This is a genomic window from Escherichia sp. E.sYA108 (assembly GCF_011754335.1).
Lineage (GTDB): Bacteria > Pseudomonadota > Gammaproteobacteria > Enterobacterales > Enterobacteriaceae > Escherichia > Escherichia coli.
Map to the genome: position 1 here is coordinate 2,821,330 of NZ_JAAQVZ010000001.1, position 57,319 is coordinate 2,878,648.

Consider the following 57,319-nt stretch of genomic DNA (forward strand, 5'->3'; position numbering starts at 1 on the left):
TATTCATGTCGTCTTTTTCGTACCAGGTCGCCGTCGGCAAAATGATGTCGGAATAGAGACAGGTGCTCGACAGACGGAAGTCCAGCGTCACCACCAGATCCAGCTTGCCTTCCAGACCGTTGTCCTGCCAGTCCACTTCTTCCGGCTTCACGCCGCCCTGCTGACCCAGGTCTTTGCCCTGGATACCGTGCTCCGTCCCCAGCAGGTACTTGAGCATAAACTCATGACCTTTACCGGAAGAACCGAGCAGGTTAGAACGCCAGATGAACAGGTTACGCGGGTGGTTTTTACCGTTTTCCGGCTGTTCCGCAGCGAAACGGATAGAACCCTCTTTCAGGGATTTCACCGTATAGTCCACCGGATTCATCCCGGCTTTTTCTGCTTCGCGAGCGATAGTCAGCGGGTTAGTGCCTAACTGCGGCGCAGACGGCAGCCAGCCCATGCGTTCTGCACGGACGTTAAAGTCGATCAAGTGTCCGGTATAGCGAGATTTATCCGCCATCGGCGACAGCAGTTCTTCCGCAGTCACGGTTTCATAACGCCACTGGCTGGAGTGGTTATAGAAATAAGAGGTACTGTTCATGTGACGCGCCGGACGCTGCCAGTCGAGGGCAAACGCCAGCGGCTGCCAGCCGGTTTGCGGACGCAGTTTTTCCTGACCTACATAGTGCGCCCAGCCACCGCCGCTCTGACCGACACAGCCGCAGAAAATCAGCATGTTGATCAGACCACGATAGTTCATGTCCAGGTGATACCAGTGGTTCAGCCCAGCGCCGACGATAATCATCGAACGACCGTGCGTTTTATCAGCGTTATCGGCAAATTCACGGGCGATGCGAATAATCTGGCTGCGAGAAACGCCGGTAATCTGCTCTGCCCAGGCAGGGGTGTAAGCTTTCACATCGTCATAGCTGGTTGCACAGTTAACGTCGTTCAGGCCACGTTCCAGACCGTAGTTTGCCAGCGTCAGATCATAAACGGTGGTCACCAGGGCGGTGCTGCCATCAGCCAGTTGCAGGCGTTTCACCGGCAGCTTATGCAGCAGCACGTTTTCCAGTTCCACTTTGTTGAAGTGTTCCGTGCCATCGCCACCAAAGTACGGGAAGCCCACCTCAGCGATCTCATCCTGGCTACCCAGCAGGCTCAGTTGCAGCTCGGTTTCTTCGCCAGTTTTGCCGTCGCGCTGCTCAAGATTCCATTTGCCCTTCTCGCCCCAGCGGAAGCCAATAGAACCGTTCGGCGCAACCATTTCACCATTGGTATTAAAGGCGACAGTTTTCCATTCCGGATTGTTTTCCTGGCCCAGTGCATCCACCAGATCAGCAGCGCGCAGCATACGACCCGCAGCGTAGTAACCGTCGCGCTCTTCCAGCATCACCAGCATCGGCATGTCGGTGTAGCGGCGCACATAGTCGGTGAAATACTGGCTTGGGTTGTCGAGGTGGAATTCACGCAGCATTACGTGACCCATTGCCAGCGCCATTGCCGCATCGGTGCCCTGTTTCGGTGCCAGCCACAGATCGCACAGTTTGGCGATTTCAGCGTAGTCTGGTGTGACGGCAACAGTTTTGGTTCCTTTGTAACGCACTTCAGTAAAGAAGTGAGCATCCGGGGTACGCGTCTGCGGCACGTTTGAACCCCAGGCGATGATGTAGCTGGAGTTGTACCAGTCAGCAGATTCCGGTACGTCAGTTTGCTCACCCCAGGTTTGCGGAGACGCAGGAGGCAGGTCGCAGTACCAGTCGTAGAAGCTTAAGCAAGTACCGCCAATCAGCGAGAGATAGCGCGCACCCGATGCGTAAGAAACCATCGACATTGCCGGAATTGGCGAGAAGCCAGCGACACGGTCCGGGCCGTAATTTTTGATGGTGTAAACGTTAGATGCGGCGATCAGTTCGTTCACTTCCTGCCAGGAAGAACGAACAAAACCACCGCGTCCACGCGCCTGCTTAAAGCTTTTCGCTTTATCGGCGTCTTCAATGATAGAAGCCCATGCCTCAACCGGATCGCTATGCAGCGCCTTCGCTTCACGCCACATTTTCATCAGGCGTTTGCGCATCATCGGGTATTTCAGGCGGTTAGCGCTGTATAGATACCAGGAGTAGCTGGCACCGCGCGGGCAGCCGCGAGGTTCATGGTTTGGCAGGTCCGGGCGAGTACGCGGATAGTCAGTCTGCTGGGTTTCCCAGGTGACCAGACCGTTTTTGACGTAGATTTTCCAGCTGCAGGAGCCGGTGCAGTTTACCCCGTGGGTAGAGCGGACGATTTTGTCATGCTGCCAACGCTGGCGATATCCATCCTCCCAGTCACGGTTGGTATTGAGAAGCTGGCCATGCCCATCGGCAAAGGTTTCACCCTTCTGTTTGAAGTAGCGAAACCGGTCCAGGAATTTACTCATCGGTTTTCTCCTGTGGGAGCCTGTCGGCCCTCTGATAAATCGACATTGCTAATGTTTAAGGGCAAGGTAACGCTCTGAAACAGCGTGGGAATTGATAACGATCAAGAGTGATGGGGATGAAAAATAAAGTAAATTCCTGGAATACCCCTTTAGGATAATTAACATTTATAGCATAACAGACTGTAAATTAAGACGTTTTACACCTGTAGTTATTTAAACCATTAAGATTTTTATGCAGATGGGTATTAAGGAGTATTCCCCATGGGTAACATATTAATGACTCTTAATGAAATCCAGCGAAATAAGCCATACAACATTAGTATGTTGTAACTAAATGACGCATAAAAAAAGCGCGACATCATGCCGCGCAAAGGATAATCAAATATTACGATTTATTTTTTAGAATGCCGACCATATACCGCCCAGGTAATCACCACGCAGGCGATATAGAAAATCAAAAATACTTTCATTGCGCCGACTGGCGAACCCGTTAATGCCAGCGAGCTACCAAACGCTTTCGGGATAAAGAAGCCACCAATCGCGCCAATCGCAGAGATGAAACCCAGCGCCGCTGCCGTGTCGGTTGCCGCTTCACGCATCGCACGTTCGTCAGAACCCCCTTCTGCTTTCACGCGATCCATTGTCAGTTTACGGAAGATCACGGAAATCATCTGGAAAGTGGAACCACTACCCAGCCCAGCGGTCAGGAACAGCGCCAGGAAGACTGCGAAGAACGCCATGAAGCTTCCGCCCTGTCCGTCAGTCGGTAAGGTCAGGAACAGCAGGCCGCTGAAAATCGCCATCAGGATAAAGTTCACCAGCGTGACACGAGTTCCGCCCAGACGGTCAGATAATGCACCACCTGCAGAACGCGCCAGCGCACCAATAAACGGCCCGAAGAAAGCGTATTGCAGAATCTGAACATCCGGGAACTGCGTTTTTGACAGCATCGCAAAGCCCGCGGAGAAGCCGATGAAGGAGCCGAAGGTTGCCAGATACAGCAGGCTCATAATCCACAGATGACCCCGTTTGAGTACCGGCAACTGCTCCTTGATGGAGGCTTTCGAGGTGGCAAGATCGTTCATGCCAAACCACGCCGCAATGGTGAAGATGGCAAGTAACGGCACCCATATCCAGGACGCATTCGCCAGATACAGCTCAGTCCCATCCGGCTGTTTGACGCCCTGGCTACCAAATACTGCGAAAATCGACAGTGATACCACCAGCGGAGCAACCAACTGCATGACGCTGACGCCCATGTTGCCCAGACCCCCATTCAGACCCAGCGCGCCACCCTGCTTCTGTTTCGGAAAGAAGAAGCTGATGTTTGCCATACTGGATGCGAAGTTCGCGCCAGCAAAGCCGCACAGCAGAGAAATGATGATGAAGACGCTATAAGGCGTGGAGGTATCCTGCACGGCAAAACCCAGCCAGACGCAAGGAATAATCAGAATACCGGTGCTGAACGCCGTCCAGCGACGACCACCGAAGATAGGAACCATAAAGGAGTATGGAACACGTAATAACGCGCCAGAAACCGAAGGCAGCGCAGTCAACATAAATAGCTGATCGGTCGTAAAATTAAAACCGACTTTCGGTAAGTTCACCGCAACAGCGCTGAACAACATCCATACGCAAAACGCCAGCAGCAGACAGGGAACGGAAATCCACAGGTTGCGGCTGGCAATACGTTGACCGCGTTGTTGCCAGAACGCAGGATCTTCCGGTCGCCAATCTGTAATGACAGCTCCAGTAGCCCTTTCGGGGGCGGATGAGTGACTCATAGACACCTCTGATACTCGTTTCGATGTCTGCCACCTTAGTGTCTGTAGCTAAAGGCAATTTGATGTAAATCAAACGATAAGATAACTTTATCTATCATTGATATTTATCATTATCCATAGTGAGTACAGTGATTTCATAAAAATTATGAGATTTTTCACGGTACTGTAAAATCCCTACCCTTACCGATGTAAAGCGACTAACCACACGGCAAATAAGGAGTAACTCTTTCCGGGTATGGGTATACTTCAGCCAATAGCCGAGAATACTGCCATTCCAGAATGTATCGTCACATTCATTAAGGTTATTGCTCATTTAAAGCCTGAAGGAAGAGGTTTACATGCTTAAACGTTGTCTCTCTCCGCTCACCCTGGTTAATCAGGTTGCGCTTATTGTGTTGCTTTCTACTGCTATTGGACTGGCAGGGATGGCGGTTTCTGGCTGGCTGGTGCAAGGCGTTCAGGGCAGCGCCCATGCGATCAACAAAGCGGGATCGCTGCGCATGCAAAGTTACCGTCTGTTGGCAGCAGTGCCATTAAGCGAGAAAGACAAGCCCTTAATTAAAGAGATGGAACAAACAGCATTTAGCGCCGAGTTGACTCGAGCAGCAGAACGAGACGGGCAACTGGCGCAATTACAGGGTTTACAAGATTACTGGCGTAATGAACTGATCCCTGCACTGATACGTGCACAAAACCGCGAAACGGTGTCAGCGGATGTCAGCCAGTTTGTTGCCGGGCTTGATCAGCTGGTATCTGGTTTTGATCGCACCACGGAAATGCGCATTGAGACAGTGGTGCTGGTCCATCGGGTAATGGCGGTATTTATGGCACTTTTACTGGTATTCACTATTATCTGGTTGCGGGCGAGATTGCTACAACCGTGGCGGCAACTGCTGGCAATGGCGAGTGCCGTCAGCCATCGCGATTTTACCCAACGCGCAAACATCAGCGGGCGCAACGAAATGGCGATGCTTGGAACTGCGTTGAACAATATGTCTGCAGAACTGGCCGAAAGTTATGCCGTACTTGAGCAGCGGGTTCAGGAGAAAACCGCCGGGCTGGAGCATAAAAATCAGATCCTCTCTTTTTTATGGCAGGCTAACCGCCGTTTGCATTCCCGCGCCCCGCTGTGTGAACGCCTGTCACCTGTACTCAACGGATTACAGAATTTAACCCTGCTACGTGATATCGAACTGCGGGTGTATGACACTGATGATGAAGAGAATCATCAGGAGTTTACCTGCCAGCCAGATATGACTTGTGATGATAAAGGCTGCCAGCTCTGCCCGCGCGGCGTATTACCCGTTGGCGATCGCGGCACAACCCTGAAGTGGCGGCTGGCTGACACTCATACGCAGTACGGTATTTTGCTGGCGACCCTGCCGCAGGGGCGTCATCTTAGCCATGATCAACAACAACTGGTGGATACCCTGGTTGAACAACTCACCGCCACGCTGGCGCTGGATCGCCATCAGGAACGTCAGCAACAGTTGATCGTGATGGAAGAGCGTGCCACCATTGCGCGCGAACTGCATGATTCTATTGCCCAATCTCTCTCTTGCATGAAGATGCAGGTGAGTTGCTTACAGATGCAGGGCGATGCGCTGCCAGAAAGCAGCCGCGAACTGTTAAGTCAGATCCGTAACGAACTGAATGCATCCTGGGTGCAGTTGCGTGAATTGCTCACCACATTCCGTTTGCAGCTCACCGAGCCTGGATTACGTCCGGCGCTGGAGGCGAGTTGCGAAGAGTACAGCGCCAAATTTGGCTTCCCGGTGAAGCTGGATTATCAATTGCCGCCTCGTCTGGTGCCTTCGCATCAGGCAATCCACTTGTTGCAAATTGCCCGTGAGGCATTAAGTAACGCCCTCAAACATTCGCAAGCGAGTGAGGTCGTGGTGACGGTGGCGCAAAACGATAATCAGGTCAAACTGACCGTCCAGGATAACGGCTGCGGCGTGCCTGAAAATGCCATCCGCAGCAATCACTACGGCATGATAATAATGCGCGACCGTGCGCAAAGTTTACGAGGCGATTGCCGCGTCCGCCGTCGTGAATCAGGTGGCACCGAAGTGGTGGTCACCTTTATTCCCGAAAAAACTTTCACAGACGTCCAAGGAGATACCCATGAGTAATCAGGAACCGGCTACTATCCTGCTGATCGACGATCACCCGATGTTGCGAACTGGCGTAAAACAGCTTATCAGTATGGCACCAGATATCACCGTGGTTGGCGAAGCGAGTAATGGCGAACAGGGTATTGAACTGGCGGAGTCTCTTGATCCCGATCTGATCCTGTTAGATCTCAATATGCCCGGCATGAACGGTCTGGAAACGCTGGATAAACTGCGCGAAAAGTCCCTCTCCGGGCGCATTGTGGTATTCAGCGTCTCTAACCATGAAGAAGATGTGGTCACCGCACTGAAACGCGGCGCGGATGGCTATCTGTTAAAAGATATGGAACCGGAAGATCTGCTGAAAGCGTTACATCAGGCAGCTGCTGGCGAAATGGTATTAAGCGAAGCATTAACGCCTGTTCTGGCCGCCAGCTTGCGCGCTAACCGTGCCACTACTGAGCGCGATGTTAACCAGTTAACCCCACGCGAGCGCGATATTCTCAAGCTAATTGCCCAGGGTTTGCCGAACAAGATGATTGCCCGCCGCCTGGACATCACCGAAAGCACAGTAAAAGTTCACGTCAAGCACATGCTGAAGAAAATGAAGCTAAAGTCTCGCGTGGAAGCTGCGGTATGGGTGCATCAGGAGCGCATTTTCTGATTACGGTTCCCAGCGCAGTTCGTCGTTTGACAATGCGTCGAACGGTTCGACAAGCGTTAGCGTGATCTCATTGGAGGAGACACGCTGCCCCTGGTTATCTTCCACCACCACTGACAATCGCCAGTGATTGCTTGCGCCTTCCCCGTTTTGCCAGTCAGGCATGATCAGCGTCCAGCCCTCCTCACTGTTGGCTTGTGCGCCCGGCGTCAAACTTAATATCTGCGTATCGCCCTGCCAAATCAGTTGCCGAATACCGTAACGACTGCGGATTTGTAATTTCAGCGGCACTGTTTCGCCAGGTTTTAGATCCCACGGCGGTGTCGCCAGAAACACCGTCAACGTTTTTCGCTGTCGGTACTCAAGAGTCGGAAGATTATTTCGCTGCGGATTGTCATAGCGACTACCACGTAACGACTGACTTTCGGCAACCTCGCCCGCAGAAAGTTGTTTTTTGAGCGGTACACCAAAGCGGTAGTTAAGATTCAGCCCGAGGTTATTTTGATTCTCGCCACTTTCACCCTGTTTATGCTGGGCCGTCACAGTGACTAAGGGCACAGGGGTGTAATTTAATCCCAGACTCAACGCGACGGGATTGTGATAACCCGTACCAGAGTTAAACAAATCGACACGATCACCAAAATACTGTTCTACGCTGACACTGGTATTGAGGTGTTGATAGAACGGCATGCGCATCCGGGCTGTCAGGTCGTACCCGCGCGCCATCCGTTGTTCCTGCGTGGCTGTCTGTTCATGCCATGCAGCAAACGGCTGATAAAAGTTTGCCGATAGTCGCAAATATTCGCCCCACGCTTCAGCGCCAAAGCCCGCTCGCTGAAGATTTTCGTCCAGCAAGTTGTCATAAAAAGTGTTATAACCCACCAGCCAGCTGCCGCGCGCCCAGCGTTGCCCAACGCCCACATTGCTCACCAGCCCATCATCCTGCTGAGTAAGACTAAGCTGGCTCCAGGTGAGATAACGATCATTATCTTGTAACGGCACAAACCAGCTTCCACGACTGCCGGTGAAATGTCCTTCGTTATCCACTTTGACGTCAACACTGGCATTTCCCCACGGTGATAGCCAGGACTCTACGTGCTGATTAACCTGTTGACTAAGCGCGTCGCGGACCTTTCCCAATGCGAAAGCTTTTGCCTGCTCGCCAGTATCCAGCCCGTTATCATTCATACTGGTTTCGCCGAAATCTTTCACAATTTCAGCAAAGTGTTTTTCCCCATCATGATTTTCAGGTGCCATGCCTAAATCCGGCAGACCATCATTGTTATTATCAAAGGGATTTGCCGCTTTTTGCTCGAAGGTAGATTGTGCGTTAGCTGTACCGCCTGCCGCCAGCAAGAGTAAATAAAACGGAATAATGCGAGGAACGAAACGGCTCAAAACGTCGGTAACTTCCGGTAAAAATGAAAAACCATAGCCTTAAAGAATAACGATTACTGGCACCTTTTGTCGTATTTTCTCGCGCTTTCAGGAAAATCCTTAAAAATGTGACCGATTGGTCAGACGCTGCAGAAGCAGTAAGATAGAAGATGAGTGTCTAATTCCCTGAATACAGGAGTAAATAATGCAAAAAATCGTGATCGTTGCCAATGGCGCACCTTACGGGAGCGAATCCTTGTTTAACAGCTTGCGGCTGGCCATTGCGTTACGAGAGCAGGAGAACAATCTGGATCTGCGTCTGTTCCTGATGTCTGATGCGGTAACAGCCGGGTTGCGCGGGCAAAAACCAGGGGAAGGCTACAACATTCAGCAAATGCTGGAGATCCTTACCGCTCAGAATGTACCGGTGAAATTGTGCAAAACCTGTACCGACGGGCGCGGGATTAGTACACTTCCTCTGATTGATGGGGTGGAAATCGGTACTCTTGTTGAACTGGCGCAATGGACGCTGTCAGCCGATAAAGTGCTCACATTTTAATGTTTGAGGGGGCGTCTGACGCCCCACTATGAGGAAAGTTTACTCAGGCGAATCCCGGCCGTAACACACCATCCGGATAATTCTCCGCCAGCAGTTTTTTTACCGATACCAGCAATTCATTCAGCCCATCGTCCTGCATTCCCAGTTTGATAAGCTCCTGTTCCAGTGAAAACAGGTATTGTGCATTGGTTCCCAGCGGACCGCTCGCCGCCGCAATCAACGGCGCTATGACCTGAGCGCGAGTGTCAGATTCATATTCTGGATGTCGCGGGTCCATAATAAACACAATGGCGTTTACTGTGCGTCCATCATCAAGATCAAGCTGACACCAGGTTGGCAGATAACAGCCGGTAATCATCTCGCGCTTCCACAGCAGGGTTAGTTCCTGCTCCAGCGTCTCTTCTGGCAGTCGATAGGCGACGCCTGTGGTGCGTCCGCCCTCTTTCAGTGCAAGCATTCGTCCCGGCTGGTGCGCAGTCCCGCGCCCGGCGGTCAGGCGCAGGCAAAACGCGCGATGCCATCCAACCAGTGTACCGGTGCACGACTCGGTAAACTCCAGTGCCGGATTCCACATCAACGATCCATAACCGAAGATCCACACCGGTCCCTCATCAGGTCGACAAGCCAGCGTCGCCGCCAGCGAAGCCGCCCGTTGTTCTGCTGACCATAAGAGTGATTCTTCAATGGCACCAAATGCCGTTTTACAATCGGCATTCATCAAGAAATCACGCGTTATCACCTTACACCTCCGCCACTGCATACTTCCCTGCGACAACTTTTTGGTGTCTTCCGGACATTTTTACTGCTCATTTTGAAACCACTAACGGGACAATATGCAATCCACGGACCACTTGCAACGAATAGCTTTAACTAAGCTACCGGTTTTACGATTTTTTATGCCATTTATCATCATCCCCTTTGGCATATTCATGCTTCACAGCAGCCCAGGCCACTTTATGCGCTGTTTCTTCGCGACTGGCGTCATCACGCCGATCTTCTTTATCTTTATATTGATCCCATGCGCTGTTGAACGCTTCTTTATAGATATCCTGGGCATGAGACGGAAGCACGTGCTTTACGCTTTCCGGCAGATCGCTTTTCGTTTTATACGGCATCGTTGACTCCTTTTACAAAGTTGAACATTAAGTGTGGTCAACAATATCTACTCTTGCCAAAACATAAGAATTTTCATGTCAGACTCTTCTTAAGAAGTGCTAAAACAAACATTGTCTAAACGTATTACTTATTTTTATGCCCAAATGAGTAAAAAATCGACAGCGGGGTAAAAATTCGTAAAATGTTACCGATATCCAGACACTTTCTGTTATTTTTCCTACCTATTTTTTACATTTTCGATAAATTCATCTGCAAAGGGATAACCATAATGTCAAATGCTCAAGAGGCGGTAAAAACCCGCCACAAGGAGACTTCGCTTATTTTCCCGGTTCTGGCGCTGGTAGTGCTGTTCCTGTGGGGAAGCAGCCAGACACTACCAGTGGTCATTGCCATCAATCTTCTTGCGCTTATTGGTATTTTAAGTAGCGCCTTTAGTGTTGTCCGTCATGCGGACGTATTAGCCCATCGCCTGGGAGAACCTTACGGTTCGCTTATTCTTAGCCTTTCAGTGGTTATTCTTGAAGTCAGTTTGATTTCAGCTTTAATGGCAACCGGCGACGCCGCGCCAACGCTAATGCGTGATACGCTCTATTCAATCATTATGATTGTTACAGGTGGGCTGGTTGGCTTTTCATTATTGTTGGGCGGACGTAAGTTTGCCACCCAATATATGAATCTGTTTGGTATCAAGCAGTATTTAATTGCGCTGTTCCCCCTGGCGATAATCGTACTGGTATTTCCAATGGCTCTGCCTGCGGCGAATTTTTCAACAGGTCAGGCGTTACTGGTAGCATTAATTTCTGCGGCAATGTATGGCGTATTTTTGCTGATCCAGACCAAAACACATCAAAGTTTGTTTGTCTACGAGCACGAAGATGACAGTGATGATGACGACCCGCACCACGGTAAACCGTCTGCCCATAGCAGCCTGTGGCATGCCATCTGGTTGATTGTCCATCTGATTGCCGTTATTGCAGTCACCAAAATGAACGCCAGCCCGCTGGAGACATTGCTCGACAGCATGAATGCGCCTGTCGCCTTTACTGGCTTCCTGGTGGCTCTGTTGATTCTGTCGCCGGAAGGTTTAGGTGCGTTAAAAGCAGTGTTGAATAACCAGGTCCAGCGCGCGATGAATCTGTTCTTTGGTTCAGTGTTGGCAACCATTTCGCTTACCGTACCTGTCGTCACGCTAATTGCCTTTATGACGGGTAACGAATTGCAGTTTGCACTTGGTGCGCCAGAAATGGTGGTGATGGTGGCCTCTTTAGTACTGTGCCATATCTCCTTCTCCACCGGACGAACTAACGTGCTCAATGGCGCGGCGCATCTGGCACTGTTTGCAGCTTATTTAATGACAATATTTGCCTGACATTTATATCTCCTCCGATGGCGGAAATCGGAGGAGATAATAAAAATTATCTGCTTATAGTATTTCTTCATACTACCTGAACAGATTGTTAATCAGATTTGCGAGCCTGTACCACAACCTGCACGAAACCACTGCAACAGCTGATGAAAAGCCGGAACGCGTACAGCATTGCGCACATTTCAGGGATGAAGTGAATATAAATTGAGACGTAGTATCGACACCAAGCCGGCGTTATCCGGTGAGGCGCAATGTTGTGGGGGCTTTATCCCTGGCGGCATTGGTTGCTGGAAAGAGAAAACCCCCGCACGTTGAGAGGTCAAACCTGACAACAGAACGGGGGCTAATCTTGAACCATCAACAATTCAAGAATAGCCGCAAAATGTTGTCATTACAACAAAAAGGCGGCTATATGACGCTCGCGCAGTTTGCCGTGATTTTCTGGCACGACCTGGCAGCACCGATCCTTGCGGGAATTATTACCGCAGCGATTGTTGGCTGGTGGCGTAGCCGGAAGTAAGGTGAAAACGGGCGTCAGGCTGCCGTGATGGCAATATGCGCCCGAAACCGGCCGCAGGGGTAACAGCCTGCGGCCTTTTTTGTATCCGGCACCCATGAAAAAAGTCTTAACGCAGAACGCTAAGACTTTATTTTTCAGGCAAAAAAGATTACTTGCTGGTATCCAGTTCTTCGAAACCTTTCACCAGATCATCAATCGCTTTCATTTGCTTGAGGAACGGTTCCAGTTTAGCCAGCGGCAGCGCGGATGGACCATCACATTTCGCATGTTCCGGATCCGGATGCGCTTCAATAAACAGCCCCGCCAGACCTACCGCCATACCGGCTCTTGCCAGCTCAGCCACCTGAGCACGGCGACCGCCGGAAGCTGCGCCAAATGGATCGCGACATTGCAGTGCGTGGGTAACGTCGAAAATCACCGGCGAATTACCAGACACTTTCTTCATGATGCTGAAGCCCAGCATATCAACAACCAGGTTGTCATAGCCGAAGTTAGCACCGCGATCGCAAAGAATCACTTTTTCGTTGCCGCCTTCTTTGAATTTATCAACGATATTACCCATCTGTCCCGGGCTGACAAACTGCGGTTTCTTGACGTTAATTACCGCACCGGTTTTCGCCATGGCTTCAACCAGGTCAGTCTGGCGAGCAAGAAACGCCGGCAACTGAATCACATCTACAACATCAGCAACGGGCTGTGCCTGGCTTGGTTCGTGAACGTCGGTGATAATTTTCACGCCAAAAGTCTGCTTCAACTCCTGGAAGATTTTCATCCCTTCTTCCAGGCCCGGTCCACGATAAGAGTGGATGGAGGAGCGGTTGGCTTTGTCAAAAGAGGCTTTGAACACGTAAGGGATACCCAGTTTCTGGGTCACGGTTACGTAGTGCTCGCAAATGCGCATCGCCAGATCGCGAGATTCCAACACGTTCATACCGCCAAACAGTACGAACGGCAGGTCATTTGCTACGTTGATGTCACCAATGCTAACCACTTTTTGTTTCATAGGATCGCCTTAATCTTGAGTAAAATGTCGATTAATTAATGCAGCACAATATGTTTATGCGCGATGTTATTTATTTGCGCACGGATCATTTCGCTGATCGGGTCTTCCGGACACTGTTCAACGAAATAACTTAAATCGTTCAACGCAACGTGTTCGCAATCCAGTTGCGCATAAATCAACCCGCGATCGCGAATTTCATAGGGATCTTCCGGGTTGAATTGTAATAAAGCTTCGCTGGTGCGTAACGCCAGCTCCATCTGATTTTCTTCTATCAACGAAGCTTTGAGTGTATCCAGCAATTTGCGGATTACCTCAATGTTATCAGCTTCATCAAGGTCTTCATAAAACAGTTCCGCCGACGGGCTGATATTTCCCTTTAACCACACATCCAGCATATGTTCGCTTAACGATTCACCGTTAAAAGGATTAATCAGCCAAATTTCGCCATCCGGACATTCAATGCGCAATATCAGCTGCGTAGGGAAAATCACCGGCAGCAGCGGCAAATCGAGACGATTCGCGACCCATAATAAAACCGCACCTAATGATACCGCACTGCCCTGTCGATTCTTTAACACCTGGTCCAGCCATAATGCATCGGAAAGACGATAAACGCCGCGTGAGGCTTTAAACCCCCATTCGCCGTAAAACAGCGCGATTAATTTTTCTAGCTGCTCTTCTAATGGCAGAAGCTGGCTAATTTCTTCCTTCGCCAGACTAACGAGACGCTCCAGTTCGTCGTAAACATCTTGCGAGGGAAAATCGCGGCGGATTGCTTCGCAAGCCAGGATCATGCCTTCGCACAATGGCGCTTTATTAAATTCGAAATCAGCTAACGATCTCATGACTTACCCCAGTAACGGTACTTTTGTGGTGGCGAGTTTAATGATGATGTACAGCACCACCAACGCCAGCGGGAAGGCAATAATGCGCGCCTGCTGACTGTGCATACGACGATAATCGAGTGCAATAAAACCCAAAACGATATAAATGATAACTCCAAACAGCTTTTCAGTCAGCCACTGTGCCTGCCCGGAAAATGGCTGGATGTGCGCTTTAGCCATCAACGCAATGCCGCTTAACAATAACAGCGTATCGACAACCGGCGGCACAATGCGCGTCCAGCGAGCAAATGCCTGTGGATGCTTCTGATAACGTAGCCAGAAACGTAAGGTCAATAGCCCAACAGAAAGCGCGATACTAATGAGATGAACGCTAAGCAACGTAGAAAAACTTGTCATTGATAATAGCGGCCGAGCGTTACGCGCTCGTTATCCCCATAGTCACGGCAGGTTTCGACGTCATGATACCCCGCGAAGATAAATGCCTGTCGCACCGCTTCACCCTGCTGCCAGCCATGCTCCAGAAGCAGAAAGCCGCCGGATACCAGCGCGTTACGCGACTGTTCGATGATATGCACGATGTCTGCCATTCCACTGTCTGCCGCAACCAGCGCAGTGAGCGGCTCAAAGCGGACATCGCCTTGTTGAAGATGTGGGTCCTGCTCGTCAATATACGGCGGATTGCTGACAATCATCGCAAACTGCTGCCCGGCTAGCGCGCTAAACCAGTCGCTTTGCAGAATGTGGATATTTTTGATAGCCAGATGCTGGGCATTACGTTGCGCCAGAGAGACAGCATCTGGCATACGATCTACAGCGGTAATTTCGCAGTCCGGACGCTCGCTGGCCAGCGCCAGCGCAATCGCCCCGGTACCCGTCCCGAGATCGAGAATACGGCAAGGTTGTTCAGGCAACCGCGCCAGTGCCTGCTCCACCAGACACTCCGTATCCGGGCGCGGAATTAAGGTCGCTGGCGAAACAAATAACGGCAACGACCAGAATTCTCGCACCCCGGTTAAATGAGCAATGGGTTCACCATCGCGACGACGCGTCAGTAGCGCATCAAGTTGCTGACATTGTTCGTCAGTCAGCTGCGTTTCACCAAAGGCGAGAATAAAAGTACGCCCTCTGCCGGTAACATGCTCCAGCAGGATTTCAGCATCACGCCGCGGGCTTTCGCTCGCCTGAAGTTGGCTTATTGCTTCACGTAACCAGTGTTGATATTCCATTATTCCTGCTCGGACAACGCCGCCAGTTGGTCGGCCTGATGTTCCTGGATAATCGGTTCAATCAGCATATCCAGCTTACCTTCCATCACTTCATCCAGGCGGTAGAGCGTCAGGTTGATGCGGTGATCGGTAACGCGCCCCTGCGGGAAGTTGTAAGTACGGTTACGGTCGCTGCGATCGCCACTCCCCAGCAGGTTACGACGGGTAGACGCTTCGGCCTGTTGCCGTTTTGCCATTTCAGCAGCGTGGATGCGAGCACCGAGTACAGAAAGTGCTTTAGCTTTGTTTTTATGTTGTGAACGTTCGTCCTGACATTCAACAACAATCCCGGTCGGCAAGTGAGTAATACGAATTGCCGAATCGGTGGTGTTAACGTGCTGACCACCCGCCCCTGACGAGCGGAAAGTATCAATGCGCAAATCTGCTGGGTTGATGTCCGGCAGTTCTGCATCAGGCAGTTCTGGCATTACCGCAACGGTACAAGCAGAAGTATGAATACGACCCTGCGATTCCGTAGCAGGAACACGCTGCACGCGATGACCGCCAGATTCGAATTTCAAACGACCATATACACCGTCACCGCTAATTTTGGCGATGATCTCTTTATAACCACCATGTTCACCCTCGCTGGCGCTCATGATTTCTACACGCCAGCGGCGGGCTTCGGCGTAACGGCTGTACATACGGAACAGATCGCCAGCGAACAGCGCCGCTTCGTCGCCGCCGGTTCCGGCACGGACTTCGAGGAAGGCGTTACGTTCGTCATCAGGATCTTTTGGTAGTAATAGAACCTGTAATTGCTGTTCCAGTTGCTCGCTTTTTTCTTTAGCTTCGCGCAGTTCATCCTGCGCCATCTCACGCATTTCAGGATCGTCGAGCATCATCTGTGCGGTTTCGATATCTTCCTGAACCTGTTGCCAGTCGGTAAAACAGCGCGAAACATCACTTAACTGCGCATATTCACGAGATAATGCGCGAAAACGTTCCTGGTCAGCGATGGTTTGCGCATCACCCAGCAGCGCCTGAACTTCTTCATGGCGTTCATGCAGGGCTTCCAGTTTGGCAACGATAGAAGGCTTCATAGGCGTAAATGCACCCTGTAAAAAAAGAAAATGATGTACTGCTACTCCAGCCCGAGGCTGTCGCGCAGAATATTCAGGCGTTCGTTATCCCCGTCACGGGCAGCCTGTTGAAGTGATTTTGTTGGTGCATGGATCAGGCGGTTAGTCAGTTTCCATGCCAGATCCTGCATAATGGTTTGCGCATCACCGCCCTGTTCAAGGGCCGCTAACGCTTTAGCAGTTAACTCATCACGAACCTGCTCTGCCTGGCTACGATAATCGCGAATAGTTTCGCTGGCGCTTTGTGCTCGAAGCCATGCCATAAATTCACTGGCCTCCTGGGCGACGATAGTTTCCGCCTCCACAGCAGCAGCTTTCCGTTGCGCCAGGTTGTGCGAAATAATGCTTTGCAGATCGTCAACGCTATAAAGATAAGCATTCGCCAGTTTACCAACTTCCGGCTCAACATCGCGCGGAACGGCAATATCCACCAGCAGCATTGGTTGATTGCGACGGCTTTTTAATGCGCGCTCCACCATGCCTTTACCGATAATCGGCAACGGGCTGGCGGTGGAACTGATGATGATATCGGCTTCGCGCAGACGTTCGTCGATATCGCTCAGGGCAATCACTTCCGCGCCAACCTCATCTGCCAGAATTTGGGCACGTTCGCGAGTGCGATTGGCGATAATCATCTTCTGTACTTTGTGTTCGCGCAGATGACGCGCCACCAGCTCGATGGTTTCGCCCGCGCCAACCAGCAGTACCGTCACCGTAGAGAGCGATTCAAAGATCTGCCGCGCCAGCGTACAAGCCGCAAAAGCGACAGACACAGCACTGGCACCGATATCTGTTTCAGTGCGAACGCGTTTCGCGACAGAGAAAGATTTCTGGAACATGCGTTCCAGTTCGCTGGCCTTCATATGACCTTTTTGCGAATCGGCAAACGCTTTTTTAACCTGACCGAGGATCTGCGGCTCGCCAAGGACGAGAGAATCAAGCCCACTGGCAACGCGCATTAAATGACTGACCGCATCGTTATCCTGATGCCAGTAGAGGCTATTACGCAGATCGTCTTCGTTGAGATTATGGTAATCACACAACCAGCGAATGAGCGCCTCTTGCAGGTCATCCCGTTCTTCAACGCTGAGATAAAGTTCTGTGCGGTTACACGTCGACAGCACCACACCGCCCTGCACCATCGGCTGCGCAAGCAGGCTGTCAAGCGCCTGATCGAGCTTATCCGGCGAAAACGATACACGTTCTCGCAGCGATACAGGTGCCGTTTTATGGTTGATACCGAGTGCTAAAAGGGTCATGTCTGCGGGAAATAATACCAACGTTGATAGGGTTAGTCTGCTTGCATCATACAGGATGCGTAAGATCAATAAAAGAGAGCGCCCCCTTTTGGAGTAATTGCCGAAAGCCGTTAGATTCTGGCAATTAAGACAACGTGAACATAGACGATGGCTAACGGTAACGCTAGCATTAAGGGTTATAACTGCAACGTATCTCAAGGACTTGTCATTATTATGCCCCTGCCCGATTTTCGCTTTATCCGCCTGCTACCGCTAGCAGCCCTCGTGCTCACTGCCTGTTCTATTACCACACCCAAAGGCCCAGGCAAAAGCCCGGATTCGCCACAATGGCGTCAGCATCAGCAAGACGTGCGCAATCTTAATCAGTATCAAACTCGCGGCGCGTTCGCTTATATTTCTGACCAACAAAAAGTGTACGCCCGTTTCTTCTGGCAGCAAACTGGCCAGGATCGCTACCGTCTGCTGCTGACTAACCCATTGGGCAGCACGGAACTGGAGCTGAATGCTCAACCGGGTAACGTGCAGTTAGTCGACAATAAAGGTCAGCGTTATACCTCCGATGACGCCGAAGAGATGATTGGCAAATTGACCGGAATGCCAATTCCGCTCAACAGCTTGCGCCAGTGGATTTTAGGTTTACCGGGTGATGCGACTGACTACAAACTTGACGACCAGTACCGCCTGAGTGAAATCACCTACAGCCAGAATGGCAAAAACTGGAAAGTTGTTTACGGTGGTTATGACACAAAAACTCAACCTGCGATGCCAGCCAATATGGAACTCACCGACGGTGGTCAACGCATCAAGTTAAAAATGGATAACTGGATAGTGAAATAATGCGGACACAGTGGCCCTCTCCGGCAAAACTTAATCTGTTTTTATACATTACCGGTCAGCGTGCGGATGGTTACCACACGCTGCAAACGCTGTTTCAGTTTCTTGATTACGGCGACACCATCAGCATTGAGCTTCGTGACGATGGGGATATTCGTCTGTTAACGCCCGTTGAAGGCGTGGAACATGAAGATAACCTGATCGTTCGCGCAGCGAGGTTGTTGATGAAAACTGCGGCAGACAGCGGGCGTCTTTCGACGGGAAGCGGTGCGAATATCAGCATTGACAAGCGTTTGCCGATGGGCGGCGGTCTCGGCGGTGGTTCATCCAATGCCGCGACGGTTCTGGTGGCGTTAAATCATCTCTGGCAATGCGGGCTAAGCATGGATGAGCTGGCGGAAATGGGGCTGACGCTGGGCGCAGATGTTCCTGTCTTTGTTCGTGGTCATGCCGCGTTTGCCGAAGGCGTTGGTGAAATACTAATGCCGGTGGATCCGCCAGAGAAGTGGTATCTGGTGGCGCACCCTGGTGTAAGTATTCCAACACCGGTGATTTTTAAAGATCCTGAACTCCCGCGCAATACGCCAAAAAGGTCAATAGAAACGTTGCTAAAATGTGAATTCAGCAATGATTGCGAGGTTATCGCAAGAAAACGTTTTCGCGAGGTTGATGCGGTGCTTTCCTGGCTGTTAGAATACGCCCCGTCGCGCCTGACTGGGACAGGGGCCTGTGTCTTTGCTGAATTTGATACAGAGTCTGAAGCCCGCCAGGTGCTAGAGCAAGCCCCGGAATGGCTCAATGGCTTTGTGGCGAAAGGCGTTAATCTTTCCCCATTGCACAGAGCCATGCTTTAAGCCGGGCAAGCTGAGTTTCGGTGACAACGTCACCTTGTTCCAGACGTTGCATCGCGCTCTTTAATACACCGCCTGGAAAGAATCATGCCTGGCCCGCACAGTTTTCGGCAGATTCTTTCCACCAATGGACGCATGCCTGAGGTTCTTCTCGTGCCTGATATGAAGCTTTTTGCTGGTAACGCCACCCCGGAACTAGCACAACGTATTGCCAACCGCCTGTACACTTCACTCGGCGACGCCGCTGTAGGTCGCTTTAGCGACGGCGAAGTCAGTGTACAAATTAATGAAAATGTACGCGGTGGTGATATTTTCATCATCCAGTCCACTTGTGCCCCTACTAACGACAACCTGATGGAATTAGTCGTTATGGTTGATGCCCTGCGTCGTGCTTCCGCAGGTCGTATCACCGCTGTTATCCCCTACTTTGGCTATGCGCGCCAGGACCGTCGCGTCCGTTCCGCTCGTGTACCAATCACTGCGAAAGTGGTTGCAGACTTCCTCTCCAGCGTCGGTGTTGACCGTGTGCTGACAGTGGATCTGCACGCTGAACAGATTCAGGGTTTCTTCGACGTTCCGGTTGATAACGTATTTGGTAGCCCGATCCTGCTGGAAGACATGCTGCAGCTGAATCTGGATAACCCAATTGTGGTTTCTCCGGACATCGGCGGCGTTGTGCGTGCCCGCGCTATCGCTAAGCTGCTGAACGATACCGATATGGCAATCATCGACAAACGTCGTCCGCGTGCGAACGTTTCCCAGGTGATGCATATCATCGGTGACGTTGCAGGTCGTGACTGCGTACTGGTCGATGATATGATCGACACTGGCGGTACGCTGTGTAAAGCTGCTGAAGCTCTGAAAGAACGTGGTGCTAAACGTGTATTTGCGTACGCGACTCACCCGATCTTCTCTGGCAACGCGGCGAACAACCTGCGTAACTCTGTAATTGATGAAGTCGTTGTCTGCGATACCATTCCGCTGAGCGATGAAATCAAATCACTGCCGAACGTGCGTACTCTGACCCTGTCAGGTATGCTGGCCGAAGCGATTCGTCGTATCAGCAACGAAGAATCGATCTCTGCCATGTTCGAACACTAATCGAACCCGGCTCAAAGACCCGCTGCGGCGGGTTTTTTTGTCTGTAATATCCATTTGTATGACCTATGCCTCCTTCACCTGCCATTTAGTTGACAGATGATGCGCTCACGGATGAAACATTATTGTGAACAAAATATTTTCCTCACATGTGATGCCTTTCCGCGCTCTGATCGACGCTTGCTGGAAAGAAAAATATACTGCCGCACGGTTTACCCGTGACCTGATTGCCGGGATAACCGTCGGGATTATTGCTATCCCGCTGGCGATGGCGTTGGCTATTGGTAGTGGTGTGGCCCCCCAGTACGGTTTATATACCGCAGCTGTTGCGGGGATTGTCATTGCTCTGACGGGGGGGTCACGCTTTAGCGTTTCCGGTCCGACTGCGGCATTTGTGGTAATTCTCTATCCCGTTTCGCAACAGTTTGGACTGGCAGGACTGCTGGTTGCGACCTTGCTGTCGGGAATCTTTTTGATTCTGATGGGGCTGGCACGCTTTGGTCGCCTGATTGAGTATATTCCGGTTTCCGTCACCTTAGGTTTCACCTCGGGTATCGGGATCACCATCGGTACCATGCAGATTAAAGATTTTCTCGGTCTGCAAATGGCCCATGTCCCGGAACATTATCTACAAAAAGTCGGCGCATTATTTATGGCGCTGCCGACCATTAATGTGGGTGATGCAGCCATTGGCATTGTGACGCTTGGCATTCTGGTTTTCTGGCCGCGTCTGGGCATACGTTTACCCGGCCACCTTCCGGCCTTGCTGGCTGGTTGCGCGGTGATGGGGATTGTTAACCTGCTCGGCGGACATGTTGCTACCATCGGTTCGCAATTCCACTACGTCCTGGCCGATGGTTCTCAGGGTAACGGTATTCCGCAACTGCTGCCGCAACTGGTGCTGCCGTGGGATCTGCCTAATTCAGAATTCACGCTAACCTGGGATTCTATTCGCACACTGCTGCCTGCGGCATTCTCAATGGCAATGCTCGGCGCAATCGAATCTCTGCTCTGCGCCGTGGTGCTGGATGGTATGACCGGGACAAAACACAAGGCGAACAGCGAACTGGTTGGACAGGGATTGGGGAATATTATCGCTCCGTTCTTTGGTGGTATTACCGCTACAGCTGCCATCGCGCGTTCTGCCGCTAACGTCCGTGCCGGGGCAACTTCCCCTATCTCGGCGGTGATCCACTCTATTCTGGTTATTCTTGCCCTGCTGGTACTGGCACCGCTGCTCTCCTGGCTGCCGCTTTCCGCCATGGCAGCCCTGCTGTTGATGGTGGCGTGGAACATGAGTGAAGCGCACAAAGTGGTCGACTTGCTGCGTCATGCACCGAAAGATGACATCATCGTCATGCTGCTGTGCATGTCGCTGACCGTGCTGTTCGATATGGTTATTGCCATCAGCGTGGGGATCGTGCTGGCATCGCTGCTGTTTATGCGTCGTATCGCACGTATGACTCGCCTGGCACCGGTAGTCGTAGACGTTCCAGACGATGTCCTGGTTCTGCGCGTTATTGGCCCGCTGTTTTTTGCTGCCGCTGAAGGCTTATTCACGGACCTGGAGTCACGTCTTGAAGGCAAACGGATTGTGATTCTGAAGTGGGATGCCGTTCCGGTACTTGATGCTGGTGGTCTTGATGCGTTCCAGCGTTTTGTGAAGCGTCTGCCCGAAGGATGTGAACTGCGCGTGTGCAACCTGGAATTCCAGCCACTGCGCACTATGGCTCGCGCAGGCATTCAACCGATCCCGGGACGCCTCGCATTCTTCCCGAATCGTCGCGCGGCGATGGCGGATTTATAAGTACGAGATTGACCAGTCAGCGCAAACTGACTGGTCAGCAAACTGCATTATTTGTTAGCTATGACGGCGATTGTCGCTACGGCGGCAACGTTTGTCATAGTGGCGAACCCACCAGTAACGGTCGCACACCTGTTCATGCCCGCCAACACGGGCACCCGCCAGCCAGAGAATCGCACCGACGAAAATACTTAGCACAGCACCATGTGCGAAATACTGGGGCATATTAAACTGTGGTAACTGGTTGAGGATTGAATACCCCACGCCGACCACCATTACCACCAGACCCAACCCCATGAGCACGTTACCGAGTAACGAAGCGTTTTTGCGTTTCATATGTCACCTCCGGAACTTTCTGGGTTGTAACAGGGAATACCCCTCTTCCTTATGTGTAAAGTATAGACAACACCCTGTAGGTTATGTGCGGGTGTGATCACAATTACAACCCTTATTTCAACAAAACTTTACAAATAAACGCCTGAACACCTTGACTTTCTAATAGTCCACTCAGGCAATAATTGCATTATCTGCATTTGATACGCAGTTTTTTGTCAAGCGGGGCCGCAACCAGTAAACTACGCGCCAGTTATGTACACACTCAGGACAAAAAAACGTGACGATTAAATTGATTGTCGGCCTGGCGAACCCCGGTGCTGAATACGCCGCAACGCGACATAATGCTGGTGCCTGGTTCGTTGACTTACTGGCAGAGCGATTGCGCGCTCCGCTGCGCGAAGAGGCTAAATTCTTTGGTTATACTTCGCGAGTCACCCTTGGAGGCGAAGATGTCCGCCTGTTAGTCCCGACTACATTTATGAATCTCAGCGGCAAAGCCGTTGCGGCGATGGCCAGTTTTTTCCGCATTAATCCGGACGAAATTCTGGTGGCCCACGACGAACTGGATCTGCCTCCTGGCGTCGCCAAATTTAAGTTGGGTGGCGGTCATGGTGGTCACAATGGACTGAAAGACATCATCAGTAAATTGGGTAATAACCCTAACTTTCACCGTTTACGCATCGGAATCGGTCATCCGGGCGATAAAAATAAAGTTGTCGGTTTTGTGTTAGGCAAACCGCCTGTTAGTGAACAGAAGTTAATTGATGAAGCCATCGACGAAGCGGCGCGTTGTACTGAAATGTGGTTTACAGATGGCTTGACCAAAGCAACGAACCGATTGCACGCCTTTAAAGCGCAATAAGTCGTTGTCTGCGGCATTTTTGCCGAGTGCCGTGTATAATAGGCAAAGTTATTTCCATTTCTGCAATCTGTTAGCAATAACAGGTTGATTATTAAGATATTAAGGTGATTTAAATCATGGGATTCAAATGCGGTATCGTCGGTTTGCCCAACGTCGGGAAATCTACCCTGTTCAACGCGCTGACCAAAGCCGGTATTGAAGCGGCCAACTTTCCATTCTGCACCATCGAGCCGAACACGGGCGTCGTACCAATGCCTGACCCTCGCCTGGATCAACTGGCTGAAATCGTAAAACCGCAGCGTACACTTCCCACGACCATGGAATTTGTCGATATCGCCGGTCTGGTAAAAGGCGCATCGAAAGGCGAAGGTCTGGGTAACCAGTTCCTGACCAACATCCGTGAAACCGAAGCGATCGGTCACGTTGTTCGCTGCTTTGAAAATGACAACATCATTCACGTTTCCGGCAAAGTTAACCCGGCGGATGATATTGAAGTTATCAACACCGAACTGGCGCTGGCGGATCTCGACACCTGTGAACGTGCGATTCATCGCGTACAGAAGAAAGCCAAAGGTGGCGATAAAGACGCGAAAGCCGAGCTGGCGGTACTGGAAAAATGCCTGCCCCAGCTGGAAAACGCAGGTATGCTGCGTGCGCTGGATTTAAGCGCTGAAGAGAAAGCGGCTGTTCGTTACCTGAGCTTCCTGACGCTAAAACCAACAATGTACATCGCCAACGTCAACGAAGACGGTTTTGAAAACAACCCGTATCTTGACCAGGTGCGTGAAATCGCAGCGAAAGAAGGTTCTGTTGTAGTTCCGGTTTGTGCTGCTGTTGAAGCAGACATTGCCGAACTGGACGACGAAGAGCGTGACGAGTTTATGCAGGAGCTTGGGCTGGAAGAGCCGGGCCTGAACCGTGTGATCCGTGCCGGTTATAAGCTGCTGAACCTGCAAACTTACTTCACCGCTGGGGTGAAAGAAGTGCGTGCATGGACCATTCCGGTTGGTGCAACCGCGCCGCAGGCAGCGGGCAAAATCCATACTGATTTTGAAAAAGGCTTTATCCGTGCACAAACCATCTCGTTTGAAGATTTCATCACTTACAAAGGTGAACAAGGCGCGAAAGAAGCAGGCAAAATGCGTGCAGAAGGCAAAGATTACATCGTTAAAGATGGCGATGTGATGAACTTCCTGTTCAACGTCTAATTCCGCTAATACTACCCTGGCGGTTAATAACGAGCCATTATGTGAGTTGCACGTAATGGCTTTTTTACGCCTGCTACGCGTCTTCTTTCAATTCTGAGTTACCAAAACTCATAATCAGACTCCTGACAATATTAACAATGCAGCTTTTATGTGATAACAATCACAGTGCATTAACCGTTCAAGAGTTTGTCATGAAAAAAACATTTACCTTCAGCCTGTTAGCAATTGTCTTTGCAAGCCTGTTGAGTGCTTGTGTTCCCCACCATCATCACCGCCACAGCGATGGCCCTCGTGGTCCTGCGCCCTCAGGTAAGCCAATGCCACCTTCAAATGGTGGACCAAATCACGGCAGTCATGGTCGCTATTAATTAGCAATTCATAGCGGGAAAGTACATACTCTCCCGCTATCCACGGCGCTTAAACTGCCCTGCATCAATGCCATGTTGCTTCATTTTCCGCCACAGCGTAGTGCGGCCGATCCCAAGTAAAGCCGACATTTCCTGAATGCGACCGCCTGTGACCTGGGCTGCGTTAATAATTGCCTCTTTTTCAACTTCCGCAAATGACAGACTGGTGGAAAGGCGGGTGGCGCTGACATCATCTGTCGCCTGCTCGGTAAACAGATGTTCCGGCAAATCACTGACGCGAATGCGCCCATTATCACTACTCAGAGCAAGATTCTCGATGACGCTGTAAAGTTCAAAATCGTTGCCAGGCCATGCACAGGAAACCAGGCGAGCGAGGGCATCGTCATCAATTTTCAGCCGCGTAGAGAAGCGTTTTTCAAGGCTGCGTAATTTGTTATTCACCAGCGCCGGAATGCTGCCACGCCGCATACGCAGTGGCGGGATGGTAATTTCAAATGCATGCAGCGCGTAATACAGCTGGCGACTAAAACGATTTTGTTCCACCAGCATTGCGAGGTCCGCGGTCGTTGTGGCAATCACTTTGACATCAATGGGTATTAAACGCCGCGCATCCAGTCGCGTGATAACCCCCTGCTTGATAACCTGAAGCAAGGCAGACTGTAACTCCACCGCCAGATATTCAATCTTTTCAAGAAACAGCGTGCCGCCGTGCGCCAGTTCCAGCCGACTCAGACGGCCATTTTCACTATCCGTGCGATCGCCACCAATAAATTCTTCCGCCAGCGCCGCATCACCATATAACTCACAATTGACGGCGATATAAGGCCCCGCTGCACGCTCGCTTTCATTATGAATTGCCTGACTTAGCAGTGCCTTGCCCACGCCCTCTTCTCCACAAAGCAGGACAGGAAAGCTACTGCGTGCCGCCTGGCGACCAAAATGAATCAAGCGGCGGGTTTGCGGATCGTCCTGTGGCATATGAGCGAAGGTATGGCTGACTTTTCCTAATTGACTGGTCATTAACTGCCGCATCTGTTCCACAGGATGGAGCAATAAAATAAAGCTGGTTCCCTGCGTTTCTATTATCGGTTTAAGGGTTATCACCGCATCAATAAACTGATGCTGACTTTCAAAGGTGGCTTCTACGTGTTTGAGCGGATGTGACTGTTTTATTGCTTGTTGCAATACGGCGGGTAACGTTAAGAGTTCAGTGATTGCTCGTCCCTGACTTGCCGTCGCGTCAAGGCGCAAGACCCGCGCCGCCTGGGCATTGATAAATTGCAAATTACCCTGCTCGTCCCAGCTAATCACGCCATCATCCATACTTTCTAACAGGGCATTAAGTTGATTTAAATGACGGTTAGTTTCAGCGAGCAAACTGTCCGTCAGCAGTAAATTTCCGACCTCGCGTGCGATTGCCAACGTCAACGGCAAATCAGCTGCGGTAGTTTGCTCAACCGGACACGCCAGCGCTATTGTTCCCGTCAATCGGCCCTTGCTGTCAAACAACGGCGTTGCGCAAAAGGCCCAGTTCCAGAGTGCCTGTTTGAAATGTTGATCGGCCATCGTTTTCACGGCCTGACCAGAGATAGCCGCTAACGATAGCGCACAAGTACCAATAATTCCCTCGGCGCAATACGTGCCGTCATTGAATCCCAGTACACTTAGCTGCTGCAAGGTTTGCGGATCGCCATTACGGCTGAGAATGCAGGCGGTTTCATCGAGGATAAGCAACGCACACTCTCGCGGTGCCATATATTCCCAGGCATCTTCCAGCGCAGCCTGCCCGAGCGTCAGCATCGCTTTCTTACGCCGATAAATAGAAGCAAATGTCACGCCCTGGGCCTGGTGTGGTACGTTCCATGTCTCCCGTTTCATCAGCTTATTGCATCTCTCCCAGGAGGTTGCAATTAAGGGAGATATGCCCCGACCATCGTTGTTAAAAGCGCCACTCATATCCCGCATCCCTTATGACAAAAGGTGTTCCGGCTCGCAATTTTAAGTATTAATACACGTAAAAGTTTCAATATGGAACATTCATTAAAGCATATGTTTCACTATGAAACCTAATTTGGGCTAATTTTCTTTTCCCTTGCCTGATGCACAATGGATTCATCGGCAGTCAGTGGTCGCCGTGTCGTTGAACATCATCCATGCCCTACCGTAATTGCTGGAGCAAAATAATGAAAAAATTGATCAATGATGTGCAAGACGTACTGGACGAACAACTGGCAGGACTAGCGAAGGCGCATCCATCGCTGACACTGCATCAGGATCCGGTGTATGTCACCCGAGCTGATGCCCCCGTTGCAGGAAAAGTCGCCCTGCTGTCGGGTGGCGGCAGCGGACACGAGCCGATGCATTGTGGTTATATCGGTCAGGGGATGCTTTCTGGGGCCTGTCCGGGCGAAATTTTCACCTCACCGACGCCCGATAAAATCTTTGAATGCGCCATGCAAATTGATGGCGGCGAAGGTGTACTGTTGATTATCAAAAATTACACCGGCGATATTCTTAACTTCGAAACAGCAACCGAGTTACTGCACGATAGCGGCGTAAAAGTGACCACTGTGGTCATTGATGACGACGTTGCAGTAAAAGACAGTCTTTATACCGCCGGGCGGCGCGGCGTTGCCAACACCGTATTAATTGAAAAACTCGTAGGTGCAGCGGCGGAGCGTGGCGACTCACTGGACGCCTGTGCGGAACTGGGGCGTAAGTTGAATAATCAAGGCCATTCAATAGGTATCGCTCTCGGTGCCTGTACCGTTCCTGCCGCGGGCAAACCTTCTTTTACCCTGGCGGATAATGAGATGGAGTTTGGCGTCGGCATTCATGGTGAGCCAGGTATTGACCGCCGCCCCTTCTCTTCCCTTGATCAAACCGTCGATGAAATGTTCGACACCCTGCTGGAAAATGGCTCATACCATCGCACTTTGCGTTTCTGGGATTATCAACAAGGCAGCTGGCAGGAAGAACCACAAACCAAACAACCGCTCCAGTCTGGCGATCGGGTGATTGCGCTGGTTAACAATCTTGGCGCAACTCCGCTTTCTGAGCTGTACGGCGTCTATAACCGCCTGACCACACGTTGCCAGCAAGCGGGATTGACTATCGAACGTAATTTAATTGGCGCGTACTGCACCTCACTGGATATGACCGGTTTCTCAATCACCTTACTGAAAGTTGATGACGAAACGCTGGCACTCTGGGACGCCCCTGTCCACACCCCGGCCCTTAACTGGGGTAAATAAGGAGAAAGCAATGTCACTGAGCAGAACTCAAATTGTTAACTGGCTCACTCGTTGTGGCGATATTTTCAGCACCGAGAGCGAGTATCTTACTGGACTGGATCGCGAGATTGGCGACGCTGACCACGGGCTAAATATGAATCGAGGCTTTAGCAAAGTGGTGGAAAAACTCCCTGCTATCGCAGATAAAGATATCGGTTTCATTCTCAAGAATACCGGCATGACGCTACTTTCCAGCGTCGGAGGTGCCAGTGGTCCGCTGTTCGGTACCTTCTTTATCCGCGCCGCACAGACAACCCAGGCACGGCAAAGCCTGACGCTGGAAGAGCTTTATCAGATGTTCCGCGATGGCGCGGACGGCGTAATCAGTCGCGGGAAAGCCGAACCTGGCGATAAAACCATGTGTGATGTGTGGGTGCCGGTGGTGGAATCGTTACGTCAGTCCTGCGAGCAAAATCTCCCTGTTCCGGCGGCGCTCGACGCTGCCAGTAGCATCGCCGAATCCGCTGCACAAAGTACGATTACGATGCAAGCCCGCAAAGGCCGCGCCAGTTATCTCGGTGAACGCAGTATTGGTCACCAGGATCCCGGCGCGACCTCGGTGATGTTTATGATGCAAATGTTGGCGTTAGCCGCAAAAGAGTAAGGAATTGGTGATGGTAAACCTGGTCATAGTTTCACATAGCAGCCGACTGGGAGAAGGTGTCGGTGAATTAGCCCGTCAGATGTTAATGAGTGATAATTGTAAAATCGCCATTGCCGCGGGAATTGACGATCCACAAAATCCCATTGGTACCGATGCCGTCAAAGTGATGGAGGCCATCGAATCTGTTGCCGATGCCGACCATGTGCTGGTCATGATGGATATGGGTAGCGCATTATTGAGTGCTGAAACTGCGCTGGAATTGCTGGCTCCCGAGATCGCCGCAAAAGTACGTTTGTGTGCTGCGCCGTTGGTCGAAGGTACACTGGCAGCAACGGTCAGCGCGGCCTCGGGGGCGGATATCGACAAAGTTATCTTTGACGCCATGCATGCGCTGGAAGCCAAACGTGAACAACTGGGTTTACCGTCCTCTGACACTGAAATCTCTGGCACATGTCCTCCGTACGATGAAGAAGCCCGTTCTCTGTCGGTGGTCATAAAAAACCGTAACGGCCTGCATGTACGTCCGGCCTCCCGGCTGGTTTATACCTTATCGACATTTAATGCCGATATGTTGCTGGAGAAAAACGGCAAATGCGTTACACCGGAGAGTATTAACCAGATTGCGTTACTACAAGTTCGCTATAACGATACGCTGCGCCTGATTGCGAAAGGACCAGAAGCTGAAGAGGCACTGATCGCTTTCCGTCAGCTGGCTGAAGATAACTTTGGTGAAACGGAGGAAGTTGCTCCACCTACTCTGCGTCCCGTTCCGCCTGTTTCGGGTAAAGCCTTTTATTATCAACCTGTTTTATGTACGGTACAGGCAAAATCAACCCTGACCGTGGAAGAAGAACAAGAACGATTACGCCAGGCCATTGACTTCACGTTATTAGATCTGATGACGTTAACAGCGAAAGCAGAAACCAGTGGGCTTGACGATATTGCCGCAATCTTTTCTGGTCACCATACACTGTTAGATGATCCGGAACTGCAGGCGGCGGCAAGCGAACTCCTTCAGCATGAACATTGCACGGCGGAATATGCCTGGCAGCAAGTTCTTAAAGAACTTAGCCAGCAATACCAACAGCTGGATGATGAATATCTACAGGCTCGCTATATCGATGTGGACGATCTTCTGCATCGCACCCTGGTCCACCTGACCCAAACGAAAGAAGAACTCCCGCAGTTTAACTCGCCAACTATTCTACTGGCGGAGAACATTTATCCCTCCACAGTACTGCAACTGGATCCAGCGGTTGTAAAAGGTATCTGCCTTAGCGCCGGAAGTCCGCTATCCCACAGTGCCCTAATCGCCCGTGAACTGGGAATTGGCTGGATTTGCCAGCAGGGTGAGAAACTGTATGCGATACAACCAGAAGAAACGCTAACGCTGGACGTTAAAACGCAACGTTTCAACCATCAGGGTTAAACCACCGTTCGGATGGCATCATTCTGATGTCATCCGGCAATTTACTCTGCACTGATGTTTTTAACTACCTGTTATATTTTTCACCAAATTATGATGATTTTTCTTCGCTAATCGCAAACCCAACGTCGCTGGCTGACTAATAAACAGATGTTATTTTATCACTCTATTTCGCCGTTATTTATCTCTTTAATTCCCTTTTCTAAAATGTCTGTCAGTTCGCAGAATGTGATTTCGATCATGCAGCTAGTGCGATCCTGAACTAAGGTTTTCTGATACTTGAATACCGTTTTATTCGGTTTCGCCAAAGGAGAATGACTGATGAAATCCCCCGCACCTTCTCGCCCGCAAAAAATGGCGTTAATTCCAGCCTGCATCTTTTTGTGTTTCGCTGCGCTATCGGTGCAGGCAGAAGAAACATCGGTAACACCACAACCGCCTGATATTTTATTAGGGCCGCTGTTTAATGATGTGCAAAACGCCAAACTTTTTCCGGACCAAAAAACCTTTGCCGATGCCGTGCCGAACAGCGATCCGCTGATGATCCTTGCTGATTATCGGATGCAGCAAAACCAGAGCGGATTTGATCTACGCCATTTCGTTAACGTCAATTTCACCCTGCCGAAAGAGGGCGAGAAATATGTTCCGCCAGAGGGGCAATCACTGCGCGAACATATTGACGGACTTTGGCCGGTATTAACGCGTTCTACCGAAAACACCGAAAAATGGGATTCTCTATTACCGCTGCCAAAACCTTATGTCGTGCCCGGCGGACGTTTTCGCGAGGTATATTACTGGGACAGTTACTTCACCATGTTAGGACTTGCCGAAAGCGGTCACTGGGATAAAGTCGCGGATATGGTAGCCAATTTTGCTCATGAAATAGACACTTACGGTCATATTCCCAACGGCAACCGCAGTTACTATTTAAGCCGCTCGCAGCCGCCCTTCTTTGCCCTGATGGTAGAGTTACTGGCGCAGCATGAAGGCGACGCCGCGTTGAAACAATACCTGCCGCAAATGCAAAAAGAATATGCTTACTGGATGGACGGTGTTGAAAACCTGCAAGCCGGACAACAGGAAAAACGCGTTGTAAAACTTCAGGATGGTACCCTTCTCAACCGCTACTGGGACGATCGCGATACGCCACGACCAGAGTCATGGGTGGAAGATATTGCCACTGCCAAAAGCAATCCGAATCGACCTGCCACTGAAATTTACCGCGACCTGCGCTCTGCCGCTGCGTCTGGCTGGGATTTCAGCTCACGCTGGATGGACAATCCGCAGCAGTTAAATACCTTACGCACCACCAGCATCGTACCGGTCGATCTGAACAGCCTGATGTTTAAAATGGAAAAAATCCTCGCCCGCGCCAGCAAAGCTGCCGGAGATAACGCGATGGCAAACCAGTACGAAACGCTGGCGAATGCCCGTCAAAAAGGGATCGAAAAATACCTGTGGAACGATCAACAAGGCTGGTATGCCGATTACGACCTGAAAAGTCATAAAGTGCGCAATCAGTTAACCGCGGCCGCCCTGTTCCCGCTGTACGTCAATGCGGCAGCGAAAGATCGCGCCAGCAAAATGGCGACGGCGACGAAAACACATCTGCTGCAACCCGGCGGCCTGAACACCACGTCGGTGAAAAGTGGACAACAATGGGATGCGCCAAACGGCTGGGCACCGTTGCAGTGGGTCGCGACAGAAGGATTACAAAACTACGGGCAAAAAGAGGTGGCGATGGACATTAGCTGGCACTTCCTGACCAATGTTCAGCACACCTATGACCGGGAGAAAAAGCTGGTGGAAAAATATGATGTCAGCGCCACCGGAACAGGGGGCGGCGGTGGCGAATATCCATTACAGGATGGCTTTGGCTGGACCAATGGCGTGACGCTGAAAATGCTGGATTTGATCTGCCCGAAAGAGCAACCGTGTGACAATGTTCCGGCGACGCGTCCACTCAGTGAGTCAACAACACAGCCGGTAAAACAAAAAGAGGCGGAACCTACGCCTTAACTTTGCTGTATATCGAGCAATGCCATTATGTGCATAAAATTGGCATTGCTCTTTTTTCGCCACGAAATGCCCCCCATTCTACGGTCTATGCCTTTATTTTCTTTTATCAGAGAAGATTTTAATTTTATTTTATCAATTTGTTAATCATTACACCTCTATTTATATTTTTCGCCACTCCGCCATTCTCCCTGACAATTTTCTTGTGGAACAAAGTGTTATTTAAGCAACAAGCAAATCATTCTGTCTCTTTAGACAAATTTTGACATCAAACATGATTTTTTTCGATATATATGTAAATATATAGCGGTTTTTATTATCAGGATATAACTTATGTCACTAACCAGACGGAGGTTTACACAGATTCTTGCGTCGACATTGTTCCTGCATCATCTGCCGTCCTTTGCACAATCAGTCAAATTCTGGGCCTCACTGACGCTTCCCGAAGCCCAAAACATTACACGCATCGTCAGCGCAGGCGCGCCCGCCGATTTACTATTGCTGGCTGTCGCGCCAGAAAAAATGGTCGGTTTTTCCTCTTTTGATTTTGCCCGTCAGGCATTAATTCCATTGCCAGAGCACATTCGCCAGTTCCCCAGGCTGGGACGACTCGCCGGGCGCGCCAGCACACTCTCGCTGGAAGGGCTTATGGCGTTACATCCCGATTTGGTCGTTGATTGCGGCAATACGGATGAAACCTGGATCTCCCAGGCACGGCAGGTTAGCGAACAGACACAAATACCCTGGTTATTGCTTAACGGGAAACTGGAACAATCAGCAGAACAGTTAACAACGCTTGGCAAAACGTTAGGCGAAGAGCACCGCGCCGCAGAACAAGCCAATCTCGCCAGCCGCTTCGTTGGTGAAGCTCAGGCATTCGCCACCTCACCCGCCGCTAACCTCAGCTTTTATGCTGCGCGCGGTCCTCGAGGGCTGGAAACGGGCTTACAGGGTTCGTTGCATACCGAGGCGGCGGAATTATTAGGTTTGCATAACGTCGCGCAAATAGCCGATCGCCACGGTCTGACACAGGTTTCCATGGAAAATCTCCTGCGCTGGCAGCCGGATATTATTCTGGTTCAGGAGGCCGTTACTGCAGATTTTATTCGTCGTGATCCTCTCTGGCAGGGCGTGAAAGCGGTTGCGGAACAACGCATCTTATTTTTAAGTGGCCTGCCCTTTGGCTGGCTGGATGCCCCGCCGGGAATCAACCGTCTTCTGGGATTACGCAGACTTCACGCCTGGCTGGATCCCGCCATCAATCGCCAGTTTAAAAGTGACATGCAGCATTACGCCCAACTGTTCTGGCATTGTTCACTCAGTGACGCCGACTATCAAAAATTGGTGGCGAGCTAATGAGAACCGTAAACGGATGTATTTTGCTGCTGGCAGCTATCAGTATCACTTTTGCCGCCGTAAGTGGGGCTTATCATCTCGATATGCAGCAACTGCTGGCGCTCATTCTTCGTCAAGAAAATGTTCCTGTGCAAGAACAAATTGTCTTCTGGCAAATCCGCGTGCCGCGTATTCTTGCTGCGCTGTTTCTGGGCGCGGCGCTGGCAGGGGCCGGAACCACCTATCAGGGAATGTTCCGTAATCCCTTAGTGTCACCGGATATTTTAGGCGTCTCCGCCGGTGCCGGACTTGGTGCCTGCGCGGCAATCCTGTGCGGATTATCCATTGTTTACATCCAGCTGTACGCATTTTGCGGCGGGCTGATGGTGGTCGCGGGCGTCTGGTTGATTACGCGTCGGGTGACCCGCCACGCTCCGATCTTAACCCTGGTGCTGGTAGGTATTGCATTAGGCACGTTGTGCGGAGCGGGGATATCGCTAATAAAAACGCTGGCCGATCCTTACACCCAGTTACCGTCAATTACCTTCTGGTTGCTGGGGGGGCTGTCCACCGTGACCTTACGCGATCTCTGCTATGCTGCACCGATCATTCTCATAGGCTCCTTGCCCCTGTTTTTTCTCCGCTGGCGCATGAATTTACTCACACTTTCCGACGACGAAGCCCGTTCGCTGGGACTGAACGTGACACGTCTGCGCTTTGGATTGATTGTCTGCGCCACACTCATCACCGCCAGCACGGTAGCAATAGCAGGCATAATTGGTTGGGTCGGCCTGGTCGTTCCGCACATTGCCCGCTTGTTGACCGGTCATAACCATCAGCAGCTGTTGCCCATGGCAATGTGTACTGGCGCGATTCTGCTCCTGCTTACCGATACGCTGGCACGCAGCATTGGAACAACAGAAATCCCACTTGGCATTCTGACCGCTTTTGTTGGCGCACCGTTTTTCCTGTTTTTGTTGTTACGCGGAGGTCGCCAGTGACTTTGCTTGCCGTCCGTCATGCGTCTCTGGGTTACTCCCGCCATCCGGTGCTACGCGACGTGTCCTTCACCCTGTCGCAAGGAACAATTTGTTGTCTGTTAGGAGCCAATGGTTGCGGCAAAACCACACTCATGCGCTCCATTCTTGGCGTTATACCGTTATTAAAAGGCGAGATCTTACTGGATAGCCTCCCTGTGCAGACACTCAGCCATCGCCAGCGCGCGCAGGCTATTGCCTGGGTGCCGCAGGCGCACGACGGCATTTTTGCTTTTAGTGTGCTGGATATGGTGTTGATGGGCCTGGCCCCCACCATAGGCGCTTTTTCCGTTCCCGGTAAGCAAGAACGCCTGAAAGCAACGGAGCAACTGGAAAAGCTGGGCATTTTGCATCTGGCGACACGACGCTGGAATACGCTTAGCGGCGGTGAACGTCAGCTGGCTTTAATCGCCCGTGCACTCGTCCAGCAACCGCGCTTGTTATTACTGGATGAGCCTGCCTCCAGCCTCGATTTCGGTCATCAGATCCAACTTCTGGACACGCTGGCGCAGCTCAAAAATAACGGCATGACAATGTTAATGTCGACTCATCATCCGCTCCATGCAAACGCCATTGCCGACAGCATTATCCAGGTAGAGCCAGATGGACGAGTAACACAAGGCTTACCGACCGAACAGTTAACAACGAAAAAACTGGCTGCCCTGTACCGGGTTTCTGCCGACCAGATTCACCATCACCTCTCTGCAATTAAGCACTAAGGAAAAATCATGCTCATTGACGATATTGATTTTGCAGACCTTTACCTTCAGCAACTCAGGCTGGCCCATCGCACAGAAAAAACGCCGGATCACTGGGATCAACGGGCGGAAAAAATGGCGGAAAATTGCGCCTCGCCTACGGACAGCTACCTGCAACAACTGACCTCAAAAATTGACCTGCAAGGCGCGCAAACCTTATTCGATATGGGCTGCGGACCGGGTACCGTATCGCTGGCGCTGGCGGACAAACTCACGACGATTTATGGCGTTGATTACAGTCAGGGGATGCTGAACGTTGCCGCCCGTCGCGCCGCCGCGCTAAAGGCAGACAATGTCCACTGGATCCAGCGCGCCTGGGAAGAGGACTGGAGTGACCTGCCACGCTGCGATATTGCCGTGGCTTCCCGCTCCACTCTGGTGGCTGATATGCGCCAGGCAATGAGCAAACTGAATAATCAGGCACGGCTTCGCGTCTATACGACTCATCTGGTCAGCACCTCGTTCGTCTCTCCAGCCATTCAGCGGGCGGCTGGTCGGGAAGTGATCGAATTACCCAACTATATCTTTGCGCTCAACGTCCTGTATCAGATGGGAATTTATGCTCACGTTGATTTTATCCGTGGACAAAATTGCCAACAGGATAACAGCACCTGGGAACGTTTTGAGCAGAACGTCAGCTGGAGTCTGGGCGCGCTTAACGACGATGAGCGTGAGCGGTTATATCGCTGGTATCAACAACAAGATGCTCGTGCCCTCGCCCCTGCCAGCCGCGACTGGGCGCTCATCTGGTGGGATAGCGTACCGCAGGAGACACTGCGATGATTTTCCTTTCTCAGGCACAAATCGATGCGTTACTTCTGGAAGATATCCAGGGCGGTGACCTGACCACGCGAGCATTAAATATTGGACACCAGCATGGCTATATAGAGTTTTTTCTCCGTCAGGGCGGCTGCGTCAGCGGAATTTCTGTCGCGTGTAAGATGTTAACTACGCTGGGATTAACTATTGATGACGCGGTCAGCGACGGTTCACAAGCGAACGCGGGTCAGCGGCTAATCCGTGCGCAAGGTAATGCCGCAGCACTTCATCAGGGATGGAAGGCAGTCCAGAATGTGCTGGAGTGGAGTTGCGGTGTTTCTGATTATCTCGCTCAAATGCTGGCGTTACTTCGTGAACGTTACCCTGATGGCAATATCGCCTGCACCCGAAAAGCAATTCCGGGCACCCGCTTACTGGCCTCGCAGGCAATTCTGGCTGCCGGAGGACTGATTCATCGTGCCGGATGTGCGGAAACCATATTATTGTTTGCCAACCACCGCCATTTTCTTCATGACAATCAGGACTGGTCAGGCGCAATCAATCAGTTACGTCGCCACGCACCCGAGAAGAAAATAGTTGTTGAAGCCGACACGCCGAAAGAGGCAATCGCCGCGTTACGCGCGCAACCAGACGTACTTCAGCTCGACAAATTTAGTCCGCAACAGGCAACTGAAATTGCGCAAATAGCACCGTCGCTGGCTCCCCACTGCACGCTGGCTCTGACCGGCGGAATTAATCTGACAACACTCAAAAATTACCTCGACTGCGGCATTCGCCTTTTTATTACCTCCGCGCCTTATTACGCGGCACCTGCTGACATTAAAGTCAGTCTGCAACCCGCAGCCTCTATTTAATTCTTTGTTAAACGGAATTTATTCTATGAGACTCAAAAAACGTTATCTCTGCACAGTATTATCACTTGCCTTTACCCAGCAGTCCGTAGCGGCTCAGGAGAGTGACACGCTGACCGTATGGTCCAGTCCGGTATCATCGACGACAACCACCGTTCTCGATCAACCCACCATGAAGGCCCTGGATAAACAGAATGTCGCTCAGGCATTAAGTGTCGTCCCCGGCGTGGTGCTGCAAAAGTCAGGTAGCCGCAACGAAGAACAGGTCAAAGTTCGTGGCTTTGATAGTCGTCAGGTGCCGGTCTATTTCGACGGTGTGCCCATTTATGTTCCCTATGACGGCAACCTCGATCTGGCGCGGATTCTGACCAACAATTTGGGGGCAGTTGAAGTTTCCAAAGGGTATTCGTCGCTGCTTCAGGGGCCTAATCAGATGGGCGGAGCCATTAATATCACCACCCAGAAGCCGACTAAACCGCTGGAAGCCAGTCTGGGATATCGTCAGGGATGGAGCCGTAGCCAGGACAATGCCTACGATATGCATGCTTCATTTGCCGCCAGCAGCGATCTGGGGTATTTGCAAGTCAGCGGTAGCCAGCTAAAGCAGGATTTTCTCGGCCTGCCGCATGGTGTAAATAATGATATTGCAGGCAAACACGGCAAGATGATTAATTCATCGGCTGATGATAAACGCGGCATTGTGAAGCTCGGTTTTACACCACGCGAAAACGATGAATACACATTGACTTACATTAAGCAGGATGGTGAAAAAGATAACCCGCCATACAGTGGAAATAGTGGTCAGAAATCACGCTACTGGCAGTGGCCAGAGTATGACAAAGAAAGTTTTTATTATCAGGGAACGACCCAACTAAACGATCGTTTTACCCTGAAAAGTCGGCTGTATCACGACACCTTTGAAAATACGCTAATGATGTACAACTCGCTGGCTGATTTGAAAAATAAAAAAGGCAGCTACAGCCATTATTCCGATTACAGCGACGGTGCCGGGTTACAACTGGCAGCCGATGTGCGTGAAAACGATCTGCTGTCGTTTGCCGTTAACTGGAAAGATGACGTACACCGGGAAAAAGGTGCGCCGCACGCCGCTTACGATCGCTATGAAGATCGTACCTGGTCGCTCGCCAGTGAATATCAATGGGCTGCTGCCGATAATGTCGATGTCGTGGCTGGAATCAGCTATGACTGGCGCGATAGCGTAGAAGCGAAAAAACATGAGAAAGATGGCAGTATCACCCATTATGACGACAACAATCAGTCAGCTTTTAACTGGCAGGTGATGGGGAAATACCACTTTGCCAATGAAGACACGCTGGCGCTTTCGTACTATGACCGCACACGCTTTCCGACGCTGAAAGAACGCTATACCACGTCCAAACCTGCGTATAACCAGATAGCGATTGTTAACCCGCAGCTCAAGCCGGAACGCGCGCGCGGGGTGGATTTAACCTGGAATGGTGCCTTCACGCACGACTGGGGATTTGAGGTCAGCGTTTACTATAACCGGGTGAGTGATGCCATCCTCTCGCACAATATCGATGCCGATACCATTCAAAATCAGAACAGCGGCACGGTGGATTACAGCGGTCTGGATGCCGGTATTAAGGGGAAAATCAGCAATATACTGGATGTAGGATTGAGCTACGCCCTGATCCACGCTGATGCCAAACGCAAAGACATCGGCAAGATAACCGATCTGCCAACGCAGACAATGACCGCATGGATGACTCTCAAACCGTGGGAGCCGTTAAGCGTAACGCTGTCGGAAGAGGCGCGTTCCTCCAGCTACAGCAACAGTGACGGTTCACAAAAAGCCGCCGGTTTTGCGGTGACCCACATTCGAGCCGATTACACCTTAGGTCATGGCTTCAGCGTTAATGCGTCGGTCAATAACCTGTTTGATACCAAATATGCCTACAGTGAAGGGTTTATTGAAGAAGGTCGCAATTTCTGGGCTGGTATCGAGTATACGTTCTGATGTGAAAGCGGATAGCGGCATCTGTATCGCTATCCGCCTTATGAAAATCTTATTCTCTTCGCAGGAGGCGGAATACGCCCAGCACCAGGATAGCGCCCACCACCGCCACCAGGAAGCTGTGCAAATTAAAACCGCTGATGGAGCCGCCAATGCCAAACATGGTCGCCAGCCAGCCGCCGACCACCGCACCGACTATCCCAAGAATACAGGTCAGGAAAAATCCACCACCATCACGCCCCGGCATGATTAGCTTGGCGATAATACCGGCTATCAGGCCAAAAATAATCCAGGCAATAATTCCCATGTTCAGGCCCTCGTTTCGATGAATCGGACGCAAGAAATGCTTACGTCAACGCTCTAAGTATAGGCAAGGGCGGGATCGATGCTGGGCGTATGTCGGCTGATTTAAGAACAACATGTAAAAAATATTCGCGCATTTGTATTAAGTTTTGTTAACTGCGACCGATAAACCAAAGACAGTTTGTCAGTCAGGAGTTTTTCCGCGTGAGTCATTACCATGAGCAGTTCCTGAAACAAAATCCGTTAGCCGTCCTGGGCGTGTTACGCGATTTGAACAAAGCCGCAATTCCTTTGCGTATCAGCTGGAATGGCGGGCAGCTGATCAGCAAAATACTGGCAATAACTCCGGATAAACTGGTGCTGGATTTCGGCAGCCAGGCCGAAGACAACATCGCCGTGCTAAAGGCGCAGCACATTACCATTACCGCCGAAACTCAGGGTGCGAAAGTCGAGTTTACTGTTGAACAACTACAGCAGAGTGAATACTTGCTGCTTCCGGCATTTATTACCGTACCGCCTCCCACCTTATGGTTTGTACAACGACGCCGATATTTCCGCATCACCGCCCCACTCCATCCGCCTTATTTTTGCCAGACCAAACTGGCGGATAACAGTACGTTACGTTTCCGCCTGTATGATTTGTCGTTAGGCGGCATGGGCGCATTACTGGAAACAGCAAAGCCTGCCGAATTACACGAAGGCATGCGCTTCGCTCAGATTGAAGTCAACATGGGGCAATGGGGTGTTTTTCACTTTGACGCCCAGTTAATCTCCATCAGCGAGCGCAAAGTGATTGATGGCAAAAATGAAACCATCACCACTCCCCGTCTGAGCTTCCGTTTTCTTAACGTCAGCCCGACGGTGGAGCGGCAATTACAGCGGATTATTTTCTCTCTCGAGCGAGAAGCCCGGAAAAAAGCGGACAATGTGCGCGACTGATTTACATCGCGTCCAGTGCCTGCTCAAGTTTGTAGATATAGCGCGGAGCCTGCGGCGCAGGATGATTTCGCGCTACGTGATCGAGGAACTCATCAGCATCCAGATCGTTGATTTTGCTGATCGCCTTTTTCCGATCTGACGAGAAAGTCCGTAGCAGCGCACCTGCCCCGTTAGCGTATGACACCACCAGCGCATATTGCAGTACCTTCGGATCTTCAATGCCTGCCAGCGGGCCGGTTTCCAGAATATTCAGGTAAGCCGCCCCCATTGAAATATTACGCTCCGGATTTTTCAGCTCGCTGGTCGTCGGCTCACCGCTCCAGCCCATACGACGATATACATCACGTCCGGAGGTTGAAGCTTTTATCTGCATCAAACCAATGGCATTCGATTTACTCACCGCGTTCGGATTACCACCCGATTCGATAGCGATAATCGCCGTGATCAATTGTGGATCGACGCCCCAGGCTGCACCGGCTTTCTGGCTTATTGGCATCCACTGCATCGCACGTTGCACCGGAACTTTCGCGTTCCACGGCGGGTTCGTATAGTCATGCTTTGATGAACAACCCGCTAATAACACAATCAAAAAGGCAAACCATCTCAATTTCACTTCTTCTGTCCTTATAGCCTGGAATCGCCGTTGAGGTGACAACGGCACACCTAAGCGGCATGATATACATTTCGTTTCTGTTGTCAGCAAGGAATTGCCATGTCTCTGTTTCACTTAATTGCCCCATCGGGTTACTGCATTAAACAGCACGCCGCGCTGCGTGGTATCCAGCGCCTTACCGACGCGGGGCATCAGGTCAATAACGTCGAGGTTATTGCCCGTCGTTGTGAGCGTTTTGCGGGTACGGAAACGGAGCGTCTGGAAGATCTCAATTCTCTTGCCAGACTGACTACCCCCAACACCATCGTGCTGTCTGTACGCGGCGGTTACGGTGCCAGTCGTTTACTGGCAGATATTGACTGGCAGGCACTGGTGGCTCGCCAACAACATGACCCGTTACTCATTTGCGGACATAGCGATTTTACCGCCATTCAGTGCGGTCTTCTGGCGCAAGGCAATGTCATCACCTTTAGCGGCCCCATGCTGGTAGCAAACTTTGGCGCGGATGAACTAAATGCCTTTACCGAGCACCACTTCTGGCTGGCGTTACGCAATAAAACGTTCACCATTGAATGGCAAGGGGAAGGCCCGACATGTCAGACCGAAGGCACGCTGTGGGGAGGCAATCTTGCGATGCTGATTTCACTGATTGGTACACCGTGGATGCCAAAAATTGAGAACGGTATTCTGGTGCTGGAAGATATTAACGAGCACCCTTTCCGCGTCGAACGTATGCTGTTGCAGCTCTATCATGCTGGAATTTTGCCACGTCAGAAGGCGATTATTCTCGGTAGCTTTAGCGGCAGCACGCCTAATGATTATGACGCAGGTTACAACCTGGAGTCAGTGTACGCGTTTTTGCGTTCCCGCCTGTCGATTCCACTCATTACCGGCCTCGATTTTGGTCATGAACAACGCACGGTTACACTGCCGTTGGGCGCACATGCCATTCTTAATAACACCCAGGAAGGCACCCAGTTGACGATTAGCGGTCATCCTGTTCTTAAAATGTAAAAAAATCACGCTTCAGGGCTAAGTAAAACGCTGTCTCTGCCGCTAATATGGTAGGGTTTATATAAGAGACAGCGTAATCAGGAGTAACCGACCGTTGGATGCCACAACAATAATTAGCCTTTTCATCTTAGGATCCATCCTTGTCACCAGCAGTATATTACTTAGTTCATTTTCTTCCCGTCTTGGCATTCCCATTCTGGTTATTTTTCTGGCGATCGGCATGCTGGCGGGGGTTGATGGCGTCGGCGGTATCCCGTTTGATAATTACCCCTTCGCCTACATGGTAAGTAACCTGGCGCTGGCGATTATTTTGCTCGACGGCGGGATGCGTACTCAGGCCAGCTCCTTTCGTGTGGCGTTAGGACCGGCACTGTCGCTGGCGACGCTGGGCGTGCTTATCACCTCTGGTTTAACCGGCATGATGGCGGCGTGGCTGTTTAATCTTGATTTGATTGAAGGATTATTAATCGGCGCTATCGTCGGCTCCACCGATGCTGCAGCGGTCTTTTCTCTGCTGGGTGGTAAGGGGCTTAACGAACGTGTTGGCTCGACGCTGGAAATTGAATCCGGCAGTAATGATCCAATGGCGGTCTTTCTGACGATTACCCTGATTGCGATGATCCAGCAACATGAAAGCAGTGTCAGTTGGATGTTCGTGGTCGATATTCTGCAGCAATTTGGCCTCGGGATTGTCATCGGGCTTGGCGGTGGTTATTTACTGCTGCAAATGATTAATCGCATCGCCCTGCCCGCCGGATTATATCCATTGCTGGCATTAAGCGGCGGTATTTTAATTTTTGCTTTAACCACGGCGCTGGAAGGCAGCGGTATTCTGGCTGTTTATCTGTGCGGTTTTCTGCTGGGTAATCGGCCGATTCGCAACCGCTACGGCATCCTGCAAAATTTCGACGGCCTCGCCTGGCTGGCGCAAATCGCCATGTTCCTGGTGCTGGGGCTATTGGTTAACCCAAGCGATCTGCTGCCCATTGCCATTCCGGCGCTCATTTTGTCCGCATGGATGATTTTCTTCGCCCGTCCTCTTTCGGTATTTGCCGGATTGCTACCGTTCCGTGGCTTCAATCTGCGTGAGCGCGTGTTTATCAGCTGGGTAGGATTACGCGGCGCGGTGCCGATTATTCTGGCTGTGTTCCCGATGATGGCGGGGCTGGAGAATGCGCGACTGTTCTTTAATGTCGCCTTCTTTGTGGTCCTGGTTTCACTGCTATTGCAGGGAACATCACTCTCGTGGGCGGCGAAAAAAGCCAAAGTGGTCGTTCCGCCAGTGGGACGTCCGGTGTCACGCGTTGGCCTGGATATTCATCCGGAAAATCCGTGGGAGCAGTTTGTTTATCAATTGAGTGCCGATAAATGGTGCGTGGGCGCGGCACTGCGTGATTTGCATATGCCAAAAGAGACGCGTATTGCGGCACTGTTTCGTGATAACCAGTTGCTTCATCCCACCGGCAGCACCCGACTGCGCGAAGGCGATGTGTTGTGTGTAATTGGTCGGGAACGCGATCTCCCGGCGCTCGGTAAACTGTTCAGCCAGTCGCCGCCGGTCGCGCTGGATCAACGCTTCTTTGGTGACTTCATTCTCGAAGCCAGCGCCAAATATGCTGATGTGGCGCTGATATATGGTCTGGAAGACGGGCGAGAATATCGCGATAAGCAGCAAACGCTGGGTGAAATCGTCCAGCAGTTGTTAGGCGCAGCACCGGTTGTCGGTGACCAGGTAGAGTTTGCCGGGATGATCTGGACGGTGGCCGAGAAAGAAGATAATGAAGTGTTGAAGATTGGTGTTCGGGTAGCGGAGGAAGAAGCCGAATCTTAAGTTTAATGTGTTTTATAACGCTGGATACGACGCTGGTCGCATCCAGCGATAACAAGTTACACCGTCACAACCGGGACGCGTAACGCCAGCGCGCACATCAACTCATAGCCTACCGTTCCGGCAGCGGCGGCGACATCATCAATTTTGATCTCCTTGCCCCACAGCTCAACTGGCGTACCAATACCCGCTTGCGGGCAAGGCGTTAAATCGACCGCCAGCATATCCATCGAGACTGTCCCCACCGTCATGGTGAGAACGCCGTCCACTAAAACAGGGGTACCGGTAGGCGCGTGGCGCGGATAACCGTCGGCGTATCCTGCGGCGACAATGCCGATTCGCTGTTCATCGCGCGCAGTATAGCGACCGCCGTAGCCCACACGCTCGCCCGCTTTTAGCGTCTGGACACCAATAATCTCACTGCTTAGCGTCATCACCGGACGTAATCCGGTATTGGCGATATCACGCCACTGACCGGACGGCGAAGCGCCATACAAAATAATACCAGGCCGAACCCAGTCAAAATGCGCTTCCTGGTGCCACAGAGTCGCCGCCGAATTGGCCAACGAACGCCGACACTCCAGCCCTTCCGCCGCCTGCTCAATACGCGCCATCGCGCTGGAAATTCCATCAGGATGTTCCGCTTCGGCAAAATGCGACATCAGGGTCATTTCGCCAACATTCGCCATCGCCCGCAACTGCTGCCAGACGGTAAGCACGCGATCGGGCTGGAAGCCCAACCGATTCATCCCACTGTTCACTTTAAGATAAATATCCAACGGTGCTTTTAGCCGCGCATTTTGCAGTGCTTTGAGCTGCCAGTTGCTGTGTACGCAGGTGGTCAGGCGGTGCTGGTCATAAATCTCCAGATCCTGAGCATGGAAAAATCCTTCCAGCATCAGGATCGGTCCTTTCCAGCCGCGCTCACGTAACGTTATTGCCTCTTCCAGATTAAGCAATGCAAAGCCATCGGTGGCCCCGAGCGCGCTCCAGATACGCTCAATACCGTGCCCGTAAGCGTTCGCTTTTACCACCGACCAGACGCGCGCGTACGGCGCGGCCTGGCGGACAATGGACAGATTCTGTTTTAATGCCTGCAGATCGAGGCTGGCCTGTATCGGACGGGTCATCTCGTTTCCTTAGCTGTGTGCGCCATGTAAATGGCCCGGGCGTGATGGCGTAAATCCACGGCTGTAGCGCGCTACGCTTAGATCTTCATACGGGATCGCTGGCGTGCGCCCCGAGAGCAGATCGCTTAACAACTGACCGGAACCGCAAGCCATCGTCCAGCCGAGCGTGCCGTGACCGGTATTCAGCCACAGATTTTTAAAGCGTGTACGCCCGACAACCGGCGTGCCGTCTGGCGTCATCGGGCGCAGGCCAGTCCAGAAAGTCGCCTGCTCAACATGACCGCCGCGTGGATAGAGATCGCGAACCACCATCTCCAGCGTTTCACGACGCGGTTGCAACAGCTCGGTGTTAAAGCCAACAATTTCCGCCATTCCGCCAACACGAATGCGGTTATCGAAACGGGTAATGGCGATTTTGTAGGTTTCATCAAGGATAGTAGACACCGGCGCACCATCTTCCTGCGCAATCGGAATAGTCAGCGAGTAGCCTTTCAGCGGATACACCGGAATATCAACAATGCCTTTGAGCATCGCCGTCGAGTAAGAACCAAACGCCATCACATACGCATCGGCCTTAATCACTTCATCACCACACTTCACGCCGTAAATTTGCTCGCCGTCGCAAAGCAGTTGGTCAACGGGCGTATTAAAGCGGAATTTAACCCCCGCCTGCTCCGCCATCCGCGCCAGATTCTGGGTAAACAGCTGGCAGTCTCCGGTTTCATCATTGGGCAGTTGCAGGCCGCCCGTCAGTTTGTGCGCCACTTCTGCCAGCGCGGGCTCCACTTCCGCCAGGCGGCTGGATTCCAGCAGCTGATACGGTACGCCAGCATCTTCCAGCACGGCGATATCGCGGGTCGCGTTTTCATACTGTTGTTCAGTACGGAACAGTTGCAGCGTCCCACCCTGACGCCCTTCATACTGAATATTGGTTTCGGCGCGCAATGCTTTCAGGCAATCACGGCTGTATTCCGCCAGACGCACCATCCGCCCTTTGTTTTCCATATAGTGGCTGGTGTCGCAGTTACGTAACATTTGCCACATCCATTTCAACTGGAACTGCGTACCGTCGAGACGAACCGCCAGCGGCGCATGGCGCTGGAACATCCATTTAATCGCTTTTAAAGGCACACCTGGTGCCGCCCACGGTGCAGCATATCCGGGGGAGATTTGCCCGGCATTCGCGGCACTGGTTTCCAGGGCGGCCCCCGGCTCCCGATCAATGACGGTGACCTCATGTCCTGCCTGATTTAAGTACCAGGCGCTGGCAACGCCTACCACACCACTTCCCAGTATGACAACTCGCATAGCCACTCCGATAACGGTAGATACAGTAAAAGAATAATAATCTAATTACATCTTGATAACTCAGTTGAAAATATTATTCAACATACGGCTTTTTTATGGTGAGCTGGCTCACATCTCCCTGACTCTGCGGCAATATGGCGTCTTTAGTATCTCCTGCTGAACGCCCTTTTTATCCAGCATAAAATTCCGTTCAGAAGCGGATTAGTGGCACTCTGATAATAAGAAATCGCAAAGAAAAAAATTCTCCGGCGACGCGGTTTTTAACAGGTGTTCTATGCTTGAAATGAGGTGCTCCACACAGAGAGCGCCGACAACAATGAGGTGCGCGTATGGCGACGATCGATTCTATGAATAAGGACACCACACGTTTGAGCGATGGACCCGACTGGACGTTCGACCTGCTGGATGTTTATCTGGCAGAGATAGACCGGGTGGCGAAACTCTACCGGCTGGATACCTACCCGCACCAGATTGAAGTGATAACCTCAGAACAGATGATGGATGCCTACTCCAGCGTCGGCATGCCAATTAACTATCCGCACTGGTCATTCGGTAAAAAGTTTATCGAGACTGAACGGCTGTATAAGCACGGTCAGCAAGGACTGGCCTATGAAATCGTCATTAACTCTAACCCGTGTATCGCTTACCTGATGGAAGAGAACACCATTACCATGCAAGCGCTGGTGATGGCTCATGCCTGCTATGGGCATAACTCTTTCTTCAAAAACAATTACTTATTCCGTAGCTGGACCGACGCCAGTTCGATTGTCGATTATCTGATTTTTGCCCGTAAATATATTACCGAGTGCGAAGAACGTTATGGCGTTGATGAAGTAGAACGGCTTCTGGACTCGTGCCACGCGCTGATGAACTACGGCGTGGACCGGTACAAACGCCCGCAAAAAATCTCGCTGCAAGAAGAGAAAGCCCGGCAGAAGAGTCGCGAAGAGTATCTGCAAAGTCAGGTCAATATGCTCTGGCGTACCCTGCCGAAGCGCGAGGAAGAGAAAACGGTTGCTGAAGCGCGCCGCTATCCGTCCGAACCACAAGAAAACCTGCTCTATTTTATGGAGAAAAATGCGCCACTGCTGGAATCATGGCAGCGTGAAATCCTGCGTATTGTGCGTAAGGTGAGCCAGTATTTTTATCCGCAAAAACAGACTCAGGTGATGAACGAAGGCTGGGCGACCTTCTGGCACTACACCATCCTTAACCATCTGTATGATGAAGGGAAAGTAACGGAACGTTTTATGCTGGAGTTCTTGCACAGCCACACCAATGTGGTCTTCCAGCCGCCCTATAACAGCCCGTGGTACAGCGGCATCAACCCGTATGCCCTCGGGTTTGCCATGTTCCAGGATATTAAACGGATTTGTCAGTCGCCAACGGAAGAAGACAAATACTGGTTCCCGGATATCGCCGGTTCCGACTGGCTGGAAACGCTGCATTTCGCGATGCGTGATTTCAAAGATGAGAGTTTTATCAGCCAGTTCCTGTCACCGAAAGTGATGCGTGATTTCCGCTTCTTCACCGTGCTGGATGATGATCGGCATAATTATCTGGAGATTTCCGCTATTCATAATGAAGAAGGTTATCGGGAAATCCGTAACCGGTTATCGTCGCAATATAACTTAAGTAATCTGGAGCCGAATATTCAGATCTGGAACGTGGATTTGCGCGGCGACCGTTCGCTGACGCTGCGTTACATCCCACATAATCGCGCACCGCTGGATCGGGGGCGCAAAGAAGTGCTGAAGCATGTGCATCGCCTGTGGGGATTTGATGTGATGCTGGAACAGCAAAACGAAGACGGCAGCGTCGAGTTGCTGGAACGTTGCCCGCCGAGAATGGGAAATCTGTAAATAGTCCTCCTCGTTTGAGGAGGACTCATTTTTGCCGGATGCGGCGTAAATGCCTTATCCGGCCTACAAAGTATCGCAAATTCAATACATTGCAAAAAAACACGTAGGCCTGATAAGCGTAGCGCATCAGGCAATTATACGTTTGTCATCCGTCTGGAAGGATTATCGTCCCTGAATGGCTAAATCACCCGGCAGATTTTTCTGCATCCGGTGCCAAATCTCGCCACTCTCATGCCCATAGCGACGCACTGTTTCATATACCTGATCGTGTGCGCCTTCACTGCACAACGCCGACAGTTTGTGATAGAAGCCCAGCGCCAGACTGCGCGCTTCCGGATTGGCGAAATAGTGACGACCAATGCGCGTATACAGCCCTTTCATCCCGTTAAGGATCAGACCGTAAATCGGGTTGCCGGAAGCAAACGCCAGGCCGCGGAAAATGTTGTAATCCAGCTCGGCAAAGGCGTCGGCGTGATCGGCCACTTCATTAGCGGTTGCCAGCACTTCCTGCGCTTTATCGGGATGCTGACGAAACGCGGTGCGAATAAAAATAGTTGAAATATTGGTACGCACCGACAGCAAATTATCAATAAGCTGCGGCACACTTTCGTGGTCCAGTCGCGCCAGTGTTTCAAGGATATTTAAACCAGAGGTTTCCCAGAAATTATTCACCTTCGTCGGCTTGCCGTGTTGAATGGTCAACCAGCCATCTCGTGCCAGACGTTGTAACACTTCACGTAACGTAGTACGCGTTACGCCAATTAATTCTGAAAGTTCACGTTCTGCGGGCAAAATAGTCCCGGGAGGGAAGCGGTTATTCCAGATACTTTCAATAATGTACTCTTCCGCGAAACCCGCCGGGCTTTGCGCCTTAATGACCATAGTGAGATTTCCATAACACAGCAAAACAAAGTTGGACTCATCATACCAGAGGGCTAACTACGCTGATAGAAGACAAAAAGAAGAAAAAAGGGATCAAGGCTTCATTTTCTGCATCTCTTTCCCCTTGACTATCAAGACTTGCCTCACTCCTGTCTGACCGTTAAGCTTTGCGTTTAAACATAAAAACATCATTGATTATTTCTAAGGTAAGGGAAACCATCATGGAGATCTCCTGGGGCCGCGCACTATGGCGCAATTTTTTGGGCCAGTCCCCCGACTGGTACAAACTCGCCCTCATCATTTTCTTAATCGTAAATCCGTTAATTTTCCTCATCAGCCCTTTCGTCGCTGGCTGGTTGCTGGTAGCGGAATTTATTTTCACTCTGGCTATGGCCCTGAAATGCTACCCGCTGCTCCCCGGTGGTTTGTTGGCTATCGAAGCAGTATTCATCGGCATGACCAGCGCGGAACACGTCCGTGAAGAGGTGGCGGCAAATCTTGAAGTCTTGCTGTTACTGATGTTTATGGTGGCGGGTATCTATTTTATGAAACAGCTGTTGCTGTTCATATTTACCCGTTTGCTGTTAAGTATTCGCTCCAAAATGCTGCTGTCGCTCTCTTTTTGCGTGGCGGCGGCGTTCCTCTCCGCGTTCCTCGATGCCTTAACCGTCGTGGCGGTGGTGATCAGCGTTGCAGTCGGTTTTTATGGTATTTATCACCGCGTAGCCTCTTCCCGTACTGAAGATACCGACCTGCAAGACGATAGTCATATCGACAAGCATTACAAAGTGGTTCTGGAACAGTTCCGTGGCTTTCTGCGTAGTCTGATGATGCATGCCGGTGTCGGCACCGCATTAGGCGGCGTGATGACCATGGTGGGCGAACCACAAAACCTGATCATCGCTAAAGCGGCTGGCTGGCATTTTGGCGATTTCTTCCTGCGCATGTCGCCGGTGACCGTCCCGGTTCTGATTTGTGGCCTGTTAACCTGCCTGCTGGTAGAGAAGCTGCGTTGGTTTGGCTACGGTGAAACGCTGCCGGAGAAAGTCCGCGAAGTGCTGCAACAGTTTGACGATCAAAGCCGCAACCAGCGTACCCGTCAGGATAAAATCCGTCTGATTGTCCAGGCGATTATCGGCGTCTGGCTGGTGACTGCGCTGGCACTGCATCTGGCAGAAGTCGGTTTGATTGGTTTGTCGGTCATTATTCTGGCGACATCATTGACCGGTGTTACCGATGAACATGCTATCGGTAAAGCCTTCACCGAATCTCTGCCATTCACCGCACTGTTGACGGTGTTTTTCTCAGTAGTCGCGGTGATTATCGACCAACAACTGTTTTCGCCGATTATTCAGTTTGTGTTGCAGGCATCTGAACATGCTCAGCTGTCGTTGTTCTATATTTTCAACGGTCTGCTGTCATCCATTTCGGATAACGTCTTCGTGGGGACGATTTATATCAACGAAGCGAAAGCGGCAATGGAAAGTGGCGCTATCACGTTGAAGCAATATGAGCTGCTGGCGGTCGCCATTAATACCGGTACCAATCTGCCCTCCGTCGCTACGCCGAACGGTCAGGCTGCGTTCCTGTTCCTGCTGACCTCTGCACTCGCGCCATTGATTCGTCTCTCTTATGGCCGCATGGTGTGGATGGCCCTGCCTTACACCCTCGTCCTGACACTCGTCGGGCTGCTCTGCGTCGAGTTTACGCTTGCTCCTGTAACCGAATGGTTTATGCAAATGGGCTGGATAGCAACGCTTTGATAACAACTTACCGGGCATATAAATGCCCGGTTTGCCTTTTCGCCCGATAATTGTCCAATTGCGTCCTATTTTTGCTGCCTCCTGGTGGCGCAGCGAATGAATTGGTTTAAACTGCGCACTCTATGCATATTGCAGGGAAATGATTATGTTGCGATTTTTGAACCAATGTTCACAAGGCCGGGGCGCATGGCTGTTGATGGCGTTTACTGCTCTGGCACTGGAACTGACGGCGCTGTGGTTCCAGCATGTGATGTTACTGAAACCTTGCGTGCTCTGTATTTATGAACGCTGCGCGTTATTCGGCGTTCTGGGTGCTGCGCTGATTGGCGCGATCGCCCCGAAAACTCCGCTGCGTTATGTAGCGATGGTTATCTGGTTGTATAGTGCGTTCCGCGGTGTGCAGTTAACTTACGAGCACACCATGCTTCAGCTCTATCCTTCGCCGTTTGCGACCTGTGATTTTATGGCTCGTTTCCCGGAATGGCTGCCGCTGGATAAATGGGTGCCGCAAGTGTTTGTCGCCTCTGGCGATTGCGCCGAGCGTCAGTGGGAATTTTTAGGTCTGGAAATGCCGCAGTGGCTGCTCGGTATTTTTATCGCTTACCTGATTGTCGCGGTGCTGGTGGTGATTTCCCAGCCGTTTAAAGCGAAAAAACGTGACCTGTTCGGTCGCTAATCCATTCGGCGCTCCTGCGGGAGCGCTTTTTCCTGCCGCTATGTTTATTTGACCCGCAGTAAATCAGAACTTCGCGTTGTATAACATGGTGAAAGCATGGCACGCTTCATCTGCCATTGTTGCTGGATCCCCTGCCCGGCAAAATAGAGTGTTCCTCTGCCCTCTTTAGCATTCAGCGTATCCATTACCGCCATCAATTGCTCACTCCCGGGGCGCGGTGCGTTGTCATCGAATAAATTGAGCTGCGCGACTCCCTGACTGAAGAAATCCCCCAGCATCACGCCCGCTTTTTGGTAGCGATGGCCCGCTTGCCAGATGGCATCCAGAGATCGCGTAGCGGCGTTAATGATATCCCTGCTGTCCTGAGTGGGCGTCAGCAGTTTTACCGATGCGCTATTGCCGTAATAAGGTTCATTGAACGCAAATGGTGACGTCTTAATAAACGTGGAGATAAACCGACAATATTGATGCTCGCTGCGAAGTTTTTCCGCCGCCCGGGCAGCGTAACTACAAATGGCCTGCCGCATCGACGGATAATCCGTGATGCGTTCACCAAACGAGCGGGAACAGATAATTTCCTGCTTCGTCGGTGCAAACTCTTCCAGTTGCAAACAGGGTTCACCGCGCAGTTCACGCACCGTTCTTTCGAGCACGACATTAAAATGTTTACGGATAAACCGGATATCTGAATCCGCCAAATCGAGAACGGTTTTGATCCCCATCGCGTCCAGTTTTTTGCTGATCCGCCGTCCAATCCCCCAGACTTCATCCACGGGGAGAGCAGACATTAATTTACGCTGGCGTTCCAGATTTGATAAATCCACCACCCCGCCCGTCTGCCGCTGCCATTTTTTTGCCGCATAATTGGCAAGCTTAGCCAGCGTTTTGGTCTGGGCGATCCCCACACCAACAGTAAGATGGGTACGTTGTAGCACCGTTGCGCGAATTTCTCTGCCAAAATCAGTCAGATCGCGACAATTATGCACACCTGTCAGATCGCAGAATGCCTCATCAATACTGTAAATCTCGACGCGGGGCGATAGTTCTTCCAGCGTCGACATCACCCGATTACTCATGTCTGCGTAAAGCTCATAATTGCTGCTAAAGCAAACCACGCCACAGCGACGAAACAGATCTTTTTGTTTGAACCAGGGATCGCCCATTTTAACGCCCAGCGCCTTTGCCTCAGCGTTTCGGGCGATAACGCAACCGTCATTATTCGATAGCACAACCACCGGTTTACCCCATAAATCAGGGCGAAACACCGTCTCACAGCTGGCATAAAACGCGTTTACATCACAGAGGGCAAACATCAGCGCATCGCCTTAACGACGTGGATCACCACACCAAAGACATCCAGCGTATCTTCGCTACTGATGGTAATGGGCGAGTACGCACTGTTCATAGGAGTAAGCTGTACCGTCGGGCGTAGTTGCAATTTTTTCACCGTAAACTCACCGTCAACAGCAGCGATGACAATATCACCATGGCTGGCGGTAATAGCGCTATCGACAATCAGTAAATCACCGTCACTAATCCCACCATCAATCATAGAATCACCACTTGCTTTGACGAAATAAGTCGCGCTGGGATGCTGGATCAACAGTTGATTCAGATCGATGCGCTGTTCAACGTAATCTGCGGCCGGTGAAGGAAAGCCACACTGAACAAGATCGCTAAATAGCGGAAAAGTCACAATTTCGCGGAGATCCGCAGGCTTGATAAACAACATAATAATCTGCCTGAAGCTATACTGTTTTTATATACAGTAGTCTGTTCTTGTCAGCAGATCAATACTGATTCAGGCTATCAATATTTGTCGCTGCATAGACTGCTGATTTTTCGTTCTCTTATCCTGTGCTCACGCGGCCTTCTTGCGACAGCGTCCATCCAGCAGAAAGGAAAAATATCACCTGGTTTAAAATAGAATCGAAGCATTCGCCCAGAAAGGCATTCTCATTAAGGTACTGGATGACGGCATCAAGAAACTGTGTTCTATTGCTGCGGGCGTAGTTGAAGGGAAACTGATTCCAGAATTGAAGAACAAGTTAAAATCTGCGCTGAGTTTCTTTACCACCCTGTCTAACACGGTTAAACAAGCGAATAAAGATATCGATGCCGCCAAATTGAAATTAACTACCGAAATAGCCGCCATCGGGGTGATAAAAACGGAAACTGAAACAACCAGATTCTACGTTGATTATGATGATTTAATGCTTTCTTTACTAAAAGAAGCGGCCCAAAAAATGATTAACACCTGTAATGAGTATCAGAAAAGACACGGTAAGAAGACACTCTTTGAGATACCTGAAGTCTGATAAGCGATTATTCTCTCTATGTACTCAAGGTATAAAATTTATCACATTTAAAAATACAGACGTTTTTTAAAGATTGAGAGTTACCTGTTGATAATAAAGTATCGGGTAACTCTCATTATGACAGAGCGCTTTCAAAAACAGGGCTACAAAATGGCGAGCATCCAGACGTATATTAAGAAAGCCCCCATCAACATCTATTAAATTTATCACTGCGCCCAGTCAGGTTTATTTAAGATATGATCCTGCCAGTCAATCACTTCTGATTCTTTCACTGCGATATGACGCACAGAGATACGTTCACCATGCATTGCCGCTTTCGAACCAGTAAGTAGCGGATGCCACGCAGGTAAACCTTTACCTTCCGCCAGCAAACGATAAGCGCAGGTCATTGGCAGCCATTCGAATGTTGGCAGATTTTCACGGGTTAATTTAATGCAGTCGGGTTCAAACTCGAAACGACGTTCGTAGTTCCGACATTGACAGGTTTTAATATTGAGCTGGCGACAGGCGACGTTAGTGAAGTAGATTTCGTCGGTGTCTTCATCCATCAGTTTATGCAGGCAACACTGACCGCAACCATCACACAACGACTCCCATTCCGCATCGCTCATTTCGTCCAGGGTTTTACTTTGCCAGAAAGGTACATCGCTCATCAGGTGTTCCGCCATTACGTTAAAACGCACCTTATAACCAGTCTGGCACAGCGATGCAAGTTTTGCCGCCGCTTTCAGGCGGCAAAAAGTATTACAAAACGCGAGTTGTCAAAGAATGCCCATCGAAAGTGACTGTCAGCTCATCACCGCTTTGCAACGGGCCGACACCATCAGGCGTGCCTGTCAGCACAACGTCACCGGCCTTGAGGGTAAAAAACTTGCTCATATAAGCGATCAGCGGAACGATTTTATGGATCATGTCCGCAGTCGTACCTTGCTGGCGTTGCTCGCCGTTTACGCTCAGGCCCAGCGTTGTATTTTGCGGGTCGCCGGTAAACTCCGCCGCGGGAATAAACCCGGAAAGCGGACAAGAGTTATCAAACGCTTTGGCCTTTTCCCACGGCTGCCCGGCTTTCTTCATTTTTCCCTGAACATCACGCAATGTCAGATCGAGCGCCACGCCGTAACCGGCAATGGCTTTGCGGACATGCTCTTCCGTAGCCTGACGCAGCGTCGCGCCAATCAACACCGCCAGTTCGACTTCATGATGAACTGAACCGAAATCGGATGGGATCGCCAATGGCTGCCGCAGATCGCACAGTGCCGTTTCTGGTTTAATAAACAGCACTGGCTCTTCGGGTACTGCGCTGCCCATCTCTTTAATATGTTTGGCATAGTTACTGCCAACACAGACTACTTTACTCACCGGATAATCCAGCAGCGCACCTTGCCAGTTGTGATGTTGATACATAACGTTCCCCTCACCTTATCGTGGATATGAAAACCCGCGCCGACAAAGATAATGCCACCGCCGGATATCGGTTATTTGTTCGTGTCGTCTGTTTTCTGCCCCATGACGGAAAGATGTTGCTTCAGCAAATCTTCGGGTGGTGGCGGTAACTGCAAATAGTAACCTTGCTCGGTTAATGCCTGTTTAACCTTTTCAATATCGGCATTGACCAGTTTCTTCCGCCCATCCAGCGGAAGAATCATCGCTAACTGAGGCTGACCAAAACCTTTCATCAGTTCCTCAGGAACACGCGAAAAATCGTCTTTTTTTTCGACATATAAATAGGTCTGGTCACGCTTGCTGCTTCGATAAATCACACAAAACATACTTTTACTCTTTAAGATGCCAGGTTTTGGCATAAGCTAACATCAATGAAACCCGCGCCACAAGCCAGCCAGCTGTAGATTTCTACGGTTTGTTCAGTCCATGCCCCCTTTATAAGTAATCCCCCCGGCAAAAATGCCGCGCCGGGATTTAACCGAACACAGGAAAGCCACTGGAATTCTCCCGTGAAGGATTGTTATATTATAACAGTTCATCGTACTCATTCTGAACAGGAGACTACCAATGAAAATTAAGGGCATCAGTAAGGCTGTATTGTTGCTTGCACTGCTAACCTCCACGAGCTTTGCTGCGGGTAAGAATGTCAATGTTGAGTTCAGAAAAGGCCATAGCAGCGCTCAGTACTCCGGCGAAATAAAGGGATACGATTACGATACATATACCTTCTATGCCAAAAAAGGTCAGAAAGTGCACGTGAGTATCTCTAATGAAGGCGCTGATACTTACCTCTTCGGGCCAGGAATCGATGATTCTGTTGATTTATCCAGATATTCCCCAGAACTCGATAGTCACGGACAATACTCACTCCCTGCTTCTGGCAAATATGAGCTGCGAGTGCTGCAAACCCGAAACGACGCCCGTAAAAACAAAACTAAAAAATATAACGTCGATATTCAAATTAAGTAAATATCAACCGACGGGGACTCTCCCCGTCATAAACGTTAACGCCCCACTCCTCTCTGTCGCTTAATAGGTTAATGACGAATAGCAGACAATGCCGAATAGAACATAATGTAAACAAGACATCACTCACGACACATAAATAACATCTTTGTGGTGGTTTGATTGATTTTTCCACTCCGCTTACCATCCACACCAAAATAACGATCATCACGACATAATTTTTCTTTAACATCGCAAAATACACCGTTAGAGAATGTAAATTCGCTGGGATCGTAGCCTTGTAATGATTGTAAGTTTTCAGCGGCTTTTTCGCCGAGATATTTCCTTGTTAACTCTGGGGAAATGCCATCTGAACTCACACAAATATACGGGTCGCAAACAACGCCACACGCAGGAGATTGAAGCCCGCCAGCGTCATTTCCAGACGCCATTGATGAGAACATCATCCCCACACCTGACAATCCGATATAAAAAATACGCATCATATTCATAGCACATCCTGATAATCCAACCGTACAACACTTATGCTCATTTCATCATCAATCCGTAATCAAAACCGCTGACCTGGACGAGTTACGATGACCTGACAGAAGTATCAGACGTCTTCTGCGGTTTCTATGATAGAGCAATTCTGTGGCGGATATTAAGATAACGGGTATCTGTTCTTTAATGATGCTGCAAAAAATGGAAAGTTAAGAAAGCCTGGCGTGGTGAAAAAATACACTCGCCTCAACACTGGATATTTAAACAGGTCTGAAGATGCTGTCACGATTAGGGTGCGGAAAAAGGAAGCGTAAATAAGAACAATCAAAAGTACGACGGCAATGGGTTGATTGACAAGGGTATTTTTTAAGCTATGAATCAGCGCCATTTATCACAGAATAGACTTTTACTCTGAATAAATGGGAGGGTGACTTGCCTCAATATAATCCAGACTATAACATGCCTTATAGTCTTCGGAACATCATCGCGCGCTGGCGATGATTAATAGCTAATTGAGTAAGGCCAGGATGTCAAACACGCCAATCGAGCTTAAAGGCAGTAGCTTCACTTTATCTGTGGTTCATCTGCATGAGGCAGAACCTAAGGTTATCCATCAGGCGCTGGAAGACAAAATCGCTCAGGCCCCCGCATTTTTAAAACATGCCCCCGTTGTACTCAACGTCAGTGCACTGGAAGCCCCGGTAAACTGGTCAGCGATGCATAAGGCGGTTTCGGCAACCGGTTTGCGGGTTATTGGCGTAAGTGGCTGCAAAGATGCGCAACTTAAAGCCGAAATTGAAAAGATGGGGCTGCCTATCCTGACGGAAGGAAAGGAAAAAGCGCCGCGTCCAGCTCCCGCACCGCAGGCTCCAGCGCAAAATACAACGCCGGTCACAAAAACGCGTTTAATTGATACCCCAGTGCGTTCCGGTCAGCGTATTTATGCTCCACAATGTGATCTGATTGTTACAAGCCACGTTAGCGC

At 50.8% G+C, this 57,319-nt stretch carries 54 protein-coding genes and 1 pseudogene (2 of these 55 running past the window's edge); 31 read left to right on the forward strand and 24 right to left on the reverse strand.

The annotated features are described in order from the left end of the window. Both HBM92_RS13325 and narK read right to left on the reverse strand, forming a co-directional pair. Positions 1-2,398, reverse strand: partial view of a nitrate reductase subunit alpha gene (locus tag HBM92_RS13325; protein WP_000032955.1) — the 5' portion only. Its footprint begins 1,346 nt before the window's first position; 2,398 of the gene's 3,744 nt are visible here — the first part of the coding sequence; it begins with the start codon at positions 2,396-2,398; the stop codon falls past the left edge of the window. A 392-nt stretch (positions 2,399-2,790) separates the two neighbouring features. Beyond that, on the reverse strand, positions 2,791-4,182 hold the full coding sequence (narK, locus tag HBM92_RS13330; protein WP_001304428.1) for a nitrate transporter NarK: 1,392 nt from the start codon (positions 4,180-4,182) through the stop codon (positions 2,791-2,793). A gap of 338 nt (positions 4,183-4,520) precedes the next feature. Here narK and narX point away from each other — a divergent pair, with 338 nt between their 5' ends. After that, positions 4,521-6,317 (forward strand): nitrate/nitrite two-component system sensor histidine kinase NarX, encoded by a 1,797-nt coding sequence (gene narX, locus HBM92_RS13335; RefSeq protein ID WP_000918039.1) that lies wholly within the window; start codon positions 4,521-4,523, stop codon positions 6,315-6,317. After that, positions 6,310-6,960: a two-component system response regulator NarL gene (gene narL, locus HBM92_RS13340; protein WP_000070491.1), complete on the forward strand. Its 651-nt coding sequence runs from the start codon at positions 6,310-6,312 to the stop codon at positions 6,958-6,960. The genes narX and narL overlap by 8 nt, the downstream gene beginning before the upstream one ends. Here the strand turns inward: narL and ychO are convergent, their stop codons facing one another. Further along, positions 6,961-8,355: an inverse autotransporter invasin YchO gene (gene ychO / locus HBM92_RS13345; protein WP_000086197.1), complete on the reverse strand. Its 1,395-nt coding sequence runs from the start codon at positions 8,353-8,355 to the stop codon at positions 6,961-6,963. It lies immediately after the preceding gene. Between the two features lie 184 nt (positions 8,356-8,539). On the opposite strand from ychO, the gene ychN reads away from it, so the two are divergent. Then, a complete protein-coding gene (gene ychN, locus HBM92_RS13350) occupies positions 8,540-8,893 on the forward strand; it encodes a DsrE/F sulfur relay family protein YchN (protein WP_001169659.1) in 354 nt (117 codons plus the stop codon). A 43-nt stretch (positions 8,894-8,936) separates the two neighbouring features. Here ychN and chaC read toward each other — a convergent pair whose 3' ends face one another. Then, positions 8,937-9,632 (reverse strand): glutathione-specific gamma-glutamylcyclotransferase, encoded by a 696-nt coding sequence (gene chaC / locus HBM92_RS13355; RefSeq protein WP_000632706.1) that lies wholly within the window; start codon positions 9,630-9,632, stop codon positions 8,937-8,939. Between the two features lie 145 nt (positions 9,633-9,777). Further along, positions 9,778-10,008 (reverse strand): putative cation transport regulator ChaB, encoded by a 231-nt coding sequence (chaB, locus tag HBM92_RS13360; RefSeq protein WP_001146444.1) that lies wholly within the window; start codon positions 10,006-10,008, stop codon positions 9,778-9,780. Between the two features lie 269 nt (positions 10,009-10,277). Between chaB and chaA the strand changes: the two genes are divergently transcribed. Both chaA and HBM92_RS13370 read left to right on the forward strand, forming a co-directional pair. Next, a complete protein-coding gene (chaA, locus tag HBM92_RS13365) occupies positions 10,278-11,378 on the forward strand; it encodes a sodium-potassium/proton antiporter ChaA (RefSeq protein WP_000063608.1) in 1,101 nt (366 codons plus the stop codon). A gap of 409 nt (positions 11,379-11,787) precedes the next feature. Then, complete coding sequence (locus HBM92_RS13370) at positions 11,788-11,895, forward strand: type I toxin-antitoxin system toxin Ldr family protein (protein ID WP_016265910.1); 108 nt, start codon at positions 11,788-11,790, stop codon at positions 11,893-11,895. A gap of 148 nt (positions 11,896-12,043) precedes the next feature. Here HBM92_RS13370 and kdsA read toward each other — a convergent pair whose 3' ends face one another. Genes kdsA through hemA form a run of 6 tightly spaced genes read right to left on the reverse strand, consistent with a single transcriptional unit; the run spans position 12,044 to position 17,349 of the window. Then, positions 12,044-12,898 (reverse strand): 3-deoxy-8-phosphooctulonate synthase, encoded by an 855-nt coding sequence (gene kdsA, locus HBM92_RS13375; protein WP_000811065.1) that lies wholly within the window; start codon positions 12,896-12,898, stop codon positions 12,044-12,046. Between the two features lie 35 nt (positions 12,899-12,933). Continuing rightward, positions 12,934-13,743 (reverse strand): invasion regulator SirB1, encoded by an 810-nt coding sequence (gene sirB1 / locus HBM92_RS13380; protein WP_001257053.1) that lies wholly within the window; start codon positions 13,741-13,743, stop codon positions 12,934-12,936. 3 nt (positions 13,744-13,746) lie between these two features. After that, entirely contained in the window at positions 13,747-14,139 is a 393-nt protein-coding gene (gene sirB2, locus HBM92_RS13385; protein WP_000200375.1) for an invasion regulator SirB2, read from the reverse strand. Beyond that, positions 14,136-14,969, reverse strand: a complete 834-nt coding sequence (prmC, locus tag HBM92_RS13390; RefSeq protein WP_000456474.1) for a peptide chain release factor N(5)-glutamine methyltransferase — start codon at positions 14,967-14,969, stop codon at positions 14,136-14,138. Before prmC ends, sirB2 begins: the two co-directional genes overlap by 4 nt. After that, complete coding sequence (gene prfA / locus HBM92_RS13395) at positions 14,969-16,051, reverse strand: peptide chain release factor 1 (RefSeq protein WP_000804726.1); 1,083 nt, start codon at positions 16,049-16,051, stop codon at positions 14,969-14,971. The genes prmC and prfA overlap by 1 nt, the downstream gene beginning before the upstream one ends. A 41-nt stretch (positions 16,052-16,092) precedes the next feature. Continuing rightward, complete coding sequence (gene hemA, locus HBM92_RS13400) at positions 16,093-17,349, reverse strand: glutamyl-tRNA reductase (protein WP_000173201.1); 1,257 nt, start codon at positions 17,347-17,349, stop codon at positions 16,093-16,095. 213 nt (positions 17,350-17,562) lie between these two features. Here hemA and lolB point away from each other — a divergent pair, with 213 nt between their 5' ends. The 4 genes from lolB to dauA all read left to right on the forward strand — a co-directional run bounded on the left by lolB (position 17,563) and on the right by dauA (position 21,939). Continuing rightward, the gene (gene lolB / locus HBM92_RS13405) at positions 17,563-18,186 is read left to right on the forward strand and encodes a lipoprotein insertase outer membrane protein LolB (protein ID WP_001130677.1); all 624 of its coding nucleotides are present in this window, start codon (positions 17,563-17,565) and stop codon (positions 18,184-18,186) included. Beyond that, positions 18,186-19,037, forward strand: coding sequence for a 4-(cytidine 5'-diphospho)-2-C-methyl-D-erythritol kinase (gene ispE, locus HBM92_RS13410; protein WP_001260345.1), 852 nt, complete (start codon positions 18,186-18,188; stop codon positions 19,035-19,037). The genes lolB and ispE overlap by 1 nt, the downstream gene beginning before the upstream one ends. A 150-nt stretch (positions 19,038-19,187) precedes the next feature. Beyond that, the gene (gene prs / locus HBM92_RS13415; RefSeq protein WP_001298109.1) at positions 19,188-20,135 is read left to right on the forward strand and encodes a ribose-phosphate diphosphokinase; all 948 of its coding nucleotides are present in this window, start codon (positions 19,188-19,190) and stop codon (positions 20,133-20,135) included. 124 nt (positions 20,136-20,259) lie between these two features. Continuing rightward, positions 20,260-21,939, forward strand: a complete 1,680-nt coding sequence (gene dauA, locus HBM92_RS13420) for a C4-dicarboxylic acid transporter DauA (RefSeq protein ID WP_001033350.1) — start codon at positions 20,260-20,262, stop codon at positions 21,937-21,939. A gap of 54 nt (positions 21,940-21,993) precedes the next feature. Here the strand turns inward: dauA and ychH are convergent, their stop codons facing one another. Continuing rightward, positions 21,994-22,272 (reverse strand): stress-induced protein YchH, encoded by a 279-nt coding sequence (ychH, locus tag HBM92_RS13425; RefSeq protein WP_000823885.1) that lies wholly within the window; start codon positions 22,270-22,272, stop codon positions 21,994-21,996. A gap of 277 nt (positions 22,273-22,549) precedes the next feature. On the opposite strand from ychH, the gene pth reads away from it, so the two are divergent. The 3 genes from pth (at position 22,550) to HBM92_RS13440 (ending at position 24,710) form a co-directional block, all read left to right on the forward strand. Beyond that, on the forward strand, positions 22,550-23,134 hold the full coding sequence (gene pth / locus HBM92_RS13430; protein ID WP_000152933.1) for an aminoacyl-tRNA hydrolase: 585 nt from the start codon (positions 22,550-22,552) through the stop codon (positions 23,132-23,134). Between the two features lie 116 nt (positions 23,135-23,250). Then, entirely contained in the window at positions 23,251-24,342 is a 1,092-nt protein-coding gene (gene ychF, locus HBM92_RS13435; RefSeq protein WP_000505872.1) for a redox-regulated ATPase YchF, read from the forward strand. A gap of 191 nt (positions 24,343-24,533) precedes the next feature. Continuing rightward, positions 24,534-24,710, forward strand: coding sequence for a hypothetical protein (locus HBM92_RS13440; RefSeq protein ID WP_001311636.1), 177 nt, complete (start codon positions 24,534-24,536; stop codon positions 24,708-24,710). Between the two features lie 36 nt (positions 24,711-24,746). Here the strand turns inward: HBM92_RS13440 and dhaR are convergent, their stop codons facing one another. Then, on the reverse strand, positions 24,747-26,666 hold the full coding sequence (gene dhaR / locus HBM92_RS13445; protein ID WP_001443119.1) for a dihydroxyacetone kinase operon transcriptional regulator DhaR: 1,920 nt from the start codon (positions 26,664-26,666) through the stop codon (positions 24,747-24,749). Between the two features lie 227 nt (positions 26,667-26,893). Here dhaR and dhaK point away from each other — a divergent pair, with 227 nt between their 5' ends. From dhaK to HBM92_RS13500, 10 genes are all read left to right on the forward strand, one after another. Next, positions 26,894-27,964 carry a dihydroxyacetone kinase subunit DhaK gene (gene dhaK, locus HBM92_RS13450; protein ID WP_000733694.1) on the forward strand — a complete coding sequence of 357 codons (1,071 nt, stop codon included), beginning with the start codon at positions 26,894-26,896 and terminating at the stop codon, positions 27,962-27,964. Positions 27,965-27,974: 10 nt separating this feature from the next. Next, positions 27,975-28,607, forward strand: a complete 633-nt coding sequence (gene dhaL, locus HBM92_RS13455; protein WP_001298093.1) for a dihydroxyacetone kinase subunit DhaL — start codon at positions 27,975-27,977, stop codon at positions 28,605-28,607. Positions 28,608-28,617: 10 nt separating this feature from the next. Further along, positions 28,618-30,036 carry a dihydroxyacetone kinase phosphoryl donor subunit DhaM gene (gene dhaM, locus HBM92_RS13460; RefSeq protein WP_001304434.1) on the forward strand — a complete coding sequence of 473 codons (1,419 nt, stop codon included), beginning with the start codon at positions 28,618-28,620 and terminating at the stop codon, positions 30,034-30,036. Positions 30,037-30,354: 318 nt separating this feature from the next. Beyond that, on the forward strand, positions 30,355-32,052 hold the full coding sequence (gene treA / locus HBM92_RS13465; RefSeq protein ID WP_000841742.1) for an alpha,alpha-trehalase: 1,698 nt from the start codon (positions 30,355-30,357) through the stop codon (positions 32,050-32,052). Between the two features lie 330 nt (positions 32,053-32,382). Beyond that, entirely contained in the window at positions 32,383-33,405 is a 1,023-nt protein-coding gene (locus tag HBM92_RS13475) for an iron ABC transporter substrate-binding protein (protein WP_000060136.1), read from the forward strand. Then, positions 33,405-34,385: a FecCD family ABC transporter permease gene (locus tag HBM92_RS13480; protein ID WP_001261256.1), complete on the forward strand. Its 981-nt coding sequence runs from the start codon at positions 33,405-33,407 to the stop codon at positions 34,383-34,385. The genes HBM92_RS13475 and HBM92_RS13480 overlap by 1 nt, the downstream gene beginning before the upstream one ends. After that, complete coding sequence (locus tag HBM92_RS13485; protein WP_000173310.1) at positions 34,382-35,140, forward strand: ABC transporter ATP-binding protein; 759 nt, start codon at positions 34,382-34,384, stop codon at positions 35,138-35,140. Before HBM92_RS13480 ends, HBM92_RS13485 begins: the two co-directional genes overlap by 4 nt. A gap of 9 nt (positions 35,141-35,149) precedes the next feature. Beyond that, complete coding sequence (locus HBM92_RS13490; protein WP_000904011.1) at positions 35,150-35,962, forward strand: class I SAM-dependent methyltransferase; 813 nt, start codon at positions 35,150-35,152, stop codon at positions 35,960-35,962. After that, positions 35,959-36,813 carry a ModD protein gene (modD, locus tag HBM92_RS13495; RefSeq protein WP_000576827.1) on the forward strand — a complete coding sequence of 285 codons (855 nt, stop codon included), beginning with the start codon at positions 35,959-35,961 and terminating at the stop codon, positions 36,811-36,813. The genes HBM92_RS13490 and modD overlap by 4 nt, the downstream gene beginning before the upstream one ends. Positions 36,814-36,838: 25 nt before the next feature. Next, positions 36,839-38,809 (forward strand): TonB-dependent receptor plug domain-containing protein, encoded by a 1,971-nt coding sequence (locus tag HBM92_RS13500; RefSeq protein WP_001304440.1) that lies wholly within the window; start codon positions 36,839-36,841, stop codon positions 38,807-38,809. A gap of 49 nt (positions 38,810-38,858) precedes the next feature. Here HBM92_RS13500 and HBM92_RS13505 read toward each other — a convergent pair whose 3' ends face one another. Beyond that, positions 38,859-39,113: a GlsB/YeaQ/YmgE family stress response membrane protein gene (locus HBM92_RS13505; protein WP_000511315.1), complete on the reverse strand. Its 255-nt coding sequence runs from the start codon at positions 39,111-39,113 to the stop codon at positions 38,859-38,861. A gap of 200 nt (positions 39,114-39,313) precedes the next feature. Between HBM92_RS13505 and HBM92_RS13510 the strand changes: the two genes are divergently transcribed. Further along, a complete protein-coding gene (locus tag HBM92_RS13510) occupies positions 39,314-40,048 on the forward strand; it encodes a flagellar brake protein (protein WP_000020177.1) in 735 nt (244 codons plus the stop codon). Between the two features lies 1 nt (position 40,049). On the opposite strand, the gene emtA is transcribed toward HBM92_RS13510, so the two are convergent. Further along, entirely contained in the window at positions 40,050-40,661 is a 612-nt protein-coding gene (gene emtA / locus HBM92_RS13515; RefSeq protein WP_001295994.1) for a membrane-bound lytic murein transglycosylase EmtA, read from the reverse strand. 99 nt (positions 40,662-40,760) lie between these two features. Between emtA and ldcA the strand changes: the two genes are divergently transcribed. Together ldcA and HBM92_RS13525 are read left to right on the forward strand one after the other, a co-directional pair. Beyond that, positions 40,761-41,675 (forward strand): muramoyltetrapeptide carboxypeptidase, encoded by a 915-nt coding sequence (gene ldcA, locus HBM92_RS13520; protein WP_000051575.1) that lies wholly within the window; start codon positions 40,761-40,763, stop codon positions 41,673-41,675. Positions 41,676-41,769: 94 nt separating this feature from the next. Continuing rightward, positions 41,770-43,506: a potassium/proton antiporter gene (locus HBM92_RS13525; RefSeq protein ID WP_000340206.1), complete on the forward strand. Its 1,737-nt coding sequence runs from the start codon at positions 41,770-41,772 to the stop codon at positions 43,504-43,506. A gap of 56 nt (positions 43,507-43,562) precedes the next feature. On the opposite strand, the gene dadX is transcribed toward HBM92_RS13525, so the two are convergent. Both dadX and dadA read right to left on the reverse strand, forming a co-directional pair. Then, on the reverse strand, positions 43,563-44,633 hold the full coding sequence (gene dadX, locus HBM92_RS13530; protein WP_000197877.1) for a catabolic alanine racemase DadX: 1,071 nt from the start codon (positions 44,631-44,633) through the stop codon (positions 43,563-43,565). A gap of 9 nt (positions 44,634-44,642) precedes the next feature. Further along, on the reverse strand, positions 44,643-45,941 hold the full coding sequence (dadA, locus tag HBM92_RS13535) for a D-amino acid dehydrogenase (protein ID WP_001266908.1): 1,299 nt from the start codon (positions 45,939-45,941) through the stop codon (positions 44,643-44,645). 329 nt (positions 45,942-46,270) lie between these two features. On the opposite strand from dadA, the gene HBM92_RS13540 reads away from it, so the two are divergent. Then, entirely contained in the window at positions 46,271-47,803 is a 1,533-nt protein-coding gene (locus tag HBM92_RS13540) for a SpoVR family protein (protein ID WP_000190855.1), read from the forward strand. Between the two features lie 162 nt (positions 47,804-47,965). On the opposite strand, the gene fadR is transcribed toward HBM92_RS13540, so the two are convergent. Continuing rightward, a complete protein-coding gene (gene fadR, locus HBM92_RS13545; RefSeq protein WP_000234823.1) occupies positions 47,966-48,685 on the reverse strand; it encodes a fatty acid metabolism transcriptional regulator FadR in 720 nt (239 codons plus the stop codon). 221 nt (positions 48,686-48,906) lie between these two features. Between fadR and nhaB the strand changes: the two genes are divergently transcribed. Together nhaB and dsbB are read left to right on the forward strand one after the other, a co-directional pair. Then, on the forward strand, positions 48,907-50,448 hold the full coding sequence (nhaB, locus tag HBM92_RS13550) for a Na(+)/H(+) antiporter NhaB (protein WP_000406402.1): 1,542 nt from the start codon (positions 48,907-48,909) through the stop codon (positions 50,446-50,448). A gap of 145 nt (positions 50,449-50,593) precedes the next feature. Next, positions 50,594-51,124 (forward strand): disulfide bond formation protein DsbB, encoded by a 531-nt coding sequence (gene dsbB, locus HBM92_RS13555; RefSeq protein ID WP_000943452.1) that lies wholly within the window; start codon positions 50,594-50,596, stop codon positions 51,122-51,124. A gap of 44 nt (positions 51,125-51,168) precedes the next feature. Here dsbB and umuC read toward each other — a convergent pair whose 3' ends face one another. Together umuC and HBM92_RS13565 are read right to left on the reverse strand one after the other, a co-directional pair. Further along, positions 51,169-52,437: a DNA polymerase V catalytic protein gene (gene umuC, locus HBM92_RS13560; RefSeq protein WP_000457597.1), complete on the reverse strand. Its 1,269-nt coding sequence runs from the start codon at positions 52,435-52,437 to the stop codon at positions 51,169-51,171. After that, on the reverse strand, positions 52,437-52,856 hold the full coding sequence (locus HBM92_RS13565; RefSeq protein WP_000897380.1) for a translesion error-prone DNA polymerase V autoproteolytic subunit: 420 nt from the start codon (positions 52,854-52,856) through the stop codon (positions 52,437-52,439). Before HBM92_RS13565 ends, umuC begins: the two co-directional genes overlap by 1 nt. 259 nt (positions 52,857-53,115) lie before the next feature. On the opposite strand from HBM92_RS13565, the pseudogene hlyE reads away from it, so the two are divergent. After that, positions 53,116-53,442: pseudogene (gene hlyE, locus HBM92_RS13570) on the forward strand (hemolysin HlyE); the annotation flags it as partial. A gap of 206 nt (positions 53,443-53,648) precedes the next feature. Here hlyE and HBM92_RS13575 read toward each other — a convergent pair. The 3 genes from HBM92_RS13575 to HBM92_RS13585 form a co-directional block, all read right to left on the reverse strand. Beyond that, a complete protein-coding gene (locus tag HBM92_RS13575) occupies positions 53,649-54,095 on the reverse strand; it encodes a YcgN family cysteine cluster protein (protein WP_001339583.1) in 447 nt (148 codons plus the stop codon). Between the two features lie 91 nt (positions 54,096-54,186). Then, positions 54,187-54,846 carry a fumarylacetoacetate hydrolase family protein gene (locus tag HBM92_RS13580; RefSeq protein WP_000284277.1) on the reverse strand — a complete coding sequence of 220 codons (660 nt, stop codon included), beginning with the start codon at positions 54,844-54,846 and terminating at the stop codon, positions 54,187-54,189. Between the two features lie 71 nt (positions 54,847-54,917). Then, positions 54,918-55,211 carry a YcgL domain-containing protein gene (locus tag HBM92_RS13585; RefSeq protein ID WP_001295992.1) on the reverse strand — a complete coding sequence of 98 codons (294 nt, stop codon included), beginning with the start codon at positions 55,209-55,211 and terminating at the stop codon, positions 54,918-54,920. Positions 55,212-55,452: 241 nt separating this feature from the next. Between HBM92_RS13585 and pliG the strand changes: the two genes are divergently transcribed. After that, a complete protein-coding gene (pliG, locus tag HBM92_RS13590; protein WP_000693755.1) occupies positions 55,453-55,854 on the forward strand; it encodes a g-type lysoyme inhibitor PliG in 402 nt (133 codons plus the stop codon). A 119-nt stretch (positions 55,855-55,973) separates the two neighbouring features. Here the strand turns inward: pliG and HBM92_RS13595 are convergent, their stop codons facing one another. Continuing rightward, positions 55,974-56,342, reverse strand: coding sequence for a YcgJ family protein (locus tag HBM92_RS13595; protein WP_001056851.1), 369 nt, complete (start codon positions 56,340-56,342; stop codon positions 55,974-55,976). A 519-nt stretch (positions 56,343-56,861) separates the two neighbouring features. Between HBM92_RS13595 and minC the strand changes: the two genes are divergently transcribed. Next, positions 56,862-57,319: the 5' portion of a septum site-determining protein MinC gene (gene minC, locus HBM92_RS13600; RefSeq protein ID WP_000072533.1), read on the forward strand. Its footprint extends 238 nt past the window's final position; 458 of the gene's 696 nt are visible here — the first part of the coding sequence; it begins with the start codon at positions 56,862-56,864; its stop codon lies beyond the right edge, outside the window.

What these genes read in the sequence shown, in the direction of transcription:
- nhaB (WP_000406402.1), top strand. Translation starts at nt 48,907, where the DNA reads ATGGAGATCTCCTGGGGCCGCGCACTATGGCGCAATTTTTTGGGCCAG.
- ldcA (WP_000051575.1), top strand. Translation starts at nt 40,761, where the DNA reads ATGTCTCTGTTTCACTTAATTGCCCCATCGGGTTACTGCATTAAACAG.
- dadX (WP_000197877.1), bottom strand. Translation starts at nt 44,633, where the DNA reads ATGACCCGTCCGATACAGGCCAGCCTCGATCTGCAGGCATTAAAACAG.
- lolB (WP_001130677.1), top strand. Translation starts at nt 17,563, where the DNA reads ATGCCCCTGCCCGATTTTCGCTTTATCCGCCTGCTACCGCTAGCAGCC.
- ispE (WP_001260345.1), top strand. Translation starts at nt 18,186, where the DNA reads ATGCGGACACAGTGGCCCTCTCCGGCAAAACTTAATCTGTTTTTATAC.
- HBM92_RS13565 (WP_000897380.1), bottom strand. Translation starts at nt 52,856, where the DNA reads ATGTTGTTTATCAAGCCTGCGGATCTCCGCGAAATTGTGACTTTTCCG.
- dhaL (WP_001298093.1), top strand. Translation starts at nt 27,975, where the DNA reads ATGTCACTGAGCAGAACTCAAATTGTTAACTGGCTCACTCGTTGTGGC.
- HBM92_RS13440 (WP_001311636.1), top strand. Translation starts at nt 24,534, where the DNA reads ATGAAAAAAACATTTACCTTCAGCCTGTTAGCAATTGTCTTTGCAAGC.
- dhaK (WP_000733694.1), top strand. Translation starts at nt 26,894, where the DNA reads ATGAAAAAATTGATCAATGATGTGCAAGACGTACTGGACGAACAACTG.
- treA (WP_000841742.1), top strand. Translation starts at nt 30,355, where the DNA reads ATGAAATCCCCCGCACCTTCTCGCCCGCAAAAAATGGCGTTAATTCCA.
- dhaR (WP_001443119.1), bottom strand. Translation starts at nt 26,666, where the DNA reads ATGAGTGGCGCTTTTAACAACGATGGTCGGGGCATATCTCCCTTAATT.
- ychH (WP_000823885.1), bottom strand. Translation starts at nt 22,272, where the DNA reads ATGAAACGCAAAAACGCTTCGTTACTCGGTAACGTGCTCATGGGGTTG.
- ychN (WP_001169659.1), top strand. Translation starts at nt 8,540, where the DNA reads ATGCAAAAAATCGTGATCGTTGCCAATGGCGCACCTTACGGGAGCGAA.
- hemA (WP_000173201.1), bottom strand. Translation starts at nt 17,349, where the DNA reads ATGACCCTTTTAGCACTCGGTATCAACCATAAAACGGCACCTGTATCG.
- prmC (WP_000456474.1), bottom strand. Translation starts at nt 14,969, where the DNA reads ATGGAATATCAACACTGGTTACGTGAAGCAATAAGCCAACTTCAGGCG.
- ychF (WP_000505872.1), top strand. Translation starts at nt 23,251, where the DNA reads ATGGGATTCAAATGCGGTATCGTCGGTTTGCCCAACGTCGGGAAATCT.
- HBM92_RS13575 (WP_001339583.1), bottom strand. Translation starts at nt 54,095, where the DNA reads ATGAGCGATGTACCTTTCTGGCAAAGTAAAACCCTGGACGAAATGAGC.
- HBM92_RS13490 (WP_000904011.1), top strand. Translation starts at nt 35,150, where the DNA reads ATGCTCATTGACGATATTGATTTTGCAGACCTTTACCTTCAGCAACTC.
- pliG (WP_000693755.1), top strand. Translation starts at nt 55,453, where the DNA reads ATGAAAATTAAGGGCATCAGTAAGGCTGTATTGTTGCTTGCACTGCTA.
- narK (WP_001304428.1), bottom strand. Translation starts at nt 4,182, where the DNA reads ATGAGTCACTCATCCGCCCCCGAAAGGGCTACTGGAGCTGTCATTACA.
- HBM92_RS13475 (WP_000060136.1), top strand. Translation starts at nt 32,383, where the DNA reads ATGTCACTAACCAGACGGAGGTTTACACAGATTCTTGCGTCGACATTG.
- HBM92_RS13585 (WP_001295992.1), bottom strand. Translation starts at nt 55,211, where the DNA reads ATGTTTTGTGTGATTTATCGAAGCAGCAAGCGTGACCAGACCTATTTA.
- HBM92_RS13500 (WP_001304440.1), top strand. Translation starts at nt 36,839, where the DNA reads ATGAGACTCAAAAAACGTTATCTCTGCACAGTATTATCACTTGCCTTT.
- fadR (WP_000234823.1), bottom strand. Translation starts at nt 48,685, where the DNA reads ATGGTCATTAAGGCGCAAAGCCCGGCGGGTTTCGCGGAAGAGTACATT.
- narX (WP_000918039.1), top strand. Translation starts at nt 4,521, where the DNA reads ATGCTTAAACGTTGTCTCTCTCCGCTCACCCTGGTTAATCAGGTTGCG.
- dsbB (WP_000943452.1), top strand. Translation starts at nt 50,594, where the DNA reads ATGTTGCGATTTTTGAACCAATGTTCACAAGGCCGGGGCGCATGGCTG.
- narL (WP_000070491.1), top strand. Translation starts at nt 6,310, where the DNA reads ATGAGTAATCAGGAACCGGCTACTATCCTGCTGATCGACGATCACCCG.
- sirB2 (WP_000200375.1), bottom strand. Translation starts at nt 14,139, where the DNA reads ATGACAAGTTTTTCTACGTTGCTTAGCGTTCATCTCATTAGTATCGCG.
- HBM92_RS13370 (WP_016265910.1), top strand. Translation starts at nt 11,788, where the DNA reads ATGACGCTCGCGCAGTTTGCCGTGATTTTCTGGCACGACCTGGCAGCA.
- sirB1 (WP_001257053.1), bottom strand. Translation starts at nt 13,743, where the DNA reads ATGAGATCGTTAGCTGATTTCGAATTTAATAAAGCGCCATTGTGCGAA.
- kdsA (WP_000811065.1), bottom strand. Translation starts at nt 12,898, where the DNA reads ATGAAACAAAAAGTGGTTAGCATTGGTGACATCAACGTAGCAAATGAC.
- dhaM (WP_001304434.1), top strand. Translation starts at nt 28,618, where the DNA reads ATGGTAAACCTGGTCATAGTTTCACATAGCAGCCGACTGGGAGAAGGT.
- HBM92_RS13540 (WP_000190855.1), top strand. Translation starts at nt 46,271, where the DNA reads ATGGCGACGATCGATTCTATGAATAAGGACACCACACGTTTGAGCGAT.
- HBM92_RS13505 (WP_000511315.1), bottom strand. Translation starts at nt 39,113, where the DNA reads ATGGGAATTATTGCCTGGATTATTTTTGGCCTGATAGCCGGTATTATC.
- HBM92_RS13595 (WP_001056851.1), bottom strand. Translation starts at nt 56,342, where the DNA reads ATGAATATGATGCGTATTTTTTATATCGGATTGTCAGGTGTGGGGATG.
- chaA (WP_000063608.1), top strand. Translation starts at nt 10,278, where the DNA reads ATGTCAAATGCTCAAGAGGCGGTAAAAACCCGCCACAAGGAGACTTCG.
- chaB (WP_001146444.1), bottom strand. Translation starts at nt 10,008, where the DNA reads ATGCCGTATAAAACGAAAAGCGATCTGCCGGAAAGCGTAAAGCACGTG.
- prfA (WP_000804726.1), bottom strand. Translation starts at nt 16,051, where the DNA reads ATGAAGCCTTCTATCGTTGCCAAACTGGAAGCCCTGCATGAACGCCAT.
- dadA (WP_001266908.1), bottom strand. Translation starts at nt 45,941, where the DNA reads ATGCGAGTTGTCATACTGGGAAGTGGTGTGGTAGGCGTTGCCAGCGCC.
- HBM92_RS13580 (WP_000284277.1), bottom strand. Translation starts at nt 54,846, where the DNA reads ATGTATCAACATCACAACTGGCAAGGTGCGCTGCTGGATTATCCGGTG.
- HBM92_RS13480 (WP_001261256.1), top strand. Translation starts at nt 33,405, where the DNA reads ATGAGAACCGTAAACGGATGTATTTTGCTGCTGGCAGCTATCAGTATC.
- modD (WP_000576827.1), top strand. Translation starts at nt 35,959, where the DNA reads ATGATTTTCCTTTCTCAGGCACAAATCGATGCGTTACTTCTGGAAGAT.
- umuC (WP_000457597.1), bottom strand. Translation starts at nt 52,437, where the DNA reads ATGTTTGCCCTCTGTGATGTAAACGCGTTTTATGCCAGCTGTGAGACG.